At 57.9% G+C, this 56,472-nt stretch carries 52 protein-coding genes and 3 pseudogenes (2 of these 55 only partly in view); 21 read left to right on the plus strand and 34 right to left on the minus strand.

From position 1 onward, the window contains the following. Nucleotides 1-1,564, minus strand: partial view of an autotransporter family protein gene (locus tag PCPL58_RS05900; RefSeq protein WP_065349022.1) — the 5' portion only. It extends 1,352 nt beyond the left edge of the window; 1,564 of the gene's 2,916 nt are visible here — the first part of the coding sequence; it begins with the start codon at nt 1,562-1,564; its stop codon lies off the left edge, out of view. Nucleotides 1,565-1,985: 421 nt separating this feature from the next. On the opposite strand from PCPL58_RS05900, the gene PCPL58_RS05905 reads away from it, so the two are divergent. Together PCPL58_RS05905 and PCPL58_RS05910 are read left to right on the plus strand one after the other, a co-directional pair. Next, nucleotides 1,986-3,260, plus strand: coding sequence for an OmpP1/FadL family transporter (locus PCPL58_RS05905; RefSeq protein WP_065349023.1), 1,275 nt, complete (start codon nt 1,986-1,988; stop codon nt 3,258-3,260). 284 nt (nt 3,261-3,544) lie between these two features. Then, nucleotides 3,545-4,045, plus strand: coding sequence for a hypothetical protein (locus PCPL58_RS05910; RefSeq protein ID WP_024662189.1), 501 nt, complete (start codon nt 3,545-3,547; stop codon nt 4,043-4,045). 56 nt (nt 4,046-4,101) lie between these two features. On the opposite strand, the gene PCPL58_RS05915 is transcribed toward PCPL58_RS05910, so the two are convergent. The 3 genes from PCPL58_RS05915 to PCPL58_RS05925 all read right to left on the minus strand — a co-directional run bounded on the left by PCPL58_RS05915 (nt 4,102) and on the right by PCPL58_RS05925 (nt 7,074). Then, complete coding sequence (locus PCPL58_RS05915; protein WP_003430771.1) at nt 4,102-4,608, minus strand: hypothetical protein; 507 nt, start codon at nt 4,606-4,608, stop codon at nt 4,102-4,104. 225 nt (nt 4,609-4,833) lie between these two features. Further along, nucleotides 4,834-6,450 (minus strand): ATP-binding response regulator, encoded by a 1,617-nt coding sequence (locus tag PCPL58_RS05920; RefSeq protein ID WP_162273825.1) that lies wholly within the window; start codon nt 6,448-6,450, stop codon nt 4,834-4,836. 399 nt (nt 6,451-6,849) lie between these two features. After that, complete coding sequence (locus tag PCPL58_RS05925; RefSeq protein WP_024662187.1) at nt 6,850-7,074, minus strand: hypothetical protein; 225 nt, start codon at nt 7,072-7,074, stop codon at nt 6,850-6,852. Nucleotides 7,075-7,431: 357 nt separating this feature from the next. Here PCPL58_RS05925 and PCPL58_RS05930 point away from each other — a divergent pair, with 357 nt between their 5' ends. The 3 genes from PCPL58_RS05930 to PCPL58_RS05940 are packed head-to-tail and all read left to right on the plus strand — an operon-like array spanning nt 7,432 to nt 12,196. Continuing rightward, on the plus strand, nt 7,432-8,688 hold the full coding sequence (locus PCPL58_RS05930; RefSeq protein WP_024662186.1) for an HlyD family secretion protein: 1,257 nt from the start codon (nt 7,432-7,434) through the stop codon (nt 8,686-8,688). Then, entirely contained in the window at nt 8,685-10,835 is a 2,151-nt protein-coding gene (locus PCPL58_RS05935; protein WP_065349025.1) for a peptidase domain-containing ABC transporter, read from the plus strand. Before PCPL58_RS05930 ends, PCPL58_RS05935 begins: the two co-directional genes overlap by 4 nt. Continuing rightward, on the plus strand, nt 10,835-12,196 hold the full coding sequence (locus PCPL58_RS05940) for a TolC family protein (RefSeq protein WP_065349026.1): 1,362 nt from the start codon (nt 10,835-10,837) through the stop codon (nt 12,194-12,196). Before PCPL58_RS05935 ends, PCPL58_RS05940 begins: the two co-directional genes overlap by 1 nt. 15 nt (nt 12,197-12,211) lie before the next feature. On the opposite strand, the gene PCPL58_RS05945 is transcribed toward PCPL58_RS05940, so the two are convergent. Further along, on the minus strand, nt 12,212-12,835 hold the full coding sequence (locus PCPL58_RS05945; protein WP_003430766.1) for a response regulator: 624 nt from the start codon (nt 12,833-12,835) through the stop codon (nt 12,212-12,214). Between the two features lie 249 nt (nt 12,836-13,084). Between PCPL58_RS05945 and PCPL58_RS05950 the strand changes: the two genes are divergently transcribed. Then, nucleotides 13,085-14,698 (plus strand): ATP-binding response regulator, encoded by a 1,614-nt coding sequence (locus PCPL58_RS05950; protein ID WP_065349027.1) that lies wholly within the window; start codon nt 13,085-13,087, stop codon nt 14,696-14,698. Nucleotides 14,699-14,720: 22 nt separating this feature from the next. On the opposite strand, the gene PCPL58_RS05955 is transcribed toward PCPL58_RS05950, so the two are convergent. From PCPL58_RS05955 to PCPL58_RS06000, 10 genes are all read right to left on the minus strand, one after another. Further along, nucleotides 14,721-14,915 carry a hypothetical protein gene (locus tag PCPL58_RS05955; protein WP_003371208.1) on the minus strand — a complete coding sequence of 65 codons (195 nt, stop codon included), beginning with the start codon at nt 14,913-14,915 and terminating at the stop codon, nt 14,721-14,723. Between the two features lies 1 nt (nt 14,916). After that, complete coding sequence (locus tag PCPL58_RS05960) at nt 14,917-15,108, minus strand: hypothetical protein (RefSeq protein WP_003430765.1); 192 nt, start codon at nt 15,106-15,108, stop codon at nt 14,917-14,919. 64 nt (nt 15,109-15,172) lie between these two features. After that, nucleotides 15,173-15,388 (minus strand): class IIb bacteriocin, lactobin A/cerein 7B family, encoded by a 216-nt coding sequence (locus tag PCPL58_RS05965; RefSeq protein ID WP_232002893.1) that lies wholly within the window; start codon nt 15,386-15,388, stop codon nt 15,173-15,175. Nucleotides 15,389-15,575: 187 nt separating this feature from the next. Next, nucleotides 15,576-16,706 carry a M20 family metallopeptidase gene (locus PCPL58_RS05970; RefSeq protein WP_065349028.1) on the minus strand — a complete coding sequence of 377 codons (1,131 nt, stop codon included), beginning with the start codon at nt 16,704-16,706 and terminating at the stop codon, nt 15,576-15,578. A gap of 12 nt (nt 16,707-16,718) precedes the next feature. Continuing rightward, nucleotides 16,719-17,474: a glutamine amidotransferase gene (locus tag PCPL58_RS05975; RefSeq protein ID WP_003430764.1), complete on the minus strand. Its 756-nt coding sequence runs from the start codon at nt 17,472-17,474 to the stop codon at nt 16,719-16,721. After that, nucleotides 17,471-18,586 (minus strand): phosphotriesterase family protein, encoded by a 1,116-nt coding sequence (locus PCPL58_RS05980; protein WP_044310429.1) that lies wholly within the window; start codon nt 18,584-18,586, stop codon nt 17,471-17,473. Before PCPL58_RS05980 ends, PCPL58_RS05975 begins: the two co-directional genes overlap by 4 nt. Beyond that, nucleotides 18,583-19,602: an ABC transporter permease gene (locus tag PCPL58_RS05985; protein WP_065349029.1), complete on the minus strand. Its 1,020-nt coding sequence runs from the start codon at nt 19,600-19,602 to the stop codon at nt 18,583-18,585. Before PCPL58_RS05985 ends, PCPL58_RS05980 begins: the two co-directional genes overlap by 4 nt. 14 nt (nt 19,603-19,616) lie before the next feature. Next, complete coding sequence (locus PCPL58_RS05990) at nt 19,617-20,393, minus strand: ATP-binding cassette domain-containing protein (RefSeq protein ID WP_065349030.1); 777 nt, start codon at nt 20,391-20,393, stop codon at nt 19,617-19,619. A gap of 10 nt (nt 20,394-20,403) precedes the next feature. Beyond that, a complete protein-coding gene (locus PCPL58_RS05995; RefSeq protein WP_003371225.1) occupies nt 20,404-21,348 on the minus strand; it encodes a substrate-binding domain-containing protein in 945 nt (314 codons plus the stop codon). Nucleotides 21,349-21,606: 258 nt separating this feature from the next. After that, nucleotides 21,607-22,620 (minus strand): LacI family DNA-binding transcriptional regulator, encoded by a 1,014-nt coding sequence (locus tag PCPL58_RS06000; protein ID WP_003430758.1) that lies wholly within the window; start codon nt 22,618-22,620, stop codon nt 21,607-21,609. A 706-nt stretch (nt 22,621-23,326) separates the two neighbouring features. Between PCPL58_RS06000 and PCPL58_RS06005 the strand changes: the two genes are divergently transcribed. The 3 genes and pseudogenes from PCPL58_RS06005 to PCPL58_RS06015 all read left to right on the plus strand — a co-directional run. After that, nucleotides 23,327-25,432, plus strand: coding sequence for an NUDIX hydrolase (locus PCPL58_RS06005; protein ID WP_162273807.1), 2,106 nt, complete (start codon nt 23,327-23,329; stop codon nt 25,430-25,432). Between the two features lie 114 nt (nt 25,433-25,546). Continuing rightward, entirely contained in the window at nt 25,547-26,824 is a 1,278-nt protein-coding gene (locus PCPL58_RS32410; RefSeq protein WP_414860610.1) for a cellulase family glycosylhydrolase, read from the plus strand. Nucleotides 26,825-26,990: 166 nt separating this feature from the next. Next, nucleotides 26,991-27,654, plus strand: a pseudogene (locus PCPL58_RS06015) (type III secretion system effector phosphothreonine lyase); the annotation flags it as partial. A 235-nt stretch (nt 27,655-27,889) separates the two neighbouring features. On the opposite strand, the gene PCPL58_RS06020 reads toward PCPL58_RS06015, so the two are convergent. The 13 genes from PCPL58_RS06020 to PCPL58_RS06075 form a co-directional block, all read right to left on the minus strand. After that, a complete protein-coding gene (locus PCPL58_RS06020) occupies nt 27,890-28,966 on the minus strand; it encodes a protein-glutamate methylesterase/protein-glutamine glutaminase (protein WP_003430751.1) in 1,077 nt (358 codons plus the stop codon). After that, nucleotides 28,929-29,462, minus strand: a complete 534-nt coding sequence (gene cheD, locus PCPL58_RS06025; RefSeq protein WP_065349032.1) for a chemoreceptor glutamine deamidase CheD — start codon at nt 29,460-29,462, stop codon at nt 28,929-28,931. The genes PCPL58_RS06020 and cheD overlap by 38 nt, the downstream gene beginning before the upstream one ends. Further along, nucleotides 29,459-30,268, minus strand: a complete 810-nt coding sequence (locus PCPL58_RS06030) for a CheR family methyltransferase (RefSeq protein WP_003371237.1) — start codon at nt 30,266-30,268, stop codon at nt 29,459-29,461. The genes cheD and PCPL58_RS06030 overlap by 4 nt, the downstream gene beginning before the upstream one ends. Before the next feature lie 9 nt (nt 30,269-30,277). Then, nucleotides 30,278-30,817 (minus strand): chemotaxis protein CheW, encoded by a 540-nt coding sequence (locus PCPL58_RS06035; protein ID WP_005745466.1) that lies wholly within the window; start codon nt 30,815-30,817, stop codon nt 30,278-30,280. A 36-nt stretch (nt 30,818-30,853) separates the two neighbouring features. After that, entirely contained in the window at nt 30,854-32,509 is a 1,656-nt protein-coding gene (locus tag PCPL58_RS06040; protein WP_054082221.1) for a methyl-accepting chemotaxis protein, read from the minus strand. Nucleotides 32,510-32,539: 30 nt separating this feature from the next. Continuing rightward, on the minus strand, nt 32,540-34,657 hold the full coding sequence (locus PCPL58_RS06045; protein WP_065349033.1) for a chemotaxis protein CheA: 2,118 nt from the start codon (nt 34,655-34,657) through the stop codon (nt 32,540-32,542). A 46-nt stretch (nt 34,658-34,703) separates the two neighbouring features. Continuing rightward, on the minus strand, nt 34,704-34,994 hold the full coding sequence (locus tag PCPL58_RS06050) for an STAS domain-containing protein (protein ID WP_003371244.1): 291 nt from the start codon (nt 34,992-34,994) through the stop codon (nt 34,704-34,706). A gap of 23 nt (nt 34,995-35,017) precedes the next feature. Beyond that, nucleotides 35,018-35,386, minus strand: a complete 369-nt coding sequence (locus PCPL58_RS06055) for a response regulator (RefSeq protein WP_002553206.1) — start codon at nt 35,384-35,386, stop codon at nt 35,018-35,020. A 9-nt stretch (nt 35,387-35,395) separates the two neighbouring features. Next, entirely contained in the window at nt 35,396-36,613 is a 1,218-nt protein-coding gene (locus PCPL58_RS06060; RefSeq protein ID WP_083188328.1) for a methyl-accepting chemotaxis protein, read from the minus strand. A gap of 535 nt (nt 36,614-37,148) precedes the next feature. Then, nucleotides 37,149-38,447, minus strand: coding sequence for an NAD(P)/FAD-dependent oxidoreductase (locus PCPL58_RS06065; RefSeq protein ID WP_003430739.1), 1,299 nt, complete (start codon nt 38,445-38,447; stop codon nt 37,149-37,151). A 95-nt stretch (nt 38,448-38,542) separates the two neighbouring features. Further along, the gene (locus tag PCPL58_RS32020) at nt 38,543-38,779 is read right to left on the minus strand and encodes a DUF3094 family protein (protein WP_331716566.1); all 237 of its coding nucleotides are present in this window, start codon (nt 38,777-38,779) and stop codon (nt 38,543-38,545) included. Then, entirely contained in the window at nt 38,664-39,197 is a 534-nt protein-coding gene (locus PCPL58_RS06070) for an MOSC domain-containing protein (protein WP_065349034.1), read from the minus strand. The genes PCPL58_RS32020 and PCPL58_RS06070 overlap by 116 nt, the downstream gene beginning before the upstream one ends. Further along, on the minus strand, nt 39,194-39,823 hold the full coding sequence (locus PCPL58_RS06075; RefSeq protein ID WP_003345130.1) for a DUF1780 domain-containing protein: 630 nt from the start codon (nt 39,821-39,823) through the stop codon (nt 39,194-39,196). Before PCPL58_RS06075 ends, PCPL58_RS06070 begins: the two co-directional genes overlap by 4 nt. A 125-nt stretch (nt 39,824-39,948) precedes the next feature. Here PCPL58_RS06075 and PCPL58_RS06080 point away from each other — a divergent pair, with 125 nt between their 5' ends. Further along, nucleotides 39,949-40,410 (plus strand): hypothetical protein, encoded by a 462-nt coding sequence (locus tag PCPL58_RS06080; protein WP_065349035.1) that lies wholly within the window; start codon nt 39,949-39,951, stop codon nt 40,408-40,410. 125 nt (nt 40,411-40,535) lie between these two features. On the opposite strand, the gene yacG is transcribed toward PCPL58_RS06080, so the two are convergent. The 5 genes from yacG to pilB are packed head-to-tail and all read right to left on the minus strand — an operon-like array spanning nt 40,536 to nt 45,150. Beyond that, a complete protein-coding gene (yacG, locus tag PCPL58_RS06085; protein ID WP_002552020.1) occupies nt 40,536-40,745 on the minus strand; it encodes a DNA gyrase inhibitor YacG in 210 nt (69 codons plus the stop codon). Beyond that, nucleotides 40,742-41,365, minus strand: coding sequence for a dephospho-CoA kinase (gene coaE / locus PCPL58_RS06090; protein WP_058397527.1), 624 nt, complete (start codon nt 41,363-41,365; stop codon nt 40,742-40,744). The genes yacG and coaE overlap by 4 nt, the downstream gene beginning before the upstream one ends. Then, nucleotides 41,362-42,234, minus strand: a complete 873-nt coding sequence (locus PCPL58_RS06095) for a prepilin peptidase (RefSeq protein ID WP_065349036.1) — start codon at nt 42,232-42,234, stop codon at nt 41,362-41,364. Before PCPL58_RS06095 ends, coaE begins: the two co-directional genes overlap by 4 nt. Before the next feature lies 1 nt (nt 42,235). Further along, the gene (locus PCPL58_RS06100; RefSeq protein ID WP_065349037.1) at nt 42,236-43,453 is read right to left on the minus strand and encodes a type II secretion system F family protein; all 1,218 of its coding nucleotides are present in this window, start codon (nt 43,451-43,453) and stop codon (nt 42,236-42,238) included. A 2-nt stretch (nt 43,454-43,455) separates the two neighbouring features. Continuing rightward, complete coding sequence (gene pilB / locus PCPL58_RS06105; RefSeq protein ID WP_046719961.1) at nt 43,456-45,150, minus strand: type IV-A pilus assembly ATPase PilB; 1,695 nt, start codon at nt 45,148-45,150, stop codon at nt 43,456-43,458. 225 nt (nt 45,151-45,375) lie between these two features. On the opposite strand from pilB, the gene PCPL58_RS29170 reads away from it, so the two are divergent. The 3 genes from PCPL58_RS29170 (at nt 45,376) to PCPL58_RS06115 (ending at nt 48,636) form a co-directional block, all read left to right on the plus strand. Then, nucleotides 45,376-45,771: a pilin gene (locus PCPL58_RS29170; RefSeq protein ID WP_083188329.1), complete on the plus strand. Its 396-nt coding sequence runs from the start codon at nt 45,376-45,378 to the stop codon at nt 45,769-45,771. Nucleotides 45,772-45,933: 162 nt separating this feature from the next. Continuing rightward, entirely contained in the window at nt 45,934-47,238 is a 1,305-nt protein-coding gene (locus tag PCPL58_RS06110; protein ID WP_065349038.1) for an O-antigen ligase family protein, read from the plus strand. A 111-nt stretch (nt 47,239-47,349) separates the two neighbouring features. Then, complete coding sequence (locus PCPL58_RS06115) at nt 47,350-48,636, plus strand: lipopolysaccharide biosynthesis protein (RefSeq protein WP_065349039.1); 1,287 nt, start codon at nt 47,350-47,352, stop codon at nt 48,634-48,636. A gap of 49 nt (nt 48,637-48,685) precedes the next feature. On the opposite strand, the gene PCPL58_RS06120 is transcribed toward PCPL58_RS06115, so the two are convergent. Continuing rightward, a complete protein-coding gene (locus tag PCPL58_RS06120) occupies nt 48,686-49,231 on the minus strand; it encodes a DUF1523 family protein (RefSeq protein ID WP_003371273.1) in 546 nt (181 codons plus the stop codon). A gap of 119 nt (nt 49,232-49,350) precedes the next feature. Between PCPL58_RS06120 and PCPL58_RS06125 the strand changes: the two are divergent. The 8 genes and pseudogenes from PCPL58_RS06125 to PCPL58_RS06160 form a co-directional block, all read left to right on the plus strand. Further along, nucleotides 49,351-50,349 (plus strand): annotated as a pseudogene (locus tag PCPL58_RS06125) (ATP-grasp domain-containing protein). A 54-nt stretch (nt 50,350-50,403) separates the two neighbouring features. After that, a complete protein-coding gene (locus PCPL58_RS06130) occupies nt 50,404-51,543 on the plus strand; it encodes a trypsin-like peptidase domain-containing protein (protein WP_065349040.1) in 1,140 nt (379 codons plus the stop codon). A 66-nt stretch (nt 51,544-51,609) separates the two neighbouring features. Continuing rightward, complete coding sequence (locus PCPL58_RS06135; RefSeq protein WP_054082226.1) at nt 51,610-52,743, plus strand: phosphoribosyltransferase domain-containing protein; 1,134 nt, start codon at nt 51,610-51,612, stop codon at nt 52,741-52,743. Next, the gene (locus PCPL58_RS06140) at nt 52,736-53,494 is read left to right on the plus strand and encodes an HAD family hydrolase (RefSeq protein WP_065349041.1); all 759 of its coding nucleotides are present in this window, start codon (nt 52,736-52,738) and stop codon (nt 53,492-53,494) included. Before PCPL58_RS06135 ends, PCPL58_RS06140 begins: the two co-directional genes overlap by 8 nt. Continuing rightward, nucleotides 53,487-54,581 (plus strand): annotated as a pseudogene (locus PCPL58_RS06145) (cysteine protease StiP family protein). Before PCPL58_RS06140 ends, PCPL58_RS06145 begins: the two are co-directional and overlap by 8 nt. Then, nucleotides 54,581-55,531, plus strand: coding sequence for an HpcH/HpaI aldolase/citrate lyase family protein (locus PCPL58_RS06150; RefSeq protein WP_065349042.1), 951 nt, complete (start codon nt 54,581-54,583; stop codon nt 55,529-55,531). Before PCPL58_RS06145 ends, PCPL58_RS06150 begins: the two are co-directional and overlap by 1 nt. Next, nucleotides 55,532-56,278, plus strand: a complete 747-nt coding sequence (locus PCPL58_RS06155; RefSeq protein WP_065349043.1) for an HAD-IB family hydrolase — start codon at nt 55,532-55,534, stop codon at nt 56,276-56,278. A 46-nt stretch (nt 56,279-56,324) separates the two neighbouring features. Beyond that, nucleotides 56,325-56,472 carry the start of a TerD family protein gene (locus PCPL58_RS06160; protein ID WP_002552034.1) on the plus strand. 446 nt of this gene lie beyond the right edge of the window, so 148 of the gene's 594 nt are visible here — the first part of the coding sequence; the start codon lies at nt 56,325-56,327; its stop codon lies off the right edge, out of view.

Below are 56,472 nucleotides of genomic sequence, written 5' to 3' on the forward strand. Positions count from 1 at the left end.
TGCCTGCGGCGGCGCCGTCGACCAAACCGCCCTGGGCGGAGAGCAGCGTGTAGGTTCTGCCGCTCTGATAGCTCTGCGCGGGATCCAGCGCGGTCACGTTGACTTGCGTACCGCGCAGGGTTGCGGTGCCGCTCACGTTGATCCGGTCTGCGCTGCCGTCGCCCGCGATGTCTGCGGCGTAGCGTGAACCGGCGGCCATCTCGAGGTTGCCTTGTATCGCCAGCGCACCTATGGCGCTTTCTCCTGGCGACAGCGTACCGCCGGAGGCGACCTGGGTGCTGCCCACCTGACCGACGCCGGCCAGAATACCTCCGTCCAGTACCTGAGCGCTGTTTGTGTAAGTCCCGAACTCAGTGCGGCCCGCAATGCCGTTGACCACCAGTGTGCCGTTACCTACGTTAAACCGCGAAACGCTTTGGGTGGTGGCTGTGTTGCCGTGCTGATTGACCTGGTCGACGTTCCCCGCCAACACCAGTCGCCCGCCGCGCACAACGACGCTACCGGCCAATCCCGAGGTGTCGCCGCTCAGCGTGGTATTGCCGCTGAACGCATACACTCGACCCGTACCATTCAGCGTGTTGGCGAACTGCAGATCGGTGTCAGTATGGTTGAACGCCAGGGAACCGTTGCCGGTGCCAAAGCTGACGGCGGTTTGCGGGTTCAGTCGGCCTGCCGCCAGAGCTGCTCCTGCAGTCATGGAATCAACATCGGTACGGTCAGGGTCCACCGCGACCGGGCCGCCGATGGTAAACGTGCCGCGCGTCGCCAAGTTGCTGTCGTTCACGAAGCTGATGAGCATACCGTTAGTGGCGCTCAGTTCGGCACCGTCGGCCAGCGACAGGTAAGTACGGACAACGTTGGTGCCGAGCGTCAGCGATTGCACGTCGAGACGGGTACCCTGTCCGGTAACATTGACCTGATTGCTTTGGTTGATAACGGCCGACCCCAGCCGCAGCTCGTTACTCGTCAGTACTGCGCCGTTCTCGAGGGTCAGGTCGTTTCTGTTCACAAAGGAGCCGCTGTTGTCCCAGCGGGTTCCTGCGCCTGAAAGCTTGACGACGGAGTCTATGTCGACCTGCTGGCTGTTGATTTTGCCGCCGTCATTGGCCGTGATGCTCGAGCGATAGACAAACACTCCGCCGGCCTGGATGTTGACCGCATCGACCAGGGAGTTCTGACCACTCACCGACAGCGTCGCGTTCGAAAATGCGTTGGAACGGGACCCGAAAACTTCACCCATATCCAGATCCCGAACCGACACCTGCCCTCCGTTACGGACCGTCAGATCGCCCTGGCCGACACCACCGACAACGATCGAGTTACCGAGCACGAATGAGGTGCGAGGCACCACCCAGCGCGAACCTGCCCCTTCAACCACAACATTGGCCTGAGCCATATTGACGCCGGTTCTGCTGGCCTGGCCAACGATGCTGCCGCCTTCGCTGGTCACGGTTGCGCCGCTGTTGATTGTCAGGGTAGAAGTGTTGCCGTCAGTTGCATTGACGTCGATCGCGCCATCGATCAAACGGTCGCTGTTAAAGGTTTCCTGACCATTAGTGAGCACATAGTCAACGGCCTGAGCCTCTGGAAGCAGTGCGAGAGTAATTGCAAAAGCAAGAGGGGATATTCTGAATAGGGGGTTCATAGCGACTCCAGATACTCCATAAAAGCCACCAGGGTGGCTGCCAGCCCCGAGGGCTTAAGCGTTTCCGTTCGGCGGGTTGCCAACAACGGGAGTATCAGGAGGGGAGGGTGCAGTGGATATAGCACGGATGTACTAGCGGCGGCCTGTTACTGATTATATAAGTTCCGATCAACAGACAGGCAGTTATTCAATAGCTCATCTGTACTATGGAAGTAAGTGTCGGCGACTCTTATCATCGCGCGGTTTTATTGAAACTTTAGAAATCGGCGTGGCCTCGGGTAACTTTGACGGTTGCAAATTCGCCATGGACGCTTATAAATCACAACGGCCGCAGATTAAAATGACCCCGTTGAAAACTACACTTGGCCTTGCCGCTGTATTGGTATCCACTCAACTTCTTGCTGGCGGCTTCGCCCGTACCGAGCAAAGTATCGCCGGTATGGGCAGCGGTCAGGCTGGCCGTGCATCGATGGCTGAGGACGCCAGCACGGTGTACGGTAATCCGGCAGGTATGGCGCGGCTGGACAACAGCCAAATCACCATGGGGGCGGCGTTCGTGGACGCATCCACTGACATCAGCCATGCCGCCGGTCGTTCACAAGGGAGTAATGATGGCAATATGGTGCCCTTCAGCACGGTGCCGTTCGGTTTTTACACCCGGAAAATCGATGAGCACTGGGCGTTCGGCCTGGGGCTCTACGCACCCTTCGGTTTGTCCACCGATTATGAAAGCAGTTTTCAAGGGCGCATGTTCGCCAGCAAAAGCGAGATCAAGGTGGTGACGTTACAACCCACCATCAGCTACGCCTTCAATAACAGGCTGTCGATTGGCTTCGGTCCGACGTTCAGTCGAATTGCCGGAACGCTTGAATCAGACATCACGCTTAATCCGGCCATTGCTGACACCCGTGTCAAGGTTTCAGGTGATGACACGGACGTGGGCTTCAATATCGGCGTGTTATTCAACGCAACCGACTCCACCCACGTAGGCCTGACCTACCATTCCAAGGTCGATTACAAGCTGGGCTGTCACACGCAAGTTTCCACCGGCGCAGGAACGCCGCCGCAGTTGCTTGCGAGCAACCGTTACGACTGTACGTTGAAAGTGGCCACGCCGGAGTCTTACGATTTTTCAGTGACTCAGGCGCTTAGTGACGCTTGGACACTTTACGCCAGTGCGACCTGGACAGGCTGGAGCAGCATGCAGGACTTGAGCCTGCGCAATCAACCGGTCTCGGCCGCGCAAGGCGGCACGCTGGCTTCGGCACTGACCGGCTCCATTCAGGAAGGCCTGAACTGGCACGATACATGGGCTTACGCGCTCGGTACTGCGTATCGGCTGGATCCGCAGTGGGTGTTGCGTGCGGGCGTGATTATCGATCAGTCGCCGACCGGTAATACCGGGCGTTCACCCCGTACGCCGACCGGGGATCGCGAGGTCTTCAGTGTAGGGGCGGGTTATGACGTCACGCCACAACTGAGCCTGGATGTCGCCTACTCGTATCTTCAGGAAGAAAGTGTCGATGTCAGTCGCGCCAATGCACTGGGCAGTTACAGTGCGACGTACAAAAGCCGTGCGAGTTTATACGGTATTGGGGCGACGTATAGATTCTGATCCTGAAAGAGACTCTCATAACGCCCGGTTAAATTTTCCGGGCGTTGTTCTAATGCCTGTCAGTTAGCCTGGACCGGCTCGAGGAAGGTCCAGGTTTTTGCGGGGGTGACATAAAAATTTAATGGCTTGTTTCTGTGATCAAAAACAGTACGCCGTATAGCGCATCTGTACTATTGATACGCCCTCAGGTCGTAGATACAGTCCCGTGCGATGTGCAGGTCGTGGTTACTTAAATAATGGATGCGTGGGTAACTCCTGCATCGATCAGTCGGCGGAGTATGTGAATGAAAAGTGCAGCCTTGTTTCCGTTAGTTCTGGCCTTGTCAGGATGCGCGGGGCTTGATCAGGCCATGTCGGTGACAAACGGGGTCTTTGATCAGACCGGAGATTTGCTGAGCGGGGATCTTCGGGGGCTGACAACTGCCAAGCAAACGACATTGACGGAAATCTGGAACGACTGGGAAACCAATGAGGTCACTGCCAAGGAAAAGTGGGACGCTAACACGCTGATCATCCCTGGCATCGTGCAGCGCATTACCAAGACAGGAACAGCCATCGGTCAGAATCAGATTGCGATCATCTTCACCGACCCCAAGAACCCCAAATGCACCGGTCAAGGGCTGACCCGCGATGATCTGCTGGTGAACAAGAAGAAGATCAGCGGATTAAAGAAAGGCGACAAGATTCTGATGAAGGGTGTTCTCGGCACCAGCGAGTCAAAATGGACCGACAACGATTCCTGCTGGCTGTCTTTCGACAAGGCCGAGTTTACACTTCAAAAATGACAGGCTGAACCGCCGGTAATCGCAGCATTACCGGCTTCACACTTATTGCTGAGCGGTCAGTATGTATAGAACCGGTCGACCGTCTCGCCGTTGAAGAGTATGACTATCCTGTTGATCACCTTCTTCATACCCGTACTCTTCGTTCCTGTGACGGTACCGACGTCATCCATCACATCTTCGGCATCTCCCAAGTGACCATCTGCCTGCGCCAATACTGAGTTCGACGTTCCGGCGCCGTACTTGTAACTGTACTTGTAGGCCATTTTCTTCAGCATTGCCACGCCTGATTCGCCACGCTCGTATGACCACTGTGCGGAGTTGTCGCCGACATCATCTTCCGCCGAATTCGGAGCACCAAATTTCGCCCGGATTTGAGATTTGGTCGATTTTTTGGGAATGATATTGGCTTTTATATAGTCAGGCTCAAACTTAGGCTCACCCGTCAACGCATCAAGCCCGCCAAGAGGGTTACTGCCCCCCGTCGAACAGGCCGTTAAAGCGGCCATGACTGTTATCGCAACCGCTAAACCTTTTAGCCGCGCCAGTGAATAATAATTGCCCATGCCGAATGCCCCTGATGGTAAATCAGTTGTTGAAGGTTTTTATAGACAGACAGAAACATGCGAAAAAGCCTTGCGGTGACAAGCTTTTCAGCGTCTATATATAATGAAGTCGTTTCTTTCTTAGCTTAGGCTAACGGCGTAAGTATTCACTATAGTACAGGTGTACTAGCGAACTATAACGCCGTTGTAATCAAACTAACGTGCGCTGTTGGCTGACTGTCGCACTCAGGACCCGGTAAGAGACGCGCGACGTGTCGTCTGCATCAAGTCCATCTTGAAACTCAGGAGCAGTGAACGTAACTCCGCAGGCCGTATCGGTTTGGACAGAACCGGTATCTGTGGGTCATTCAGCGATTGCTGTACATGCTGAATCTCGTGGCCAGTGATGACGATTGCAGGTATCCGGCGGCCATGCAGTTGGCTGAGGTAGCTAATGCAGTCTGCGCCTGTGGCGCTTCGGTCGAGGTCGAAGTCGGTAACGACCAGATCGCAATCGACGCTCGCTTGAGGGGTGGCGGAAGCGGTCTGGACGTCGCAGCCCCATTTGCGCAGCAGCATCGCGGTGGCCTGCAGCACGTTGTAATTATCCTCGATCAGCAGAACACGTAAACCGCCCAACAGGTGTTTGTTCCAGTCGATGTCCGGAGCGTGCGCGATTTGCCGTGCCGCCACAATCGGTAGCCCGCTGATGACAACCGCAGTGCCTTTATCCAGGCGCGAACCAATCCGGATGTGCAGCTTCAGCAGACCGGCGATGCGTTTGACGATACTTAGCCCAAGCCCTACGCCTTCAATGTCCTGATCACGCTCTTCGCGGACGCGATAAAACTCGTTGCACAAATGAGGGAGATGCTTTTCCGAAATACCGCGGCCCATGTCGTAGACGCCGATGTCCAACGTCCCCTTGCGGGGTCTGCAAGCAATAAGCAGGGGTTTGCCGGGGGCATATTTAAAGGCGTTCGAGATAAGGTTTTGCAGCAGGGTGCGAAGCAGCGCAGGGTCGCTGCGTATCTGTTGCCGGCACGGGCGCACGCGGATTTCGACACCGGCCCAGCTGGCCGCCTCACTGTTCTGGCTGACCAGGCCATTGATTAATGCGTCCACATCAATCGTCTCGAGGCGTGGACTCACTTCTCCCTGATTGAGGGTATAGATATCCAGCAGAGAGCGGAAAAGCTGTTCTACAGCGCTGAGTGCCCGGTCGATGTTATCGACCAGGCGGCGCTCGTCTGTGCCCAATGAAGCGTCGCGCAGACAGGCAGTAAACAGGCTGATGGAGTGAATCGGTTGCCGCAGATCATGGCTGGCCTGGGCAAGAAACCTTGATTTCGCCTCATTGGCCGCCTGGGTTTCATTCAGTGCGATGTGCAATCGCGAGAGCAGGAAGTAAACGAACGACGGCAGCACCAGCATGGTCAGGATCATCATCACCGCAACGGCGGGATGCTCTTGAAGGAAAGGGGTGAGCTGGATGATCAGGCACAAAGACGCCAAGGCAAAGCCGGTCGCCAGCAACAGGTAATTGCGCCCGTAACGCATGCCATACCCCACCGTCATGCTGAGCATTACCGAGTAAACCGGCAGCATCGGTTCGCCACCCACAGTGATTGTGACGATCCCGGCCATGTTATCGACGACCAGCGCGAACATTCTGCGCCGGGTAGACACACCGGGCCGTACTGCAATACGCCAGATAAGCCCGATACCAACGATGGCGAAGCCCAGGCAATAGCCGAGAATGACCCACATTCGGCTGCCGGACATGTCGTCCAGTGCGTGCATGATCAATGCGTACAGTGCAGAGGTGGCAATCACTGCCATGCGCAACAACGCCTGGATCATTTCCAGGTCTCTGCATCGGGAGAGAATCGACATCACGTTTTCCTGGTCAGTCCAGTACTGCTGAGAGGCACGTCATGTGTTCAGCGCGTCGATGGCGGTACACAGATATTATATAAAAGAAAAGGGGGGCAGGCTCTGTACGAAAAGTGGGTGCGCTTGGGGACGTTGCGTTAAAGAAACGGGGCGGGATGCGCGTCCAGTCAGCATGCTCTTTACATCATGTAGCGTCGAACGCGACCTCGGCCGCTCCGCGACTGCTTTTGCCTTGCCTGACCTTCGCGCCGGCGTTTCGTCCAGAACCTGGCAATGTCGGCGCGCTGTATAACGCAGGCTTTAGATGTTCGTGAGTACGGAACCCGGAGGCAGTCCGGGTCCTGTCACTTGCATGCGATGGCCTTATCAGTTCTGCCAGGTGGTGTAATAAATTGGAATACCGCGCGAGTTGGTGATAGAGGCGTAGTTATAGCCGGGGGCAAACGACTCGCCGCCTGCGAAGGTATAACCAAAAGCACTGAACTCAATACCGCCTCCCACGCAGTCCAGCTCTGCCTCGTTCAACAGTCGAACTGCCTGACCGGTATGAAGCGTTTCGTGTGCTTTTTTTGGGTTAATTGCTTGAGTCATCGCGTCATTTCCTCTAAGCGGGTCATTGAAAAGTCAAGTCTTCCGTAGCAGCGACCTACGGCAGAGAGCGTTATTAAAATCATCCCCTGACGCGAGTAGCAATAGTACACATGAGCTATCTGTGCCGCTGTCTTTTGGCGACTAGTTCATGTGTGCTATTGAGGTGGTCGGTCGCCAACGCTTTAATACGTCGCGCTTTAAATACGGTGACGTTCAGTCGGTCGGTGCAGGGTTTGCCCGTTACTCATGTGACGGCTATATGAAACTGTCCGGCTTCTATTCGCCCCTCTCTTTAAATACTGTCGAGCCCTGTGGTTTCTTATGGCGCATTCCTGATGATCGACGCGATGCATATTTATGCTCTTTCGACCTGAAGCGCTCGCCGCTCAGAAGCGCAGCACGCTGGGTACGGTCTTGTTGATCAGCCCGGTATCGATGCGCCTGGCAGCCGCCGTCGCGCTACTGTTCTGCATCTGCATGGGGCTGTTTCTGACTTTCGCTACATACACCAAACGTACGGCGGCGAGCGGTGTGGTGCTGCCTGAAACAGGTCTGATCAGGATTTATGCGCCGCAAGCCGGGGTGGTCAACAACCTGGGCATCAGCGAAGGGCAGCCGGTGAATGCCGACGCTGTGTTGATGGCGTTGTCCAGCGATACGCAAAACGGCGAAGCGGGCGGTGCGCAACGGGCGATCAGCCTCTCGATCAAACGACGTCAGGAAAGCCTGACTCAGGAGATCGACAAGACCCTGGCCCTGCATCAGCAGGAGTTGGAAGGCAAAAAGCGTCAAGTCGAAGCGTTGGAAACCGAACAGCAGAAAATACTCGCGCAAATCGACCTGGCGCGTCAGCGGCTGGCGTTAACCAAAGGGATTGCCGAACGCTACGCCAATCTGCAACGCCAGGATTATGTGTCCCGTGATCAGCTTCAGGAAAAAGAAGACGCCGTGCTGGACATGCGCCTGCGTGGTGAAGAGCTGAATCGCTCGCTGCTGACAGTGCGCGCCGAAAGCACCAGGCTGCGCGCGGAGCTGGTCGAGTTGCCGTTCAACCACAGCAAGCAACTAGCCGATCTGCAACGCAGGCTGGCCGAGAATCAGGACCAGTTGGTCGAAAGTGAAACCAAACGGGAGGTCCTGATTACTGCACCAACGGCCGGTGAGGCAACCGCCATCGCGGTCTCCAACGGCTCACGGGTCGACAGTGCGCGGCCGCTCCTGAGCATCGTGCCTGCCAATGCAAAGCTGCACGCGGAGTTGTATCTGCCCAGTCGCTCGGTGGGCTTCGTGCGCGCTGGCGATACCGTGATGTTGCGTTACCAAGCCTATCCCTATCAGCGCTTCGGCCTGCAGCCGGGCAGGGTGTCGTCGATTTCACGTACTGCATTGCCTGCTGAGGAAGTCATGACGCTGGGCAATGTTTCCGAGCAGATGCGCGAGCAAGGCCCTTTCTATCGGGTCACGGTCGCGCTGGCGTCACAAGTCATCGAGGGTCAGGGCAAACGCGAGCGCTTGCGCTCCGGCATGCAGCTTGACGCCGACATCATGCAGGAAAAGCTGCCGCTCTATGAGTGGCTGCTCGAGCCTTTGCGCGGAATAGGAAAACGCCTTTGAACCTCAAAAATGCGTTCACTTTCGGGGTTGGAACCAAACTGCCGGTGGTGTTGCAGACCGAAGCCACTGAATGCGGTCTGGCGTGCATGGCCATGATTGCCCGTTACCATGGACAGCACATCGACCTTTTTTCTCTGCGTAAGCGCCTTTCGCCGTCGATGAAAGGCGTGAACCTCAAGCAACTGATCAGCATGGCCGCGCAACTCGGGCTTGGCAGCCGGGCATTGCGCGTTGAACTGAGTGCGCTGGGTCAACTGCAACTGCCTTGTGTGCTGCACTGGAACTTTAATCACTTCGTGGTGCTCAGGGAGGTTACGGCGTACGGCGTGGTGCTGCACGATCCTGCGCGTGGCCTGTGCAAGCTGTCTCTGGATGAGGTGTCGGCGGCCTTTACCGGCGTGGCGCTGGAGGTGTGGCCCGAGAGTGATTTCCAGCCAGTGGCTGCCCGGCCGCCGATTTCGTTGCGCAAGTTGCTGGGGCGAGTGCACGGGTTTGGCCGGGTGCTCACCCACGTGCTGCTGTTGGCACTGGCGCTGGAGCTGTGCACTATTCTCAGCCCGTTTTTCATGCAGACCGTGATCGACAAGGTGCTGGTCAGCGCTGATCTGGATCTGCTGGCGGTGCTGGCCATCGGCTTCGGCATTCTGTTGATCATGCAGCATACCGTTGCGCTGGCCCGTGGGTGGGCGCTTATGTACCTGAGTACAATGCTCGGTGCGCAGTGGCAGATTAATGTGTTCACTCATCTGCTGCGTTTGCCAGTAGCGTTTTTCGAGCGCCGCCATCTTGGCGATATCGTCTCGCGCTTCGGCTCTCTGAAGTCGATCCAGCAGACAGTCACCACGTCGTTCATTGAAGCCATACTCGACGGGCTGATGACGGTCATTACGCTGGGACTGATGATCGCTTACAGCCCTAAACTGGCGTTGGTAGCCGTGGTGGCGATGGTGATTTATGCCTTGGCGCGCTGGGCATGGTTCGGGCCGTTGCGGCGTGCCAGCGAGAATCAGCTGGTCCATGCGGCTCGTCAACAATCACACTTTCTGGAAAGCGTGCGCGGCGTGCGCACCATCAAGCTTTTCAATCGTCCTGAGCAGCGTTGCAGCGCCTGGAGCGCCTTGCTGGTGGAGGAAATCAACGCCGGCTTGCACCCCCAGAAACTGCAACTGGCTTATCGCACCTTCAACGGCGTACTGTTCGGGCTGGTGACGATCATTGTGATCTGGCTGGGCGCCACGCTGGTGCTGGAGGGGCAGTTCAGTGCCGGGATGCTGATTGCATTCAACTCGTACAAAGAGCAGTTCAACGGCCGCGTCGCCGCGCTGATCGACAAGATCGTCGACGTGATCATGCTGCGCCTGCATGGTGAGCGTCTAGCCGACATTGTGCTGCAGGACGCCGAGCCGGTTTCGGGACTGGATGGGTCGGATGACGCCAGCAGTGAGAACGTGCCCAGCCTTGAAGTACGTGATGTACGCTTTCGCTATTCCGAGTACGAACCTTACGTGCTGGATGGTGTGTCGATCCATGTTCGCGCTGGCGAGTCGGTCGCCATCGTCGGTCCGTCGGGTGGCGGCAAAAGCACTTTGCTCAACGTCATGCTCGGCATCCTGGCACCCAGCGCCGGTAGTGTTCTGCTGGATGGACAGCCGGTCGGGCCTGATCATGTCAGCAGGCTGCGGCGCCTGACCGGCACGGTACTTCAGGATGATGTGCTGTTCGCCGGGTCGATTGGCGACAACATCAGCTTTTTCGAGACCAGTGCCGACCAGCAATGGATTGAGCAGTGTGCACGGCTGGCCGCTGTCCACGATGACATCGCCCAGATGCCGATGGGCTACAACACGCTGGTGGGTGACATGGGGACTGTATTGTCCGGCGGTCAGAAGCAGCGGGTATTGCTGGCCCGGGCGCTTTATAAAAGACCGCAGTTGCTGTTTCTCGATGAAGCGACCAGCCATCTGGACATTACTCGCGAAGCGGCGGTCAATCAGGCGCTTGAGACGCTGAACATCACCCGGATCATTGTCGCCCACCGACCGGAAACCATTCGATCGGCGGATCGGGTCGTGGCGCTGGCCAATGGTCGAATTGCCTACGACGGCCCCGTGCTCGGAGAGCCTTCAGCGCAGGGCTCCGAGCCGTGATGCGCCGTGTCGGCAAATGGGCCTTGTCGAGCGTCGCCGGTATATTGCTGGCGTCGCTGTGCATGGCGGATAACCGCGTACCGGCGTGCCCTGGTTCCAGTCGGCTTCCCGATACCCTGAACCTCGCGACGGCGGTGTCTGTCGCGTTGTGTGCCGATCCCAAGTTGCGTGAAGCGTGGCTGACCGAGCTGGCGCGTCAAGCGGAGATGGACGCCGAGCATTCGGCCTACTACCCGACCGTGGAAGGGCAGTTTCAAAAAGGCCGGGCCGGCAAGACCACGCGTTATCCGGGGTTCTCCGAAGCCAATTCAAGACTGGACGCCAGTACCAGCATCTACGGCGTGAACATGAGCTGGGTGCTATTTGACTTCGGTCTTCGCGCCGCAAAAGTCGAAAGTGCCCGGCAATTATTGAACGCCGCCAGTAGCAGCCGCATTGAGGAAGTGCAGAAGTCGATGCTTGCCACCGCCAGAGTCTTTTACCAGGTGCAGGCCAACACCGCGCTGTTGCAGGCCAAAGTCAGTGCAGAACGTCTTGCCGACAACAGCTTGAAAGCTGCTGACGCGAAATACCGTGCTGGCGCCGGTGAGCAGACTGATCGTCTGCAGGCACAATCCGATTTTGCCGAAGCGCAGCTGGATCGAGTGATGGCGGAAGGCGACCTGGCAGCGGCGCGCGGCGAATTGGCCAGCCAGCTCGGGTTATCACCCGGTGCCCCGCTCAAACTGGTTGCGTTGGATGAGCCGGGCAGTGAGGACGTAGCATTTCTGGGGGACGTCAATGCATTGATGGAGCAGGCCAGGGCGCTGCATCCCTCGATAGAAAAAGCCCGTGCGGACTGGGCGGCGAGTCAGGCAAGAGTTGATGAGGCGAAAGCTCAGAGCCGACCCTCCATCTCGCTGTTCAGTAACTACAGTCGCCAGGATACGCCCATCGAGCAGGTTTCCACCCGTCAGGAGATAGACACCTGGACAATCGGTGTGCAAATCACGGTGCCGATTTTCGATGGCTTTCTCAATCGGCGCAGGGCGAAGGCTGCCAGTTACGAAAGCGCTGCTCGCGAACAGGCGTTGCATGAGGTTGAAAACAGTATTGCGTTGAGCGTCTGGAAGAGTCAGCAGGCGCTGGAATCCAGAACCCGGGCACTGGCCATCAGTCGTCTGTTTGTCGAGAGTGCGAGCAAGTCTTATGAAATTGCCCAAGGGCGTTACAAAGCCGGGGTGGGCAGTATTCTCGAGCTTCTGCGCTCGCAGAATGATCTGGCCTTAGCGACTCAGAAACGTGTGGAATCGTTGGTCAACTGGCATAACGCCAAGCTGCAACTGGCATCTGACCTTGGCAGTCTGAACATCGACGACTGAACGTTTTTCAAGCACTTACTTGATCGCCAGGCTGGAGAATTGCGCTGCGGCGGCCGCTCGGGTGGACACGCCCAGCACCTTGAGCAGGCTAGAAACATGTATACGCACAGTGAAAGGCGAGATACCCAGATCCTTGGCGATTTCCTTGTTGGTTTTACCGGCAGCCACCAGGCCAAGTACTTGTTTCTGACGGGCAGTAAGAGGGCTTAGCGCATTAACGGCCGATTCGTTGAAAATTGATCCTTCAGACTTGTACTTGACGACGACTTCGCCCTGACGGATAGCGACGATGGAGTCGGTTATTTCCTGCGGGTCGATGTTCTTGCCGATAAAGCCATCAGCGCCGTTCAACATGACTTGGGAGATGGTCTCCGGATCATCGATCATCGAGACCACGATGATCGAGGTGCGTCGGAACTCATTGCGCAGTTCGGCGATGGTGTGCATCGACTCCAGACCGGGAAAGCGCAGGTCGAGAATCAGTGTGTCAACTTCGTCACCGGAGCGCGCCAGCGTCAGCACTTCATTGAAATTGCCGGCTTGCTCAATGAGTGCTTCTGGCAGTAGACGTTCGATGGTGCGCAACATGCCTTCGCGAAATAAGGGGTGGTCGTCAGCCACTATGATTCTGCACGCCATGCCTCTGCTTCCGAATTTTTAGTCGGGTTATCATACTCGATAGCAACAATATGTATCGCCTGTGATACAAAATTAGAGTCATTATTTACGCGCTGCCGCGACACTCTGGAAAGGCCGGTTTGCAGGACGCCAATCAGATGATGGTGGCGACTGAAGTGTAATTAAGTTGCCGTGCAAAATGGCACACCACAAGCCTGTACTGCGCACGATCCCAAGCGGTATGAGTTCGCAGTAAATCGAGGTGCGTTGATGGACGACCGGAAAAACGCTGAACGGGGTCAGGCAACGCTGAGGCTGATCGTGGCAACCTGCGCGATCATCTATGTGTCGCTGGTGGGGTTTCTGCCTGGGCTCGATGTAGCGAAGTATCAACCGATCATTCTCTATTACGTCGCCTTTCTGGTGGTGTCTCTGATTCTGCGCCAGCACATCATCACTTACCCGGGTGTTTTTCCGGTGCGCCGTGTCTTCGGGATGGTGCATGACTACACCGCAATTTCCGTCGGCCTGGTCGTGGGTGGTGAAGCAACGCTGCCGATTTTCAGTGTGATGGTCTGGGTGACCCTGGGTAACGGTATGCGCTTCGGCTCGCGTTATCTGGCGATTGCAGCCTCGCTCGCGCTGCTGGCGATATTGATCATCTATCAATTGACGCCTTACTGGCAGGCGCAACCATTTGTGGTACTGATGCTGATCGCTGTCACAATTCTGGTGACCGGCTACGCTCACATTTTGTTGGTAAGGGCTCGGCAGGCGTCAGAGCAGGCGACTGTCGCCAACCGTGAAAAAGAGCGTTTTCTCGCCCAGGCGAGCCATGATCTGCGCCAGCCCATTCACTCCATCGGCATGTTCACTGCGTGCCTGCGCGCCAGCCCGCTTGGCGAATACGAGCGGCAACTGGTCGACAACATCGATCGTTCCCTGCACAACCTTTCGCAGTTGTTTCGCTCGATTCTGGATATCTACACGCTGGACAGCGGCAAGGTGTCGGCCAAGTCGGACGTGGTCAATCTGGGCGACATGCTCAATGAAATCGTGCAGCAAAATACGGCGGCTGCCCGATGGGCCGGCGTGGAGTTGAGAGTCCGGCCTTGTCGACGCTGGGTCAGAGTCGATGCCACATTGCTTGCCACGATGGTGCAGAACATTCTGTCCAATGCACTCAAATATGCCCCCGAGCACCCGGTGCTGATCGGTGTGCGTCGCCGCAACGGTGGCTTGTCGATCAGCGTGCACGATCAGGGGCGTGGCATTGCGGCGGAGCATCTGCCCAAAGTCTGCGACGAGTTTTACCGTATCCGGCATGTGCGCGACAAGGACGTGGAAGGCGTAGGGCTGGGGTTGTCCATCGTCAAGCGACTCAGTCAGATTCTGGAAGTACAGATCACTATCGATTCGCGGGTCAACCGCGGCACCACGGTGACCATTCACGGACTTGAAGAAGTGAGTGCTCCGGTACAGCCTGTGCGCAGAAAACCATTGGGCGACAGCCTGCTTAAAGGCGTCAGGATCTGTCTGGTGGAAGACGACCGCAACGTGCTGATGGCCACCGCCGCTTTGTTGGAACGATGGGGGTGCGAAGTCCAGACCGCGCTTTCAGCCGAGGGCCTGACTACCAATTGCGACATCATCGTCGCCGATTATGATCTGGGTACGACGGCCAACGGCCTTGATTGCATCGAAAGCATAAGGGCTGCCCGAGGCTGGGACGTACCGGCACTCATCGTCACCGGGCGAGAGATGGACGTCGTTCTTGAATCGTTGCATGGCGCGGAAGTGTCCGTACTGTCCAAGCCGCTGCGACCATCGGAATTGCGCCTGAACCTGTTGTCGGTTCGCGAGAGGCGGGTGAATGTGCCCTGATCTGGCCAGGGCACACAGGGCATCAACCAATGAATGGCCCACGAATGTCTGACGGTGGAGGCACGTCAGGGAATGGATAGACGCAGACCGGATCAGGCTTGATCACGCCAACACCGGGTACCGGCATGATGGTGAAATCGGCACCACCGGACACCCGCTGCAATTCGGCATCTGTCAGTTCATGAGTGTTAATGGTTTCTAGGGGCCGGGACATCATGTCAACTCTCCTGGTCGCTATGAGCGTTTTCACTGAGGCCGCCAACAGCGACAGCTGCAAACATGCCGGCGAATCCAATGTAGCTCCATTGAAAGTCCAGGCTGGCGGCGATCAGAAAAGAAACCGCTGTGAGCCAGAACAGTAATGACGAATTGACGGCTTTCCCAAATACCTTATAACGATCGGATGTCATAGGGTTCTCCTAATTACTGCATAAGTGCCTGTAGCACAGTGTTCACGCAGCATGACAAAACGTGTTATTGCGCCATCTGGTAGCTTTGGAACGCATCAAAAGCGCTGACAGCTGCCACACCGGCCAGTATCACTCCGGCACCGACCTCAGTCGCAGGCGCCAGAGCGGTAGCCGCCACCACCACACCAATGGCCGCAACGCCTTCGCCGGTGCTCATGCCACCGTTGATCTGTGACATTTCCTGCTCGTTGAGTTCGCGCATCATCAATTCTTTATTCATGGAACATTACCTTTTTATGGAGTCAGTTACTACCTGACGGGTAAGTAAGCCGATGCTCGTCAAGGCTGTTCAGGCACAGCCTGTTCCGCGCTAAAGGCAGCGACAATACTCAACGAGTGCGCAGTTAAATCAAATAGTGCAGGTGTGCTAAACGGCACGCACTGGCAGAGTTGCGCAACGCTCCGCATCACACGTGCAGGGCTGTCCAGTCTTCGATCAATCCGGCATACAACTCGACGCATTGGTGAAGTTTGTCGACTTCACAATACTCATCGACCTTGTGCGCCATAGCGGGCTCCCCCGGGCCGAGAATAAGGGTGGGCGGATAGCCGATGGCGGGGAGCAGCACGGCAGCATCGGTAAAGTAGGGCACTGCCTTTTCCTCCAGGGGAGCGTCATGCAAGGCCTGGCAGCGTGCAAAAACCTGTTGCACCCAAGGCTCGTCGGGGCTGGCACAAATACCAGGCAGATCAATCAGGGTGCTCAACTCCGCGCTGCTGCCGAGGTGGGCCGCCAGCCGTCCGCGAATCTCATCGTGGTCCAGATTCGGTGCAGTGCGCAGGTCCAGGGTGAACGCTGCGTAGTCCGGCACCGAATTAATGTTCAGGCCGCCGCTGATGGTGCCGACGTTCAGCGTCGGCTTGCGCATGAGCGGATGTGCAGGGCCTACTTCAAAGGTCTGCGCGCGGCCAATGTGTTCGGCGGCCAGGTAGATAGCGTTCACGCCTTCTTCCGGCATGGCGCCGTGGGCCGTCAGGCCATGGCTGGCGCAGCGCAGCCATAACGCGCCTTTGTGCCCGAGTATCGGGTAGTTGGCCGTCGGCTCTCCGATCAGCAGTGCGCCCAGTTCACCGAGCAAGTGGGGCGCGTCACTGCACAGTGCCTTGGCGCCGTTACAGCCGGTTTCCTCTCCGCCGGTGAGTATCAGGCGAACGCCGGGCCCGCGCCGAATGGAATCACGGCTGCGCTGGCAGGCCACGATGAAGGCGGCAATGCCCGCTTTCATGTCGCTGGATCCTCGCCCGTACAGCCGGCCTTCGACAATCTCACCGGCAAACGGCGAGTGACTCCAGGTGGCATTGCCGAGCGGTACGGTATCCAGATGGCCGGTAAACCCCAGCGGTTTGCCGGGGCCGTCGCCCTCAAGCCAGGCGACCAGATTGAAACGGCGCTCACCGAAACGCTGCAGCTCGCAGACAAAACCGTGGCGGCTCAGCTGCTCGGCAAGAAAAGCCGCACACGCTTCCTCGTCGCCCGGCGGGTTGAGGGTCTGGAACGCTAACAGTGCACGGGTCAGGGCTATCGGGTCATCGAGCATCGGAGCCTCCGGTCAGGTACGGCGGGTCAGCCAGTCGAGGCTGTTGATCCAGAAGCGGCGATAGCCTTCCCAGTCGAGAAAAGCTTCCGGCAGCCAGTGTTCGGAAAGGTCGCTGGTCCAGGCCAGAGAGCGTCCGGCACCGACTTCGCGCGCGGCAAGCAGCGGGTGCCGAGAGCCTTCGACGGTGGCCAGCAATTGAGCTTCGGGATGCAACTCAACTTCGTTGTAGCCAAGCAGGTACGGCCATTCGCCGCCCAGGCCTTGCAGTATCGGGTGATCGCTGTTGATCTGCGGCAGAAAGCCTTCCGGCACTTCGACACGATCGTCGTAAGGCAGGCAGCGCACAGGCAAGACTTCCTCGACAGGCGTTCCGCGGTAGCGCGCGCCGCCGTTGATGCCTTGAAAGCTGAAGTAGCCGCCGACCATCATCAATGCACCGCCCTGCAAGACGTATTCGCGAAGGGCTTTGAGGCGGTTGGGCGTACGCTTGCCACGCAGCCAGGTGTCCGGGTGCAGCAGCAGGGTATTGGCTCCGATGTCGGAGAGGATCACCGCCTGATACTGACTGAGTGCTTCAACCGTGGCCGGAAAGTCAGTCTGTGCCTGATCGGCGCACATCTGCGTGATCTGATAGTCGCTGTCTGCCATCGCCGCAAGCAAACGCCGTGCGCCATTGTGCGCGGTGACGCTGTCGAACTGATCGAAGCCCTTGATGTGGGTTGACGTGCTGACCCATGATTCGCCAGCCAGCAATACGGACTGTTTCATGACGTTGCATTCCTCTGCGATGAAAAAGGAGCCTGGAAGCCGCGCTGGAAGACCCGGCGCGGGTTGTCGATCAAAAGGTTTTCGAGTTGTTCACCGGTAACGCCATGACGGCGCAGGCGCGGGACAAAGTGTTTCAGCAGGTAGCCATAACCATGGCCGCCATAGCGAGTCAGCATGGTTTTCAGAAAGACGTCCTGAGACAACAGCACCTGCGAGCCGAAGCCGTGCTCGATCAGAGCGACGATGGCCCGCGCGTTTTCTTCATCGCTGGGCGACTGCGCGTGCTCGTCGGCGAAGTAGTAACCCATGCCGATCATGTCGTATTCCAGAAACGCGCCGCGTGCCGCCAGCGCATGCTGATACGCAGGGTCGCTGTGGCTCGGGTTCATGTGGCACAGCACCGTATGGCGCAGGTCGGCGCCTTCAGCCTCAACGATGTCCAGTACCCGATGGCCGAGGCGCTCCCAGCCAGGCAGGTGCACCGAGAGCGGCACGCCGGTCGCAGCACTTGCACGGGCTGCGGCGCGCAGTGATTTTTCTTCGTCAGCCGTGAACGCGGCAGAAACACCAATCTCGCCGATCAGGCCGGCAATCACCTCGGGCTTCTCTTCACCGCCGCCCACGTCATGAATGATCTGCTCCGCCAGTTGTTCAACCGAGCGTTCGTGCACGTAATGCGGGTGCGAGGGTTCCAGATAGAAACCGGCACCCATGATGATATTCAGGCCGGTGAGACGGGAAATCCGCTGCAAGGCCTGCGGGTCGCGGCCGATGCCCAGGTTGGTCGGATCGACCACCGTTTCCCCGCCCAGCGCCCGGTACTTCAGCAGTTCTTCGCACGCGAGGTCGACATCGAACAACTGACAATTGTCGCGGCTGACCAGCGGGTTCATGTGCAGCTCGCCGAGCAGTTCGATGCTCACCGGGCGCTCGGCCAGGTGCCGTTCGCCGCAGCAACTGGGTGCGACCCATTTGCCCGATGCGTCGAGCAGAATGTGTTCGTGCATCAGGGTGACGCCAAGGCGCTCGACCGGCATTGGCCCCAGCACCGTCATGGCATGGCCGCTGTCGACGCCGAGTGGAAGGGGTGAAGGATGACGAAACAGGCTCATGCTCCAGCCCTCCCGAGTGGGCGGCCGGTACGTAGAATGCGTGTGTTCAGCCAGATCGCCAGCAGTACGATCAGGCCCGTGGCGATTTGCGTGTAGAACGGTGAGACGTGGGCCAGAATCAGCCCGTTCTTGATCGCTGCCATGGTCAGTACCCCCAACAGTGTGCCGACAATCGTGCCGAAGCCACCGAACAGGCTGGTGCTGCCGAGGACCACGGCGGCAATCACTTCCAGTTCGAAACCTTCGCCCTGATTCGAGGAGCCACTGCCCAGCCTGGCCGTGACGATCATGCCGGCCAGGGCGGCCGCCATGCCACTGAGCATGTAGACCCGCAGCAGCACCCCGCGATGATTCACCCCGGCACGGCGCACGCTTTCAGCGTTGGCACCGATACCCGTGAGGTAGCGGCCAAAGCGCATTTTGCCGAGCACCAACACCCCGCCCAGTGTGACCAGCAAGGCCAGCCAGGCGGTCAGCGGCACGCCGAGAAACCAGCCGCGACCCAAGGCCAGAAACGCTGCTTCCTCGTGTGGAACGGGGATCGAATAGCCTTGCGTCAGCAGCATCGCCAGGCCACGAATAATGGTCAGGGTGGCCAGGGTGACGATAAAGGCCGGGATGCCCGCGTAGGCGATGAAGTAGCCGTTCAGCGCCCCGATCATCGCGCCGACGGCAAGCCCGCCTAGCAGAACCAGCGGCCAGGGCAAATGCCAGGCATTGAGTGCCATGGCTGCCAGCGCACCGACCAGCGCCAGGGTCGAGCCAACGGACAGGTCGATGCCGCCGGTGGTGACCACCAGCGTCATCGCCACCGCGACAATCAGTAACGGCGCGTTTTGCCGGATAACGTTGAGCAGGTTGGCACCGCTTAAAAAGTTATCGGTCACCAGCGCGAACAGCACAAAGCACAGGGCGAAAAACAGGCCGATGCTGACCACGCCGGGAAAGTCGTGCAGCAGGCGCTTGAACAGCGACTGCGGCAGAATGCGTTGGCGCGTGAGATCGAGCGTTTTCATGGCGTCATATCCTTTCAGGCGCTAGCGGAGCGGGCAGTGAATTTGTGCCCGACGATGAGTTCGACGACCTCGTTGAGGTCGGTGTCGGCGATCCTTCGCTCGGCCAGATTGGCGCCGTCATACATCACCATGAGGCGGTCACAGACCAGAAACAGGTCCTGCAACCTGTGGGTGATCAGAATCACGCTGACGCCTTGGCGGCTGATGGTACGAATCAACTCCAGCACCGCTTCGACTTCGGCTACCGCGAGGGCAGCGGTGGGCTCGTCCATGATCAGAACCTTAGGCCCGAAGGCTGCCGCGCGGGCAATCGCAACGGCCTGGCGCTGGCCACCGGAAAGGTGTCGTACCTGCGCGCGGGTATCCGGAATGGTGATGCCCAATGCTTCAAGAATCTGCCGTGCTTCGCGGTGCATGCGCGTCTCATCGAGCAACGGCACGCCGAGCACGTGGCGCATCGGTTCGCGGCCCATGAAGAGGTTTCCGGCCACATCGACGGTGTCACACAGCGACAGGTCCTGATACACCATCTGGATATGGCAGCGCTGTGCATCTGCCGGACCGCTGAAACTGACTTCCTCGCCATCGATGGCGATTCGTCCGCTGGTGGGTAACTCCGCACCTGACAGAATCTTGGTCAGCGTGGATTTGCCTGCGCCGTTGTCGCCCACCAGCCCCAGCACTTCACCGGGCTGCAACAGCAGGTCGACACCGCGTAACGAGGCTATCGAGCCATAGTGTTTAGTGATGGCACTCATCTGTACCCGAGGCACTTCGCCAGGCGTCTGCATGCTGAGCCCCTTATTTGAATTCGGCGCGATAGGCTGCCAGGTTGGCTTTGGTCACCAGCGTGACGGGAATACTCTGTTCGCGAGCCACGGTTTTTCCGGACAACAGTGCCAGTGCCGACTCCACCGCCGTCTTGCCCATGGCCTGCGTGTTCTGTTGCACCACCACCGCGACAGAGCCGTCATCCAGACCCTGCACTGCCTGAGAGGACAGGTCCCACCCGAAAATCCTGACCCGCTCGCCCGCACCTTGCGACATGCTCGCGGCAACCGAGCCAATCAGGGCAGGTTCGCCAGTGGCATAAATGATCTGCAGATCAGGGTTGGCGGTCAGCAGGTTTTCCGCCGCCGCCTGGGCGGTGTCCTGCACATTGTTACCGTCGACGGTGTTGACGATCTTCGCCTGGCTGGCGGTCTTTGCCAGGCCCTCGCGGAAACCGTCCAGACGCAGATTCTGTACATAAGAGCCGAGGGCTCCCACCACGCCGATGCTTGCCTTGCCCGCCAGTTCGCGGTTGATGTATTCGCCGGTGTACTGGCCGATCTGTCGGGCTGCCTCGCGGTTATCCACGCCGACCTGTACGGCATTGTCGCCATTAATCACAGCGTCGATTGCCACCACCGGAATTCCCGCCTGCGCAGCTGCGGTGACCGCAGGCTTGATACCGTTGACGTCGATGGCGCAGACCAGAATGGCGTCGACCTTGTCCTGAATATAGGCCTCGATGGCGTCGTTCTGGGCTGACGGATTGTCGTTGGCGTTGAACACCACCAGCTCTGCTCCGGCAGCTTTCGCCGCAGCCTGTGCGCCCTGGGTAATCTGGGTGAAATACAGCGCCTGCTGGTTGACCTGCACCAGAGCCAGACGTTTGCCGGTCTGGGCCTGAATGATGGGTGACAACGCCAAGGCCAGAACAGCGCCGAGGGTCAGGGTGAAACGCTTGCTAAAACGCAGCATTGCCATCCTCCTAGTCTGTTTGCCGGTGCGGCAAATCAGATCGGTAAACCGGTTTACCAGCGGTTTCAAAAAAAAGACAAATGAGCTTTGTCTTCAGGTTTGAGAACTGGAGAAAGCAGATTGTGTGCCATTTTTTTCACGATCCCGGCCAGTCACCGTACGTCCTTGATGCGCCACAGTTTTCCGCAATCATCAGCTTTTCAGGATGCCGATGGCAGTGCACCGATTTAAGGCCGGGTGTTACTGGTTGCCCCGCAATCAGTCACTGCGCGTTGCTACCGTGCCCCGGCAGATCAACTCTACGGGTACGCGCACGACGTCCTGTGTACAGTCGCCGCCCGCCATGCGCTGCAGCAATTGCGCCACGCCGAGACGGCCAAGCTCCCTGGAGGACTGGCGGATGGTACACAGCGGCGGGGTTAGCAGGCTGGCGTACACGGCGTCATCGAAACCCACCAGCGACATGGCACCGGGCACGCTGATATTGCGCTCACGCAGGACATCGAGTACGCCCAGAGCGATGAAGTCACTGGCGGCGAAAATCGCCTCCGGAGGGTGGGGCAGGGTGAGCAGCTGAGCGGTTGCGATACGCCCGAACTCACGGCTGTAATCCCCGAAGCACAGGTATTCCGGCACCTCTGCGATGCCCGCCAGCGCCAGCGCCTCCCGGTAGCCGGCATAGCGCTCGCGGGCACTCATCAAGGCCGACGGCCCGGACACATGAGCGATGCGTCGATGGCCATGGCGGATCAGATAGTCAGTCGCCAGGCGACCACCCTGATGGTTGTCGGCGAACACTTTGGGCTGCGAGGTGCCGGGAACGTCTTCGTCGAGCAGAATGATATTGCGGTAGCTCGCCAACTGACTGGCCAGCGTGCCGTCGTCCGGACGGTTGCTGACCAGTAGCAAACCATCGACGTTACGTGAATCCAGCCAGCGCACAAAGGTGCTTTCACGTTCAAGCAGGTTGCGGGTGACACACAGCACTAGGTTATACCCGTTGGCGGACGCCTCTTCCTCGGCCGCGTCTGCCAGCTCGGCAAAAAACGGGTTGGCGATGTCCGGCAGCACCAGACCGATGGTCTCACTGCCGCCTTTGCTCAGGCGTCGGGCCAGACTGTTGCCCCGGTAGTCCAGCGCCTTGATCGCCGTGTCGATACGTTTCGCGGTCTCCGGCGGCAGGCTGATACTTCGATTCAGGTAGCGCGACACCGCAGCCTTGGAAAGGCCGGCATGGTTGGCGACATCCTGAAGTGTTACGGGTCTGGTCATGGCGGTCGGATTTTATACCTGAAAAACGAAGCATTGACGTGAGGTGCCGGTATCTTCTCATGCGTGCCCGAACAGCCCGACGATTTTCTCTGCGGGTGACGTCGAAAAAATCCATGTGGGGCGTTGGTCGGCCAGATCTCGTTAACCTTTTGCACGTTGGCGACACGCTCTGCTCGGGCAAATGTGTGCGGTCTGGAGCTTTTAGTGCGTCACTGAATATGGCGCATTATGTATATGTTGTCGCATGACTTATGTCTGATCACTTCACACACTACGATCACGCAAGTAGCTTAGGTATTCATTGCATTGGCTTTAAGACAATCGCCACGAATGTCGATCACTTACAGTGATGGTTCTCCATTGAAGAAGTCCCTCTTGTTTGCTTAATGGAACCGCACAGCACACTGCGACACTCATTTACTCAATTTTCCAGTAAATGCGGGCGATGAGTGTTTGCGATGAATGCCGTTCAGCCAATTATAAGTTCTGCTTATTTTCAATATTTTCTCGGTGATAGCAACTGGCTGCTTTCGGGGCGCTGTTCATTATCAGCAGGCGTTATCCATGAGTGGATCAACCCGAAAAGTGGCTATTTGCCTTTTGAGTATCGGCTGATGGCGTTCGAGTCTGATAACAGTCCTGATGCCTGTAACTCCAGGGACGAATGTTCATCGCGTGCCGCAAGACGAACGTTCAGGAGGGCTTAATGATAAATCCCGTAAAACACAATTTCAGTCACCTTGGGTTTTCAAACGCTCAAAGTACCTCAGCACTGGGGCCTGCCAGTAATAAAGTGCCCAACTTTGTTTCGCGAGGGCGAGGCAAGGGAGTTCCAGTGGAGCAATTCAATACTGTCGAAGAGTGTCGTTTGGCGGGGCGGCAGGACAGCGTACTGGATTCGATAGACGGCAAAGAGTTCATGCGACTGCTGCAGAAGTACACGGCCTCTGAAACAACCGAAGAAGAATTTGCCGACCTGAGGGCCGCCATACCGCGCTACTCCATTGAGTTGGCCGAGTCGGATCACCCTAAAGTGCTTTATCGGGGGATATCTCTGCATGATGAGACTGCGTCGCTGTTACTGAATACCTCCAAGGGTTACCGCAGTCGTGAAATAGCCCATGGTCTTATTCACGGCCTGCGCGTGGTTAAAGGCGTTTACACCGCGACCGGGGTGGCCAGTGCCTCGACAGTGTCAGCCGTTTCGCAAGGCTTTGCGCTGGTGAACGCGAACAGGAAAAAAGAAACACCGGTTCTTTTTGTACTGAAAGCGATGCCTGCCGTTCCCGCGCTCAACCACAGTGGTGCGAAGGGGGTGACACTCAGTGAGAGCCGGTTGCCGTTATCGGTGGCCAGCAAGAGTGAACATGAAGTCATTCTGGATATCACCAACCGGTACGAAATTACGCAGGCTCGCCGGAGCGGTGAGTTCATTGTCGTCGACATGACGGTTTTAGGACGGTCCAAGAGGGGAGGTGAATTCGCTCTCGTCGAGACTGACAAATGGAAACAACTCTCTGGCGCCAAGGGCTCTAATCCAGGTGGATTGTTTCAAGCGCCCAATGGCGTTAAGTGGTATGTGAAAACCAACCCGTCTGCCAATAGGCTTCGAAACGAGGTGCTTGCCTCCAGGCTGTACCGTGCCGCAGGAATCGATGTTCCTGACATAGAGCTGGCGTCCCGCAAAGGCAAGCCCGCACTGATTTCAAAACTGATAGTAGGGAACCCCAAAGACCTCGATACGCTGGCAAAAAATAGCCAGTTGAAGTGCGGCTTTGCTGTGGATGCCTGGCTGGCGAACTGGGATGTCATCGGTCTGACGGGGGACAATGTCATCTTCAATCACCGTAACAAACCTGTGCGCATCGACCTTGGCGGCGCGCTGGTCTTCCGCGCCCAAGGGGAGCACAAGGGTAATCAGTTCGGTACCACGCCAATGGAACTGGTCACGATGCTGTCTCGTGAAGACAATTCGTCCAGTCGCGTCTTTCGGAACATCGAGCGTAATGACATCCGCGAGGGTATTGCAGCGATAGAAAAAATACCGGATGCGCGTATTGCCGCACTTTGCGCAGAGCACGGTCCTGGCAATCACAGCGAACGCATTGAGCTCGGTAAAAGACTGATCAGTCGGAAGAAGTGGCTGGTCGATATGAAGCAGACGCTTCCTTATATTCATCGCCAAAAGAACGAGCGCGGCAATGTTGTCACTGTTAAAAATCCCACGTCTCCCAGCGCTTTGGATACGTGGCGTGATCGATACGCCACAGCCGTTTTTGTACCCCACAGCGCTGTCCGTGGCAGCATGAACAACCTGCCGTTCAGATCATTTACGCCCCCCAACACAATGGATGGCTGGCGCCGATTTACAACCCGGGCGGTCAACTTCACAGAGCCGGAATTTAAGCGTTCCCAGCACCTTGCTCCCGCCAGTGGAGCGATCATTTTTGAGCCCGACGGCAGGGTGTGGATCACCGAGCCGACCAATCACCCGTTCGGCGCAACGCACGCTTTTCCCAAGGGAAAGCAGGAAGCCGGTTTGAACTTGAGGACCAATGCACTCAAGGAAGTCTACGAAGAGACGGGGCTTCTGGTGAAGTTCCACGGCTTCATCGGTGACTACGATCGAACAACATCCCGAACTCGTTATTACCTTGCCAAACGGATCGATGGAACACCGTCCGATATGGGCTTTGAATCTCAAAGCGTCAAGCTGGCAAACATTACCGAGGCCAAAAGACTGCTACCCAACGCCGTGGATATTGCCATCTTGCGAGACGCAGAGCGGGCTTATCTAAAGGGCCCCTTTTAATGAATCTCCATCTGCTTGAGCGCTGACAGACGATAAAGAGGATTTCTGAAGCCCTGCACAAAAACCCGTTCACCCAAACGCGTTACCTCCACAAAAAGGAGTAATGAAATGAGTATGAATACCTCTGTAAGCAACAACAGCCCGGGGTGGTCCCCTGTTTCATCGGGCAACCAGGCTCCGAGTCCGGACTATTCAGGTAAATCGTCGAGCAATGCCGTGCACTTTCTTCCTCCGGAAAGTATCCAGCGCGCGCCGAACACGGTGAGTTGGGGGAATGGCGCGCCGACAACCGCCACCACCGGGAATGGACGAGCAGGAGGGGGCGATCAAAGTGACTTGATCGAGGCGTTGACGACGCTGATTCAGGCGCTGCTGAAACGCTTGCTCGGTGATTCTTCCGCAAGTAACTCTTCTGCAAATAACCCTTCCGAGAACCCGTCCCCCGCTTCGTCCGGGCCAGGTCGAGCTTCTGCTTCTACCGGCGGCGCTGCCAGTTCGACGCCAGACTCAGGACTGTCTGAGCAGTCAAATCAAACCCAACCGTTCAATAACACTGGCTTGGGTTCTCATGGCGGCGCGAATACGGTTCCTGACCGAATTGCGTCTCCTGAGGCAGCGCAAAAAATGGTCGAAGACGTGAAAAATGCCGGAGGGGAAACACTTCGCATCCAGATGACCCATGACCAGATCAATGACCCGGCGCAAATGGCCAAGCTCAAGGCGATGGTCGATGCCGGCGACAAACAAGGGGTCAGGATTCAGTTTACGTTTCGTGACAACGCCAATGGCGGTGGTGGCAACGTCTTGTCCGGCGACAAGCTCCGACAAGCCGCCGACGATGTCAAAAACGTGGTATCTGCCCTTGGAAACCATCCGAGTTTTGTACTCGATACGTTCAATGAGGGCGGCAAGAGTGCCACTCAAGGTTGGGCCGATATGCAGAGCACGCTGATCAAATCCGCCCGCGACGCAGGTTACAAAGGCGACATCGTGGTGGAGGACAGCAATTGGGGTGGTGGTCTGACAGCCGGCGGGGAAAGCGGACTGGTCAAATACGCTGATCAGTTGAAAGCCGCCAACGGCAGCAACAACCCTGGCCTGATCGGCAGCATCCATGAGTATGCCAGCGGTGCCGATGCCTCCTCGCGTCTGTCATCGGAGATCAAGGCGCTTACGAGCGCGGGCTTCAAGCCGCAAATCGGTGATGTCGGTAACGCCAACTGGACCGGAGGCGGTAACTTCGGACAGCGCGACGGCGCCAACCAGGCCGTGAAAGACAACATGGGCGCCCTGAAAGCGGCCGGTGCCGATGTGCTGCCATGGATGGACCAGTTCGAGAACGGCAAGATCAAACACGATGTCGGTTTCTCGAAAGGCGATCAGTTTTCCTGATCCTGTTTCATGGAACCTGATGTGCCTGTTGACCACTCAGCGGGCAGCTATCTGCGAGGTCGCCAACGACCAGTGCAGAGCGGCGAGTTGGAGAGGTTGCGCAGAGGCTGCCGCTATCTGCGTAACCCCCTTTTTTCATGACCGATAAGTAGCAGGTATAAAAGCTATGCCTATCAACAGACCCGCCTTCAATTTAAAACTCAATACGGCAATTGCCCAGCCGACTGTGAAGAAGGATGCAGGTGCAGAATTGCGCCGTTTGAATCAGAGCGAAGTGCGTGCCAACACACAGACACGTTTTGCCGTTAATCACCGTGCCCCCACTTATGACGTCGCGCAAAGCGCGCTGGGTGAAAATCACGGTGGCTGGACTGCCGCCAATCATTTCAAGATGACGGGGTCTGAAGTCTTCATCCATATGGATCGCCTGGAGCCGAACTGCAAGGGGGAGTTTGCCGGAGACAAGATCCACCTCAGCGTGGCGCCTGAGGATGTACCGAACGCATTCAATGCGATAGGCAAAATACTGCAGGCGAGCGACAGCCCGGTGGACTCGTGGAAAGTGACTGACATGAAGTGCCTGCAAGCAGAGATGCCGGCGGCAAAGCAGCGTGTGGCGCTGGGCGCTCAGATTCACAATCTACGCCAAGCCTGACCGTGCAGATAACACCTACAGCCCAGAGTACATGGGCAAAATGAGGGGGATGATCAGCAGTATCGAACAGGAGTTGAGCGCCGCCGGTGTGAGGCAGAGCAGCCATCGCCCGGACTCCGATGTCTCCCCTGGGCACTGGAGCTATGCGTCTTACCGCAATGAGCATAAAAGCAACAGATCAGGGACTTCCAATCAGCACAGGAACCTGGAGGCAGAGCCTTTTTTCCAGTTGGTCTCATTCTCTGACGGGGCTTCAGGGTCATCCAGGTCCAGCGCTGGCCATCAGGCTTTGCTGACACCATCGTGGGCCCGATAAGGCTGTTTTTCTGAGCGCTGCCGTGCGCCCGGGGTTTCTGTCGTGAAACGTGGGTGTCGAAAGAAACGCTGGCTGCACGGCGACAGCTTCGGGTTCACCGGTGCAGGATCACCTGATGAATCTCCTGCAACGGGATGATCCGCTGCGCCGCGTTCAGTTTGATCGCTTCCTTGGGCATGCCGAATACCACGCAGCTGGCTTCGTCCTGAGCCACTGTCGCGCTGCCGGCATCAAGCATTTCCTTGAGCCCGCGTGCGCCGTCGTCGCCCATGCCTGTCATGATGATGCCGGTGGCGTTCTTGCCGGCGAATTTGGCCACCGAGCGAAACAGCACGTCCACCGAAGGACGATGGCGGTTGACCAGCGGGCCGTCGATGACCTGGACGTGGTAGTAGGCGCCGCTGCGCGTGACCATCATGTGTTTGCCGCCGGGGGCGATCAACGCGAGGCCGGGCAGGATGCGGTCGTTGTTTCTGGCCTCGCGCACCTCGATCTGACTCAGGCTGTTCAGGCGTTCGGCGAAAGATGCGGTGAATTTTTCCGGCATGTGCTGGACGATGACCATGCCGGGACAGACGCGGGGCAGGGCCGTCAGAACCGCTTCAAGTGCCTGTGTACCGCCTGTCGAGGTGCCGATGGCGACGATGCGTTCAGTGGTCTGCGCCATGGCATGGCCGCTGGCAGCCGGCAAAATGGCATCGGCGGTCAGTTTGCTGGCCGGGGTCAGCACCGGGGCGGCGGTGCGCTTGCCGAGGTTCCTGACGTTGGAGTTGGCTGCTGCGCGTACTGCTGCAACCAGCTCGGCAGCCGAATCGATGAGGAAGTTCTTCAGGCCGGTGGTGGGCTTGGTGATGATTTCCACCGCCCCGGCAGACAGCGCCTGCAATGAGGTTTCCGCGCCTTTCTGGGTCAGCGACGAGCAGATCACCACCGGTGTCGGCCGCTCGCTCATGATCTTCTTGAGAAAGGTGATGCCGTCCATGCGCGGCATTTCCACGTCCAGCACAATGACGTCCGGCCATTCCTGAGCGAGCTTGCTCATGGCGAATATCGGGTCTGACGCCGCACCCATCACGTGAATATCGGGGGTGTCGTTGAGAATGGCCACCAGCACCTGGCGTACCACGGCCGAATCATCGACCAGCAGTACGCTGATTTTTTTGTTTGGCATCTTTTTCCATTGCTTCCATTGGTTGGTGCCTGACCCATACGTTTCCGTCCCACAGGTCGAAGATGATGCTGCGATGGCCGGTGCTGCCCAGATCCTGAGCCATCAGCTTCAAGCGGTGCTGTTCGGCCAGCGCAAGCGCCGCATGAACGTTGCTGTCAGCGACGTTCTGCATGTGCGAGTCATGGCGATGAGCTGGAAACATTTCGCCGCCGCCAAACAGTTTGACCTGATATTCCTCCGGCAGGGTGCCATTGGCCAGTGCATGGCGAATGAGTATTTCCATCGCTTCGTCAGCGTACCTGCCGTCCAGTGGCTGATGCCTGCGTATGCGCCCGGGCAACATGAAGTGGCACATGCCGCCAATACGCCGCCACGGGTGCCAGAAGGTAATCGCCACGCATGAACCCAGCAACGTGCGCAGGCGAGTCGGCCGGGTCTGAAAGACCACTTCGCCAGGCCCCAGCACTATTTCGGCTACACCGACAGGCGTGTTCATGGTTTGCGGTAAATCGAAGGGGAGACCATTTTCAACATGTCATTTACACCGTTCAGGCTTTCTGAGTGGCTGATGATGAAATAGCCTCCTGGCTTGAGACGCGGGATCAACCGCGCCACCACTTTGCTTTTGGTTTCCTGATCGAAATAAATCATCACGTTGCGCAGGAAGATTACGTCGAACTCGCCAAGATCCGGCAGGGTGTCATTGAGATTGACCTGCACGAAACTGACCCGGCTGCGCAACGACTTGTCGATCAGGAAGGTCCCTTCCTGGCGACCTATGCCTTTCAGACAGTATTTGAACAGCAAAGGTTGCGGTAACGTCTCGGTGCGTTCCATGGGGTAGTGACCGCTGCGCGCCTTGCTCAGCACGCGGGTGCTGATGTCCGAACCGACCACTTCCCAAGGCGTGGTGCCCAGTTGTTCGGCCAGGGTCATGGCCAGGCTGTAGGGCTCTTCGCCAGACGAACTGGCAGCGCTCCAGATGCGGAACATTTTGCCGTGCGTGACCTTGGGCAGCACCTGCTGACGCAGAAAATCGAAGTGCTTGGGTTCGCGGAAGAAATACGTTTCGTTGGTGGTCAGCAGGTCCAGCGCCACTTGCAGCTCGCCGTTGCGCTGATCGTTCATGATCAGCTTGAAATACTCGCCATAGTTGTCCAGCTCGTAATGCTTGAGACGCTTGAACAGGCGGCCGGCGACCAGCGCTTTCTTGGCCAGCGTCAGTTTGATGCCCGCAGCGTTGTACAGCCAGTTCTGGAACTGGCCGAATTCGCGATCGGTGAGCGACGCTGTATCAGGCATGTGCAGACCTCACGTCGCATCGACGTCGGGCGGCAGCGACTGGCTTGCCTCGGCAAGGCTGGACATTTCATCGATGGACAACACGCGGTCGACCTCAAGAACGATCACGAACTTGCCGTCGACCTTGGCCATGCCGCTGATGAAGTCGGCGCGAATTCGCGCACCGAAGTTCGGCGGCGGCTCGATCTGCGACGCCGGAATCTCCAGCACCGCCGAGACATTGTCGACCAGCAGACCGATGTCCTGCGGCTGGCCGTCCTCGCTGTTGGCCTCGATGATGATCACGCACGAACGCCGAGTGATATCCGAGTTCTGCCGCCCGAAGCGCGCCGACAGATCGACCACCGGCACCACCGCGCCGCGCAGATTGATCACCCCGCGTACGAAGGCGGGCATCATCGGCACCACCGTCAGGCTGCCGTACTCGATGATTTCCTTGATGCCCAGAATGCCGATGGCGAACATCTCGCCACCGAGCATGAAAGTCAGGTACTGCGCCTCTTCTTCGACCGTCGCTGCGGTCTGCCGAGTCGTGACCAATGAGCCCATGTCGTTCTCCCTTGGAGTCTCTATCGAAGCCGGCAATCAGAAACGGGTAAATTCCGATTCGTCCGGGGCGCCCGCCATGCTTTGCGCAAATGCCTTGCGCGGAGCCTGCTGTGGAGGGCGCGGAGGCTGACGGTTCGGGCTGTTGCGGCTGTCGAAAGTAGCGTTCTGCGCGACGGCCCGTGGCGATGCGTCGAGGGTGAAGAAACTCATGGCCTGTTGCAGTTGTTCGGCCTGGCTGCTCATTTCTTCAGCTGTGGCCGCCAGTTCTTCGCTGCTCGATGCGTTTTGCTGGGTGACCTGGTTGAGCTGGGTCATGGCAGTGTTGATCTGCGCCACACCGGCTGCCTGCTCTTCCGACGCAGCACTGATTTCCTGCACAAGGTCGGAGGTCTTGTTGATCGAGGGCACCATCTCGTCCAGCAACTTGCCGGCCTTCTCGGCCATGTCCACGCTGCTCGACGACAACTCGCCGATTTCCTGCGCGGCCACCTGGCTGCGTTCGGCCAGCTTGCGCACCTCGGCGGCCACAACCGCAAACCCCTTGCCATGTTCGCCGGCACGCGCGGCTTCGATGGCAGCGTTGAGGGCGAGCAGGTTGGTCTGGTAAGCGATGTCGTCGATGATGCTGATGCGCTGGGCGATTTTCTTCATCGCCACAACGGTCTGCTGCACCGATTCGCCGCCATCGGTGGCTTCCTTGGCGGCCTTGCTGGCCATGCCATCGGTGACTTTGGCGTTCTCGGTGTTCTGGTTGATGCTGGCGCTCATCTGCTCGACCGACGCGCTGGTCTCTTCGACGCTGGCGGCCTGCTCGCTGGTGGCCTGACTCATCGACTGAGCGGTGGCGCTGACTTCTTCCGAGGCACTGGCCAGGTTGTCGGCGGCATTACGCACTTCGCCGATGATGTGCGACAGCTTGCCGACCATGTTGCGCATGGCGTTGAGCACCATGCCGGTCTCGTCCTTGGAACCGTGGCCGATGTGGGCGTTGAGGTTGCCCTCTGCCAGCTGCTCGGCGGCCGTTGCAGCCTCTTTCAGCGGGCGGGAGATGATCCGGGCGATGAACAGCGCCAGGCCGAGACCGATCAACAAGGCTGCAACCAGCACGACGACGATCGAGATGCGTGCGTTTTCGTACAGCGTGGTGCCTTTGTCACCAGCAGCAGTCGCCCCGGCGTCGTTGAGCTCGACCATTTTTTGCAACTGACTGGTCACTTCGTCGAAATGCGTTTTGGACTCGCCCTTCAGCAGTGCTCGTGCCTGGGCTTCGAGGCCCTGACGGGACATGTCGAACAACTCGTTGCTGCTCTTGAGGTACGCAGCCCATGTCGAGGTAACGCCATTGAACAGTTGGCGATCTTCGTCACTGACCACCAGCTTGTCATAGGTGGCCAGGCGGGTTTCGAACTGTTTGCGAGAGTCCGCTGCTTCAAGCTCCATCTGCGCCTTTTCCTGGGCGGTGTCGGCTGCAATGTGGCGGTTTTCCTTCAGGCGATAGTTGGCGGCGAAGAAGCGCATGCCCGAAGCCGCGCGCATGGACGGCATCCAGTTTTCCTTGATGTCCTGAGCGGCCTGGTTGACCTGGCCGAGCTGGATGATGGCAAAGACTCCCATGGCCGCGGTCAACGCCAGAACCACCAGAAACGAGGTAATCAGCTTGGTGGAAATCTTCAGATCGTAGAACCATTTCATTGAAGTAACTCCTTGGGAATTGCGAATCCGTCAGCGAGAAGTGGGCAACAGGGATTGAGGCGCCTGGGTCGAGCGGGCCTCCATTTGTACGATCTGGTTGAGCAGGGCGGGTATGTCGAGAATCAACGCCACCGCGCCGCTGCCCAGAATCGTCGAGCCGCTGATGCCGCGCAGCGCGCCGAACAGCTTGCCCAGAGGTTTGATAACGGTTTGGAACTCGCCAAGCAGGTCATCGACCACCAGACCGGCCTTGTGCTCGGCGTAACGCACCACCACCACGTTCTGGCGCCTGGCGGCCGGGCCTTCATGCTTGAAGTGGTCACGCAGGTAGACCAGCGGCAGCACTTCGCCACGCAGGTCCAGGTAGCCGCTGTCGCGGGTCAACTGCCGGTTGTGTTCGTCCAGCTCGATGCATTCCTGCACCATGTCCAGCGGGATCACGTACGTCGACTGATCGATACCGACCAGAAAACCGTTGATGATCGCCAGCGTCAGCGGCAGGCGGATGCGCACGATGGTGCCCTGACCGGGCTGACTGTCCAGATCCACCGTGCCGCGCAGCAAGGTGATGTTGCGCTTGACCACGTCCATGCCGACACCGCGCCCCGAAAGGTTGGTGACGGCCTCGGCAGTGGAAAAACCTGGCTCGAAAATCAGGTTGTAGATTTCCTGATCGGTGAGGCTTGCGCCGGCCGCCACCAGTCCGCGTTGCTGGGCCTTGTCGAGGATGCGCTCGCGGTTGAGTCCGGCCCCGTCGTCGGCGATTTCAATGACGATGCTGCCCGAGTCGTGGTACGCGTTGAGGCTCAAATGACCTTTGGCCGGTTTGCCTGCTGCGCGACGTGCTTCGGCGCTCTCGATGCCGTGGTCCATGGAATTGCGCAGCAGGTGCATGAGCGGGTCGCCGATCTTTTCGACGACGGTCTTGTCCAGTTCGGTCTCCGCACCATTGATGATCAGGTCAATGTCCTTGCCCAGTTCCTGGCTGACATCGCGCACCACACGGCGGAAGCGATTGAAGGTATCGCCGATGGGGATCATGCGCAGGTGCAGCGCGCCATCCAGAATCTGCTCGACCAGCCCCGATACGGTGGAACTGGCTTCCTGAAGCGGGTCGTTGTCGCACGACTTGGCCAGCAGGCTGGCACCAGCGCTGGCAATGACCAGCTCGCCGACCAGATTGATCAGCTCGTCGAGCTTGTCGGCGTTGACCCGCACATAGCGGCCATCCTTGTTTTTCTGCTCGCTGGCCGAAGAAGGGCGCTCTACAGCGGTTGCCGTTGCCGTTGCCGTTGCGGGCGTACGAGGCACTGCGCGCTGATCGCCCAGCAGTTCGCCGCTGGCCACCAGAGGGCTGTGCTCGGGCTGCGAGACCAGTTCGGTGCCGGTAGGCTCGAGGTGGTCTGGCGTCTCGTTCACCGGGGTGATTTCCACGGAGCAGTCTTCACGCACGAAATCGAAGACTTCGTTGATCGCGGCGTGCCCGGCAGCAGAGCGGAAATCGATCTCGAAACCCAAGTGGCAGGATTCCGGGTCCCACGCCTCAACTGCTGGAATACTGTCGGTTACCGTCGTGACCTGGACCATCTGCCCCAGGGTATTGAGGTAGCGCAGGAACGACAGCGGGTCCATGCCGTTGCGAAACACATCCACGCCAAAGCGCAGCGAGATATGCCAGAGCACTTCAGCTGACTGTTCATCATCGCTGACGACCGGCGCACTAGTGCTGTCAGCGGCCCCGGCGCTGGCCGGTGCCTGGAAGACCTGCAATGCCTGACGCAACGCCACCTCACGCTCCAGAGCAGGCGGCTGCAACTGCTCGCCACGGCTGGCAACCACGTCGATCAACTCAAGCATGTGATCGCCGGATTTGAGCAGCACGGCGATCAGCTCGGCGCTTACCGAAACGCTGCCTTCACGCAGACGATCCAGCACGTCTTCGACGATGTGAGTAAAACTGACGATAGGCGTCAGCCCGAACAGTCCGGCCGAGCCTTTGATGGTGTGCGCTGCGCGGAAAACCGCGCCGATCGCGTCCTGGTCGCCGGGCTCGCTTTCGAGTTGCAGGAGGGATTCCTCCATCGCCTGCAAAAGCTCACGCGCTTCAACGATGAACGTCTGCTGTGCCTGATCGAGATTAATACTCACGATGACTTCCTTGATCGATCACTGGGCCGTACTGCAAATGGACGCGCTACAGCACCACACCCGGATTACATAACTCGAAGGTTTCGCTGACCGCCTTGCTTTGCCCGGTCAAATGCAGCGAAGTCCCGGTCTTGCCGGCTTCGCGCTGAATCACTGCCAGCAGTTGCAGACCGGCGCCGTCCATCTCGGTGACCTGTGAAAGGTCAACCTCCAGGCGTGCAGCAGCGCCGATCTGTGGCAGTAATCTGGCGGCCAGTTCGGTCACGGTGTAGATCGTCAACTCACCGTCTATCTGCACGCGTGCAGTGTCGTTGGTGCTCTCGTCTGGCGTGGGCATGCTGGCCTCCAGGGGCCTGGTTCTCAGGGCAGGATCAGCTTGGAAACCGCTGCGAGCATTTGTGCCGGTTGAAACGGTTTGACGACCCACGCCTTGGCGCCTGCGGCCTGACCTTCGGCCTTTTTCGATTCCTGGGATTCGGTGGTCAGCATGATGATGGGCGTGAACTTGTAGCTGGCCAGCTTCTTCACTTCCTTGACGAAAGTGATGCCGTCCATGTTCGGCATGTTCACGTCGCTGATGATCAGGTGCACCTTCTGCCCGGTGAGCTTGCCCAGTGCATCCTTCCCGTCACAGGCTTCGATAACGTCGTATCCGGCACTCTTCAGAGCGATACCGACGACTTGCCGGACGCTGCTTGAATCGTCGACCACCAATACACTCTTAGCCATGATTTACTCCTAGAAAAACGTGATTTCCTGCGAATCCTGCTGTGCTGCCGATTCACCTCGGTGAGTGCGACGCTGCTCGTCGGTCGCGTAGGTGGACTCCATGCGCGCCAGCCATTGCCGGGCGTCGATGGCGACCGCCTCATCAGGGGATTGGCTAGCCTGCAGAAGGTGCGCGTGCAACGAGTCGATGTTGTCGCGTACGTGGGCGAGAATCTGGCTGACCCGGTCCTGAAACTGCAGGTTCACCAGAACCTCGGTCATTTCGTCGCGAATCCCGTAGCTCTCCTGCTTGAGCAGGTCGGCGGACTCGGCCAGGCGACCGGTGATGCTCTGGAAGCGCTCCAGTACGTTCTGAATGCTTTGTTCGGAAGCGGCCACCGAATGGCTGTCCTGATCGGCGCCGCTCGATGCAGCCTGCACCAGCTGGGTGATGGCGTTGTTGATGATGTCGACCTTGGCGGACATCTGCTGACCGGTTTCGCTGGACTTGCTCGACAGGCTGCGCACCGCGTCGGCCACCACGGCAAAGCCACGGCCCGCTTCACCGGCACGCGCCGCCTCGATGGCCGCGTTGAGGGCCAGCAGGTTGGTCTGTGCGGCAATCGCTGCAACGTCGGCGGCCATGGTGCGCAATTCGCCGGTGTAGGCGGTGAGGCTGCGCACCTGGGAGAGCGTCTGGTCGCGGCTGGCCTGGGTGGATTTGAGCGAGTCGATTACCCGGCTTAGTTCGCTGTCGCTCTGCGACAACACTTTCAGCGCACCATCGGCGTTCTGACCGTCCAGTTCACCGGCAGCGTGCTGAGACGCCTGCACGGTTTCCTGCAGGCGCTCGGAAATGCCCATGAAACGCGTGCTCAGCTCGACGATGGCGGTTTCGGTCTGTTGGCGCGAGCTTTCGACCTGCTTGGCCCAGATCGGCATGGCACCAAGGAGGATTTCATTGAATTGGGCGCTGGAGGCCATGGCGCTGCTTTGAGCGCTATGTACCTGATGATGGTCCAGCGCCTGAGCCACTGCGTGGCGCACTTCGTTCTGCTGTGAGCGGGCAGACCAGGCACAAGCGCCGAAACCGATCACCAGCAATGCAGCGCAAACCACCAGATTGGCGGTGCCCATGCCGAACTGAGAGAGAATCCAGGCAATGGCGGGGACGACGGGAATGAGTGAGAACCAGATGAAACGCGGATGACGTTGTGCAGGAGTGCTACTGAATTGATTCGACATCATGGGTTCGATCCCTGAACAGTGCAGCGTTGTACACGACTCAATGGTTATCTGCGCGCCGCAGACAAACTTGATACCAGTACGAGAGCCTTCCGTCCGATTGCTTGGCGCACAACCCGATCCGTTAAAGGTAGCGGGTATTCGGGGCACCGCAAGTCGGCGCAGCAAACGCGTTGGCAGAACAGCCGGATTCACTTAGGAGAGGACGCAGAGCGTCCAGAACGGCATGCGACGCAGAGCGCCGCACGATAGTGAGATGATCGTTCCTCACGCTCCAGCGTGGGAATGCGTTTTACGACGCTCTGCGTCGCAAGAGGACGCGGAGCGTCCGGAATGGCATGCGACGCGGAGCGCCGCACGATAGTTGCGGTGATCGTTCCGCACGCTCCAGCGTGGGAATGCATTTCACGACGCTCTGCGTCGCAAGTTCTACGCTGCGCCGCACAGTCAAGAGCGAACGCAGAGCGTCCACAACGGCATGCCCACGCGAAGCACGGGCACGGCGGTGTTCTCCCGTACGCCTCTCGTCTGGCGTGCCTTAGTGCAGCTTCATCCGCGGCTCGGTACCTTTGCCGATCTTGCTGCCCAGCATCAGCATCAAGGTACGGAAGGTGCCGTACAGCGCCATCTGGTGCATGCGGTACAGCGATACATAGAACATGCGCGCCAGCCAGCCCTCAAGCATCACGCTGCCCATCAGGTTACCCATCAGATTGCCGACCGCCGAGAAGCTCGACAGAGAGATCAGCGAGCCGTAGTCCTTGTAGGTGTACTCAGGCAACGTCTTGCCTTCGATCCGCAAGCGCAGCGATTTGACCAGCAACGACGCCTGCTGGTGAGCTGCCTGAGCACGCGGCGGGACGTTGCGGTCGGTGCCTTTTTGCGGGCAGGCCGCGCAGTCACCGAAGGCGAAGATATTTTCGTCACGAGTAGTTTGCAGCGTCGGCAGCACTTGCAATTGATTGATCCGGTTGCTTTCCAGACCATCCAGTTCCTGCAGGAAGGCCGGGGCACGAATACCTGCCGCCCAGACCTTCAGGCTGGCCGGAATGACCTGCCCGGTAGCAGTGATCAAACCATCAGCCGTCACTTCACTGACTGCTGCATTGGTCAGCACCGTCACGCCGAGTTTTTCCAGCGTCTTGTGCACCGGCGCGCCGATGCGCTCAGGCAGCGCGGGCAACACCCGTGGCCCGGCTTCGATCACCGTGATGCGCAGGTTTTCCGGCTTGATCTGGCCCAGCCCGTAAGCCGCCAGCTCATGCGCCGCGTTGTGCAGTTCTGCCGCCAGCTCGACACCGGTTGCACCGGCACCCACGATGGCCACGGTGATTTCCTGTGCGCTGTCGGCTTGGCCGGCGTGGGCGCGCAGGTAGTGGTTGAGCAGTTGCTGGTGAAAGCGCTCGGCCTGCTTGCGGCTGTCGAGAAACAGGCAGTGTTCTGCCGCGCCCTTGGTGCCGAAGTCGTTGGTGGTGCTACCCACGGCGATGACCAGCGAGTCGTAACCCAGGCTGCGTGCCGGAACCAGTTCTGCGCCGTTTTCATCCAGCGTCTCGGCCAGATGAATCTGGCGGCTGGCGCGGTCCAGACCGGTCATGCGCCCGAGCTGAAACTGAAAGTTGTTCCACTTGGCCTGAGCCACGTAGTTCAACTCGTCCTCATACGAGTTGAGCGAACCGGCAGCCACTTCGTGCAACAGCGGTTTCCAGATATGCGTCAGGTTGGCATCAACCAGCGTGACACTGGCCGTGCCTTTCTTGCCCAGGGTCTTGCCCAGACTGGTAGCCAGCTCCAGACCGCCAGCGCCTCCGCCAACGATAACAATACGATGCGTCATAAGGATTACTCGGAAGGTTTAAGGAATTCGGGGGGAGCTCGTTCTTCGCGAGCGCAAGGCAGCTCATAGCGTCAGAAGGCTCAATAAAGGGTTCATCACCACACTGTCCGGGTCAGGAGCGGCCTGCGCTCGACTGGATGCCGGTGTGCCTGAAGGTACTCTTCGACACACCTTTGCGGTTCCGGGTTCAGGTGGCTGCTCAATTTATGCGTTGTCTCAAGCGTGCTGACGGGCAGGGGGCCAGGGATCAGTAATTTCCAGCGGCTCGACTTGCAACACATCGTCCAGGCGGATGATGCCGCTTTGTAACACTCGCGCAGTGATTCCGCCATGCCCACGCACCGCCTGGAACGTCCCGTGACCAAGGCGCTGTTCAAGTCGCGCACATGGCTGACACCAGCCGGTGGTTTCGAAAATCGCCTGACCGATCCGGAAGCGTCGATTCTTCAGGCTGAACAGGTTGATGCCACTGATCACCAGATTGCGCCGCAAATCCTGCGGCACGATGGGGTTATCCGCCGCGCGGTTCAGCAACGAGCCAACCACCGCCAGATGCTCCCACTGGATCAGCGTCACCTGCCGCGCATTGCGCGCGCCGGGCCGCGAGTGATCGCCGGTCAGACCCGCTTCGCGACGCGCTTCCACGGCATCGAGCTCGATCATCTCGACCCGCGATTGCGGACGCACGCCTATCCAGCGCACGCGACCTTGTTGAGGCACATCGGCCAGCAGTTCCTGCAAGGGGCTCATAAACTGATTCCAACATCGAAAACGACACTGCGCCCCAGATTGGTACGCAGAAAATCCGGAGCGCCGGGATGCGCGAACAATACCCGAGCGAAGGTCGGCCCCACCAGCGACAACGAGCGCCAGCCCTGACGCAGGTATTCGGTCGGTGGTGGAAAGTGACTGTTGAGGTCCAGCACCTCGCGCTTGAGGCTGGCGAAGGCAATGATATCCAGCCCGCCCAGATCAATGCCGCGTTCGCGATAGTTGGTGGATTTCTTGCGCAGGGTAGGGGCGAGTCGGTGCAGCAATTCAGAGGCCGGAATCCGCTTGGGCTTGGCCTCCCGACGTACCAGTTGGCTCAACGAGAACGCGCTTCGTCGTCGCGCCAGCTCCTCGCGCCACTCGTCATTGAGACGCCGCCCCTCGTCCAGCACGAAAAACACCTCGAAGCGCCCGTCACGAAACAGCACATCCGGCGGCTCCTGACTGGCAGGCGTGAAGTCCTCATTGCGATGCGCAATGTTCAGCCCCTGCAACAGGCGCTGACAAACCCAACGCTCACGCTCCCACTTCCGCGCATTGGAAAGAAAGGCGTTGGCTTGTTCGGCCTGGATCGTCAACAGGCGTAGGTAGTCTGAGTCATCCATAGGGCCAAGCTTAGCGTTCAAGTTGCCATGACTGGAAGAGTGAATGCAGGGGTGTAGACTGGCAATTCATTTTTTGATCGCTTGCGATAAATGTCGCAGGCGCCGTTTTTATCGAGGATTGACCTGTGAAGCTTCTGCCCATTCTGCTGCTGGCCTTGCTGCCCCTCACTGCCAACGCCCTGCAAGTCGGCGAGCGCTTGTCTTCCTGGACACTGCTCGATCAATACGACCAGCCCTACACCCTGAACAACCAGACACAAACCCTGCTGGTCGCACGCAGCATGGACGCCGCGAAACTAGTCAACGCTGCCCTTCAGGACAAGCCAAAAGGCTTTCTGGAATCACGCCACACGCTGTTTGTCGCTGACATCCAGAAAATGCCAACCATCATCGCCAAGATGTTCGCCATCCCCAAAATGCGCGATTACAGCTACCGCGTAATGCTCGATCGAGACGCGCGCATCGTGCCGCAGTACGCAGGCGATGACGATAAAGTGCTGTGGTTACAGTTGCGCGACGGGCAGTTGGTCAGCCAGCAACAGTTTGGCAGTGCTGATGCGTTGAGGGCTGCGTTGGAGCATAAATGATCGCGGGACATGAACGTCGTGGGAGCGAGCTTGCTCGCGAAAGGGCCATCACAGGCGTCCTGAGATGCGGCTGAAAGATAGCCCTCGTAGTTGCGTAAAGCGAGTTGCTTCACATCGACTTGTTATCAATGTCCCCGGTGCGGAGCCTCCAGATCACCCGAGAACAATTCATCCTCAGCATCCGGGCTCACCGGAATTGCATGCTCTTCAGAAGCCCAGGCCCCCAGGTCGATCAGTTTGCAGCGCTCGGAGCAGAACGGGCGGCTCGGACTGGCTGCGCTCCATTCCACCGGGGCGTCGCAGGTTGGGCATTGAACGGTCATTGGTTGGCTCATGATTGGCCTCCACGCAAAGTAAGGTAAAAGTGGTGCAGCCGCTCGACTTCGCTGTTCAGCCAAGCGTGATCGCGGTCGTTGACCAGCACATCGTTGGCATGACGTAGGCGGTCTTCACGCTGGATCTGCACCTTGAGAATGGCTTCGACCTGCTCCTGGCTGGAGCTGTCGCGCAGCATGGTGCGTTCTATCTGCAGGTGCGGCGGAGCATCGATCACTAGCAGCCTCTGGACCATGCGGTATTGCCCGGACTCGACCAGCAGTGGCGAGACCAGAATGGCATACGGCGATTTGGCCTTGGCCAGATGGCTGACGATTTCCTGATTGATCAGTGGATGCAGCAGCGCTTCCAGCCAGCGCCGCTGCTCGGGGTTTTCGAAGATCAGCTTGCGCAGCGCGCCACGGTCCAGTTCGCCGCTGGTCTGTAGCACGCCTGTACCGAAGTGCGCCGCTATCTGCTCCAGCGCCGGGCGCCCGGGCTCGACTACCCAGCGGGCGGCGTGATCGGCATCCACAGTGTCGACGCCAAGGTCGCTAAAACACTTCGCCGCTGCACTTTTACCACTACCGATGCCGCCAGTCAGGCCAAGAATCCAGGGTTTTTCATCAGGGTGAGTCATCTGAAACCGGCAAACTGCATGTAAGAGTCGGTTATTTGACCACCCCAGAGCAAAGCGATCCACCCCGCAATGGCCAGATAAGGACCAAAGGGGATCGGCGTACCGCTTTCGACCCTGCGCACACGCATCATGATCACCCCGAGCACCGCGCCCACCAGCGACGATAACAGGATGGTCAACGGCAAAATCTGCCAGCCGCCCCACGCGCCCAGCATGGCCAGCAACTTGAAGTCGCCATAACCCATGCCTTCCTTGCCAGTCACCAGCTTGAACAGCCAGAACACCGACCACAGCGCCAGATAGCCGGCCACCGCTCCCCACAGCGCATCGTTAAGCGAGGTAAACAGCCCGAAAGCGTTGACGATCAGGCCCAGCCACAGCAGTGGCAGCACCATAGAATCAGGTAACAGCTGGTGATCAGCATCGATCAGACTCATCGCCAGCAGCCCCCAGCCCAATACCAGCATCGCCGCCGCCTGCCAACCAAAGCCGAAATGCCAGGCCACGTAGGCCGACAACACTGCGCAGGTCAGCTCTACCAATGGGTAGCGTTTGCTGATGGGGGCTTTGCACTGCGAGCATTTACCACGCAGCAGCAGATAGCTGATCACCGGCAGGTTCTCCCACGGGCGGATTTTGTGTGCGCATTGCGGGCAGCTGGAATGGGGGCGGTTCAGATTGAAGATGGGTTGATCGGGTTCGGCGGGCAGGCCGAGCATTTCACGGGATTGGGCTTTCCAGTCGCGCTCCATCATTATTGGCAGGCGATAGACGACCACGTTGAGGAAGCTTCCGATGATCAGGCCGAGAATGCAGCAGGTGGTGACGAAGGCCAGAGGGGAGCTGGCCAGGAGGTCGAGGAGGGGCATCTCAGACAACGCTTCCAAGTTTGAAGATGGGGAGATACATGGCAATCACTAAGCCGCCGACGATAACACCCAGCACCGCCATGATCATCGGTTCCATGAGACTGGTCATATTGTCGACCATATTATCGACCTCGTCTTCATAGTAAGTCGCGACTTTATCGAGCATGGCGTCAAGCGCCCCTGACTCTTCTCCGATTGCTGTCATTTGTATCGCCAGACTTGGAAATACACCTGTTGATCGCATCGAGAAATTCAGCTGCATGCCAGTAGAGACATCCTGTTTGACTTGATTGACCGCGTTCCTGAATACGACGTTACCGGTGGCTCCGGCAACCGAATCCAGTGCCTCAACCAGTGGCACCCCTGCGGCAAAGGTTGTCGCAAGCGTGCGTGCATAACGTGCGACGGATGACTTGAAAATCAGCGGTCCGATAATGGGTACTTTCAGAAGAGAGCGGTCGACGCTGTCACGAAAATTTTGAGACCGCTTGTATGTCCTCTTAAACATGAAAAAGCTGATAAAAAACAATACGACTATCGCCAGCCACCACTGCTGAACGACCTCCGAAAGCGCGATGACCATCAATGTGAACGCTGGTAATTCCGCGTTGAACCCTGCAAAAACAGACTGGAACTGCGGCACCACCTTGATCAGCAAAATACCTGACACGATAAACGCGACAATTAATACGGCGGTAGGATAAGTCATGGCCTTCTTGATTTTGGCCTTAAGCTTTTCTGTTTTTTCCTTGTAGCTTGCCACGCGATCCAGCAGGCTTTCTAACGCTCCCGCTTGTTCGCCGGCATCGACCAGGTTGCAGAACAAATCATCAAAGTATTCTGGTTTATGCCGCAGAGCCGTCGCAAAGCTGTTCCCTGCCGACACCTCCTGCTTCAGTGAGCCAACCAGTGCACGCATGTTCGGGTTTTCTGCACCCTCGGCAATGATGTCAAATGCCTGCAGAAGCGGCACACCTGCCTTCATCATGGTCGCCATCTGCCGAGAAAAGAATGCGATGTCCAGCGGCTTGATTTTCTTGCCTTTGCCAAAGATCGAAACGGGCTTTTTACGTACCTTGGTGAAGTTGATACCTTGCTTGCGCAGTTGAGCCTTTACGAGCGCAAGATTGTGCCCGCTCACTTCGCCACTGAGTTTGCCGCCTTTTTTGTCCACACCTTCCCACTTGTAAACACTGACTTTAACTGCCTTGCTGGCCATGCTTAATCCTTGGTCACGCGGTTGACTTCTTCAAGGCTGGTAATGCCCTGCATGGCCTTCGACAGCCCGGAGGTCCTCAAATCATTGAAGCCGTCCTTGCGCATCTGCCTGGAAATCTCCAGCGAATTGCCTTCTTCCATGATGATGCGTTCCAGTTCTGGCGTTTTCTTGACTACTTCGTAAATGCCGACCCTGCCCCTGTAGCCGCCGTTGCAATGCTCACACCCTACTGGGCCATAGATCTTAAACGTACCGATCTTCTCCTCTGGAAACCCCTCCTGGATGAGCGTTTCACGAGGTATATCGAGTTCTTTCTTGCATTGGCTACAGAGCTTGCGGGCCAGCCGCTGGGCAATGATGAGATTGATTGCTGTAGCGATGTTGAACGCTGCAACACCCATATGATGCAAGCGCGTCAGAGTTTCTGCGGCACTGTTAGTGTGCAGGGTAGATAACACCATGTGACCGGTTTGTGAGGCTTTGATGGCAATTTCGGCGGTTTCCAAGTCTCGTATCTCGCCGACCATGATCACGTCGGGATCTTGACGAAGAAATGCGCGCAAGGCTTGAGAAAAGTCCAGTCCCTGACGCGGGTTGACGTTGACCTGATTGATGCCTTCCAGATTGATTTCTACTGGGTCTTCAGCAGTGGAGATGTTGATGTCCACGGTGTTGAGAATGTTCAGGCCGGTGTATAGCGAAACGGTTTTACCCGAGCCGGTGGGGCCGGTCACAAGAATCATGCCTTGGGGTTGTTTCAAGGCTTCCATATACAAAGCTTTTTGGTCCGGTTCATAGCCCAATGCGTCAATGCCCATCTGTGCGCTGGTCGGATCGAGAATCCGCATCACGATCTTCTCGCCCCACAGTGTTGGCAGTGTGTTCATGCGGAAGTCGATCGCTTTGTTTTTTGACACTCGCAGCTTGACCCTGCCGTCCTGCGGTTTTCGTCGTTCCGAGATATCGAGGCTGGCCATAACTTTCAGTCGCGCAGCAATTCGGTTGGCCAGATGAATCGGTGGTTTGGCCACTTCATGCAAAATACCGTCGGTGCGCAGGCGCACGCGAAAGATCTTTTCGTAAGGTTCAAAGTGCAGGTCGGATGACCCTAGGCGTATTGCGTCCATCAGCATTTTGTTGACGAAGCGCACCACTGGAGCATCATCGGCATCACTCTGAGTGGCCAGGGAGGTTTCCTTGTCACTTGCAGGCTCAATGTCCAGGCCAAGGTCGATATCCGCCAGTTCCCCAAGGCCACTTTCAGTGTCAAAAAAACGGTCTATGGCAATGGTCAGCTTGTCATCTTCAACCAGAATCGCTTCAGTGTTTAGCCCGGTACTGAACTGTATGTCTGTGACCGCCTGATGGTTGGTAGGGTCCGAGATGCCTACAAACAGCTTGTTACCACGCCGCCACAACGGAAGTGCATGATGCTGACGAATCAGCTTTTCACTGACCAACCCTTTGGGTTGGCTTTCCTTGTCCAGACTGGCAAGGTCCATGAAAGGTACGCCAAACTGGTCTGAAGCCATTTCTGCCAGCGTCAGGCTTTTGACCAGTTTGTTCTGGACCAGATAGCTCACCAGTGAAACCTTGTCGCGGCGCGCCTGCTGATAAGCTTGCTGCGCAGCAGTTTCGGTGAGTAGCTCGGCCAAGACCAATTGTTTGGCCAAACCGGTGAGGACAGCATCAGACATATAGCCACCAGACACAGACAATGTGAGGGTTATAGCTTAGTCAGGCGATGCTGCCAATTGGCAGTGAGCCATATGACAAAAATTGTCAGTTTCTGCTCGTTTCTGATAACGCCCAGTCGTGAAAGACCCGATTTGAAGCGATAGGTAGCGCCTTGCTCGATATTGGCACGGGCTATGCTTGACCGTAGTCAAGGCACTACCTTATTGACGCCTGGAGAAGTACGCATGCAAACACAAAAAGGTTTCACGTTGATCGAGTTGATGATCGTTGTTGCGATCATCGGTATTCTGGCTGCTGTGGCCATTCCTTCCTATCAAAACTACACCTTGCGCGCGCAGGCCTCTGCTCTGCTCGCTAGCTTGGATTCCGCCAAGTTGGCGGTAGCAGAGAACTACTCCAATGGCTCGGCTGCCGCAGATGTATGTGGTACGGGTGCTAGTGCGATTGCTGGCTGCACTGGGGCTGGTGTTCTTTCAGCTAACAAGCCGACTCCAGCTGTGACAGTTAGGCTTACACCAACCTTCCCTGCTGCAACAACCGTTGGTGGTAGTGTGACATGGGGATGCGTCGTTGTGCCGGTCTCAGCTGCACCTAGTGGATGTTCAGGGGCAGCCTCTTAATAACTTGCATACGGCAATGAGAAAGGCGCTTATGGCGCCTTTTTTGTCAAAGCGTTTTAGTGGGATTCCATGATTTTTTTTCTCTACTGCTGTGCTATATTGATATTCAGTTCATGTTTTTATGGTTTTTCCGGACATGATTCTCAGAGAATTGCACAATTTTTGATTGGTTTTTCATCGCTTTTTTTGTTATTAAAGTATTCGGCTAAACAGTTAAGCTTCTGCACTGTGTCGTCCCAAGTAAAGTTGTTTTTTTTTAGTGTTGTGGTGATGGGGTTCGTCTCCAGTTTCATGTCCCACCGTCCCCTTTGGGCGTTAACTGAACTGTCCGTCCTGCTGCTTTCTTGCGGTATCGGCTGCGCATTCGCTTTGCAAAGAAACGTTTACGGTACCCAATTGGATCGCGCCTTCATAGGCTTCGTCATCCTTATCTGCACTGTTAAAACAATCCAGTTTCTATCCGCCTCCACAGCAGCATTCCTCAGCTCCGTCCCAACCCTCGACACCGACCTGCTACTCGACGGCTTTTCCAACAAGCGTTTTTACGGCCAATTTCAGACCTTCACTTTGCCCTTACTTGTACTTCCGCTACTACTGACCTCTACACGGCGCTCGATCAAGATCGGCTTGTTCTGCCTGACCAGTCTCTGGTGGATGATCGCGATCAGTGGAGGGACTCGCGGGACATGGCTGGGTATGGGGGTTGCAGTTGCCTTAATGTTTTGCTTGGGGCATGCAGGGCGACGCTGGTCAGGCTGGCAACTCGCTGCTGCTACGGCCGGGCTTCTGCTATTTACTCTGCTATTCAGCGTGCTACCAGGCCTGTTGGGTATCGAAGTCAGCAATTTTGCCGGCGACCGCCTGACCACGTCACTGTCCGCACGGGAAATCCTCTGGCAACAAGCATGGGCTATGATCAAAGAGCGCCCGCTATTGGGCTTCGGCCCCATGCATTTCGCTGATATATGTAATGCCGTGGCGGCGCACCCACATCAGGCCATTCTGCAATGGGCCTGTGAGTGGGGGATTCCCTCGACGTTATGCGTGGCAGGTCTGGCGTTATATGGGCTGAGCGCCACCGCTGTTCTAGTGCGTAAGCGTGCGCTGTCCCTTGAGCCTGTAGACCTGATGCGCCTGTGCCTGTTCGCCAGTCTTATTGGTGCCCTTACCCAGTCAATGGTTGATGGCGTGATAGTTATGCCGTATTCACAACTTTGGCTGGCGATCATTATAGGCTGGCTGCTGGCGTTGCATGAATGGCAAATAGCCCCCCGTCCGGCCAGTATTGCGCTCAGTCGTGCATGGTTGCTTTGCCTGACGCTTGCGACGGGCATGATTCTCTACACCATTGTTCGCGACGTACCCGACATGGACACACGCAGACAGCAATTTAGTGAGGATTTGGGTGGGCGATATCTTCCACGTTTTTGGATGCAGGGAGTTATTGCGGATCCCCCCGCGAGATGACGACAACACTTGTGCTAGCATTTTGTGCGTGAGGTAGCCTGATCCTGAGACGAGTAAGCAGAGACTCGTCTTGGTGAGTTGTGGATAAAATTTTTTCTTTCGGAGTATTCAATGGCTGCAAAGATGCCTTTACAGGGCACTGAAACTCCATCGAATTTCTCGGTATTTTCTCTGTTGAGGAAAGGCAGTCCTCTGATCGTTCAGTGGATGTCAACGATTTACGGCGCTGCAATGTCGCTTGGGATCTCAGTTCTCCTGGCGAGAAGCATGGGGCCAGACGCCTTTGGCGCTTACACCTACATTTATGTTCTCGCTATGTTTCTGGCACTGATTCAGGACGCGGGACTTAAAACCCTTTTTTTACGTGAGCGAGCCTCTCCTACGGCAGCCCTGAAGGCGTTGAATCAAACGCTGCCGCGCCAGGCGTTATTGCATCTTGTAATCAGCAGCCTGATGTTAATGCTGCTCGCCTGCCTGGCTTCCCGCTGGATAGATGGTTTCGCGCTGGCTGCTGCAGTGTTCTGTTTCAGCGCAATTACGCTGGTTACATGGTTATCGTCATGGCTAAAAGGCGCTGGAGAGTTTTCCAAGGATGCTTTCTTTCAGGTTTGCTCTCGAAGTTTGAGTGCGCTGATGATCCTGTCCAGCATTGCCATCTTCGGCCTGACACCGGTCGCTATCTTCTCTGCCTGGGGGCTTGGCCTGTTATTGACGTTTGTTTGGTTTCGGCGAGAGTTGCCTACGTTGATCAAAGCACCGCTGATGTTGCCCGTATGGGCTTACCGCAGTGCGTTCGTTTTTCTGTTGCTAGACCTGCTTACAACAATCTACCACCGCGTAGACATCGTCATTTTGCATAGCGTGCTGGGTTATGTCCCGCAAGTAGGCTCCTACGCCGTTGCTTGCCGGTTGATTGACGGCGTCATGCTGCTTGCTACTCCTGTAGCGCTAGTGATATTCCGGCGCATGCGGCATCTGGCGGAGACGCCGGACGGCAGCGTTAATTTCAGCCGCAAGGCGATCCTGATCGCTTTTGCGATTGGTGCGTTGCTGGCAGGCGGTGGCTGGATATCAGGCGGCTGGGGAGTAGGCCTGCTTTTTGGTAGCGCTTATGTGGACGAAACACAGCCCATCATGGGTTGGTTGTCGATTTCATTGTTCTTTGCTCTCCCAAATTTTGTTCTTACGCAATGCGCAGTTGCAACTCATCAAGAGCGTTTCTTTCTGATCAGTGCGGCATTTTCGTTATTCGCGAACGTGTGCCTTAATGCATGGCTTGTACCACTACATGGAGCCATGGGGGCTGCATGGGCAACCGTTTCTTCAGAAGCAATACTTACGATCTGCCTGCTGTTGGGCGGTATCCTCGCAGTGAAGCCCGACACTTCCGCTCACTAAGGCTCTCACCGGAAGCCATCCGTCGAGAGCCAGAGCTCAAAGCCCAGTGTTAACGCACCACCCCATCAACCCGCGCCCGCCCTTTAAACCGCCTCCTCACCCCAACCACAACCATCACCACCAGCAATCCCACCACCACAAAAAAGATCGTATTAAAAATCGGAAACGGTTGATCACGGCTCGTCACCGCCTCAACCTCTGTCACGTTGGGGAACATCGACAGGATCGTTATCCGCCAGCCGTAGTAACGAATCAAAGCCAGTTGCTGGGAATCACGCGAGTAGCCCTGGGCTTTGGCCTGGATGTCGGCGGAGTCGAATTTGAAGTACCACGGGAAGCTCCAACCGGTGTCTTCGTTGCGGTAGACCACGACTTTCTTGGTGTCCGGGTCTTCGGTGTTGATGAAGTACACGTCGCGGGTCGGGCCGTCTGCCGGGTTTTCGGCGTTGATGACGCCGTCGGCGTCCATTCTTTTGACTTCCACGCCGGTGATCATCACGACATCATGGCGCGGCAGGACGTAGTAGAGGCTTAATGCGCCGATCCCCAGTGCAACGAATACCACAAGCCAAATCGACCTTCTCAGCCACTTCATACCAGCGTCCTCTGTTTAAAATTGCGTGACTTTGCCCTAATCCGAACATTTCGAAGCAAAACAGTTATTACAAAATTCGACAAGGCCGTTGCTGACGGCGTTGTCTCCCGGAGATTGACATGATTTGGTTCCTTGAAGGGCAATCCAGCCAGCGTGAAGTGATCATGGGTGCGCGCGATGCGCTGCCTGCATCGGTACAGATCATCGCTTCGCATCGCCAGCAGCGTTCCGAAATCACCGGGCAGGCCGATATGGCGCTGCAAGAGCCGGTCGATAACGACGAGCGTATCGACTGGGTGCTGCAAACTGCTCGCTCGCTGGGCGTCAAGATTATTGTCGCCGGGCGTATATGCAGCTTTTACGAAGCGCAGCGTGCGCGTTTTGTCGCTGAAGGGTTGGACCTCGTTACCGGCGGAACGTCCCTACAGACCTTCATGGATGTCGATGACAAGAGTCGTTTCACGGCGGCGGCCGAGGCGGCGGGGCTGGCGTGTATTCCGGGGATTGCCGTCAGCAATGCCGAGGAGTTGCAGACGGCTTACGATGCGTTGGCGGTGTCTGGCGAGGTGTGTATCAAGCCGGTGGTCGGGATTTAAGGGCGCGGCTTCTGGCGCTTCAAGACCGACGTTGACGATTTTCGTTGTTTCGCCAATCCCGATGCGCGTGAGACGACCTTTCAGGCGTACCTTAATGCTTATCGTCAGGCCGATGATGTTCCCGCCATGCTGCTCATGCCGTACATGCCGGGCAGTGAGTGTTCGGCAGACATGGTCTGCGAGCACGGCAAGGCGGTTGCTTTCGTCGGGCGGCGCAAGGTGGGGCTCAATCAGACTTTCGAGCGTGACAGCGAAGCGGTACAGCTGGCGGTACGTGCTGCGGAGCATTTTGCCTGCGACGGGCTGATCAATGTGCAGACCCGCGACGACGCGGATGGCAAGCCGCGCTTGCTGGAGATCAACCCGCGTTATTCAGGCGGCATTGGCTACACCCGTGAAACCGGCATCAACCTGCCAGGTATTTTTGCGGCCCGGCGTCTCGGCTTGAAAGAACCGGAAACACATTGGCTCGAAGATATCCGCGTCAAGGCCATCACGGTCGCTGTACGGGCCTCGGTTTGATCGTGATAATAGATTTTTGCTATCACTAATCGCTCTTATCAGGGAGGATCGGGCATGAAGCTTCTTGCGCCAGGTGCAAACACTGCTTTAGCTAACGCCCACTGCTCCTGGAACCTGGAGAGCGGTAAGTCTTCGGTTTTTGGTGAGTACGCAGCGGTCGCCTTGCTGGCGGTCAACGATAAGCGCCGGCCGATGGGCGACCCAGCGCTGCTGCATCAGGAACAAGGCTGGATGGAGTGGAGCGGCGGCCCTCAGGATGTTGGCTGCACGTTATGGCTGGACAGGTTGCCGAAGGGCAGTGATCGCGTGCTGCTGATGGTCTACGTCTACGCCGCCATGGGGCCGATCCGCGACATTGCCAGCCTGCACCTCAAAGTGGATGGCGATATCGAGCACCGCCTGGACCTGCGCGATAACGGCGAAGCGGCGATCATCATCGGCGAGTTCTACAAGCGCAATGAGCAATGGAAATTCCGCGCGCTGAGCGAAGGCTCGGCATGTGGACTGTCGGCGTTCGGGCGCAAGATCGGTCTGGACGTGGACGACCGTCATCCGCGCCGCCCGTCTGCGGGTTCGGGAGGCGGGCCGCGGCATGAGTCGGCGACCGGCACGGCGTTCGTGGTCGGCCCGGCGCACGTCATGACCTGTGCGCATGTCATCGAAGACATGGGCGTGTTCTATATCACTTCACTGGAAGGCCGTTACAAGGCCGAGCCGGTGGTCATCGACCGTCGCAACGACATTGCGCTGCTGCGCGTGCAGGGCGCACCGCTGTTGTCTCCGGTTACATTCCGGGACGGGCAGGGCTGTGAGCCGGGTGATACCGTAGCGGTTTTGGGCTATCCACTGGCGTCCATTTCAGGTGGCGGGTTGCAGGTGACTCAGGGCGGGATCTCCGGTCTGTTCGGTCTGCACAACGATGCCAGCCTGTTTCAGTTCACGGCACCGATACAGCCGGGGTCCAGTGGCAGCCCGTTATTCGACAACGGGGGCGCGGTGATTGGCATGGTGACCTCAACCGTACCGGACGGGCAAAACATGAACTTCGCCGTGAAGTCCGCACTGTTGCTGGCCTTTCTGCAGGCGTGCCGCATCGACGCTGCGCATGCCCGCCCGGAAAGGTCGTACACCACCACAGAAATCTCACGCACCGCTCAGTCGTCGTTATGGCTTGTTGAAGCCTCTCGCCAATGAAATTGGTGTTGCCTGGCTGGTCTGCAGGCGTCAGGGGCTGCGGCCCCGCTAATCAGGAATTTATCGATGGACAGCAGCGCAGCTTTTTCCAACCCTACAAAGCTTCGTGCTGATCTGCTTCGTGGTCGCCTCGATGTCAGCGTCGATTCGTCGACCATCGCTCCGGATTCACTGTTCGGCTTCGCCGAGCGGCGTAACCCCAAGCGCGCGTTTCTCTTCGTGTCCCGAGTCTTGGGGCGCCATATCCCTGCGCGTCCAGGCGTGATGCTGAAAAGTTTTCAGGACCTGGCGCACAAGATCCCCGCAGACCTGCCCGGTCCGGTGCTGGTCATCGGCATGGCCGAAACGGCTGTCGGCCTTGGTGCCGGCGTACACCGTGCCTACAGCGCAACGCGCCCGGATGCCTTGTACATGGTCAGCACGCGCCATCCGACCGGCAGCGCATTGTTTGCCCGCTTTGAAGAAGAGCACAGCCACGCCAGCGCTCATCTGATCCACCTGCCCGTCGATCCGGCGTTACGCGAGATGATGCTCGGTGCCCGTTCGCTGGTGCTGGTCGATGACGAGGCGTCCACAGGCAAGACCTTCATCAACCTGCATCAAGCGTTGGTTGACGCCGGCTTGAGCAAAATCGAGCGGGTGGTGACCTGTGTGCTCACCGACTGGTCGGCGGGCGCGGTCAGTACCTCGATGGGCGCAGTGGCAGAACAGGTTTCGCTGCTGCAAGGCTCTTACTTCTTCGATGAAGACTTAAGCGCGCCGCTGCCTGAGATGCCGGAAGTCGGCACCGTTGCCATGGGTGACTGGCCGCTGGTCACCGCCAACGATTGGGGACGCATGGGTGTGCTCTCGGTGGCCGATACGCTGGCACCCGGTATTACCATCAAAAAGGGCGAGCGCATTCTGGTGGTTGGCACCAGCGAATTCGTCTGGCGTCCGTTCCTGCTCGCCGAGCGTCTGGAGAAAGCCGGAGCCGACGTGCACTTCAGCTCCACCAGCCGTTCACCGATTGCACTCGGTCACGCCATCGACCATGCGCTGTCGTTCTCCGACAACTATGGCCTGGGCATTCCCAACTTCCTCTACAACGTGCGGCCGGGTCAGTTCGACCGGGTGCTGATCTGTACCGAAACGCCCAGGCAGGCCGTGCCTGCCGAGCTGATCGAAGCACTGAACGCCGAGGTCATCTGCGATGAGTAACGACCGTCCGCTGATCTTCGTCGACCTGGACGACACGCTGTTCCAGACCGCGCGCAAAACCCCGGCTGGCATTGAAAAGCACGTCGCAACGCTGGACATCACGGGTAATGCCAATGGCTACATGACCAACGTGCAGAAGTCGTTCGCGCACTGGCTGCTGGCGCATTCCGATGTGGTGCCGGTGACGGCGCGCAGTGTCGAGGCCTACAGCCGGGTCAAACTGCCGTTCACCGCAGGTGCGATCTGCTCCCATGGTGGGGTGATGCTCGATGTCATGGGACGGCTGGACCATGACTGGAACGAACAGATGAAATCGACCCTGGCCAGTTACCAGTCGCGCCTGCATGAGCTGTCGGCGACGACACTGGCGATCGGTCAGGAGCTGGGGTTTTCATTGCGCGGCTGGGTGGTCGAAGAGGCGCAGTTGTTCCACTACGTGGTGACCAAGCACAACGAGAGCGATGACAGCATCCTCGGCAAAGTGCTGGCCGAAGTGCAGGCGCGTGGCTTGCTCGACGGCATGCATATTCATGGTAACGGCAACAATCTGGCCTTTCTGCCCGAAGGGCTGGCCAAGCGTTACGCGGTCCAGGAGTGGCTGCGACGCGACAAGGCGATCAATGGCGAACGCCCGGTGCTCGGTTTTGGCGACAGCATTACCGATCTGGGTTTCATGGAAGAGTGCCACTGGTGGGCGACGCCTGCCCGCAGTCAGTTGGCGAAAATGTTTGTCGGAGCAGCGCATGAGTGATCCCGTTCACGGGCTCGATACGGTCGGTAGTGGCAGTTACCTGCACGACGACGTGCATTTTCTGTTGCGCGGCGTGGCGATGCAGACCACCAGCGTCGAGGAGAAGGAGCGCCTGATTCAGACGCGACAGAAGCACTATTCGGAAATGATCAGCGAGGAGTCAGCGCCCAGCGTCGCTCACAAGGCGCTGTATGAGCGGGCGCTTAAGCAGAACGGCGCGCGCATGGCCGAAGATGTACAGGCCCTGGCCCAGGCGCTTGACAGCGAGTGCACAGGCGCTGAAATCATTCTGGTGTCGTTCGTGCGCGCCGGTCTGCCGCTGGGTGTGCTGTTGCGACGGGCGCTGATCGATCTGGGCTGCGAAGCGCACCACTACGGCATCAGTATCGTCCGTGATCGCGGCATTGATACGGTGGCGCTTGAAGCCATTATTTAGGCCCACGGCGCGCAGAACATTGTGTTCGTCGACGGCTGGACCGGCAAGGGCGCGATTTCGGGGGAGATCCGTCGCAGTCTGGCGGGCGATACGCGCTTTCCGGATCAGCCACGGCTGGTGGTGCTGGCCGATCCGTGCGGCAGTGCCTGGCTGGCAGCGTCGGCAGAGGACTGGGTGATTCCGTCCGGCATTCTCGGTGCCACGGTGTCCGGTCTGGTGTCGCGCTCAATCTGGCCGACGGACGGCGGGCTGCACGGTTGCGTGGTGTACGAGCAGTTGCGGGACCACGACGTCACGCAGTCTTTTATTGAGCAGATCGACAGCCAGCGTCGTCAAAACAGTTCTACGCTCACACTGATACCCTGGACGCTGCCTCAGCGAACCGAACTCAAGGCCGCCGCATTACAGGTGGTTGACCGTCTGGCCGAGCGCTTCGGGATCAATAACTTCAATCGCATCAAGCCGGGCATTGCCGAAGCCACCAGAGCGGTCATGCGCCGCGTGCCGGATCATGTACTGGTGCGCAACCTGGCTGACAGCGACGTGCAATTGCTGTTGCACCTGACCGAAAAAGCGGGGATTCCCGTCGAAGAAGTTGGCGATCTCCTGGGGCCCTATCGGGCTGTGACCATCATTCGGAGTCTGAGCTAATGGCCTTATTCTCGCCTTATGCGCTGGGGGCAACGCTGTACATGCCCGCGACCCGGGACGATATCGTCGATGTGGTGTTCGGTGAAAAGATTCCCGAGCTGCGTTCGCTGGTCGTCTGTCTGGAAGACGCCGTAGCACTGACCGATGTCGACACGGCGTTACTCAATCTTCGTCAGGTACTCACCCGTATCCGCGATCGTGGCGGTCGTCCGGCCGACGGTCCGCTGCTGTTCGTGCGTCCAAGAGACGCTGCGATGGCGCGAATTCTCAACGACTGGCCGCTGATGGCGCACGTCGACGGTTTCGTTGTTCCCAAGCTCTCGCTGAAAAGTCTGACGAACTGGGAGCAGTCTGTTACCAACCCGGCGCTGGCGTTGATGCCTACACTGGAAACCCCGGAGGTGTTCGATCCTTCGGCAATGGTCGAACTTGGGCAAGCGCTGAAAGCCAGTCTGTACGAGCGGATCATCGCGTTGCGCATCGGTGGCAATGACCTGATGGGCTGTCTGGGGCTGCGCCGCAATCCGGCCATGACCCTGTATTCGACGCCCATGGGCTATGTGATCCCGATGCTGGCGGGAGTGATGGGCTCGCAGGGTTTTGCACTCACCGCGCCGGTGTTCGAGCAACTGGCCACACCTGACATTCTGGAACATGAACTGGCGCTGGATATTACCAATGGGTTGGTCGGTAAAACGGCAATTCACCCCTCGCAGGTCAATATCATTCAGAATGCACTACGCGTCAGTCTGGAGGACATGAACTCCGCCCGGATGATTTTGAACTCTGTGGCCCCCGCAGTGTTCAAGTACAACGACGCGATGTGTGAACCGGCTACCCACTATAAATGGGCAACCCACATCATGGAGCGCGCCAAATGGCATGGAGTGTTATCCGCACCCGCTTCGATCATGGATGCCAGCATTCGACTCGCTGAGGCAGTTAGCTAGATGATAGAACCTGACCTTGAAACCGTAGAACCCGATCTTGAATCAGCAGGACCCGACCTTGAAATCGAAGTTGAACAACGCCTGTTGGCGGTTTTCGATTTTGACGGGACCATCACCCGACACGACAGCTTCGTGCCGTTTCTCAAGTTCGCCTTTGGGCAACGAGCCTTCTCTGTGCGTATGGCCCGGCTGGTATTGCCGAGCATCGGCTTTCTCGCCAAGCGCGTGACCCGCGACGAACTGAAAGGCCGCCTGATCAAGGCCTTCCTCAGTGGCGTCGAAGTGCAGTGGCTGCAGCAGAAGGCTGAAGCGTTCTGCCAGTCGCACTGGAAACGCCTGATGCGTCCTGCCGCGCTGGAGTCTATTGCCGCTGAAATCGAGAAGGGTGCCATTGTCACGCTTTGTTCAGCATCGCCTGCTATGGTCCTGCAACCTTTCGCTGATCGCCTGAAAGTAGAGCTGATCGGTACCAATCTGGAAGTGATCGACGGCAAGCTGACCGGCTTGATCGAAGGCAGCAACTGCCGTTGCGACTCGAAAGTTGCGCGCCTGGAGAGCGTTTACGGGCCATTGACCCAGTTCCGTGTTCGCGCCTGGGGCGACACCCGAGGTGACCACGAATTGCTCGCCGCTGCTCAGGATGCGCACTGGCGTTTGTTCCATCCGACGTGGCGTCGAGGCCGCTATAAAGGCCCCGTTAACGCCAAGTTACACAATCCTGATGGCAAAGACGGGCCAACACGGTAAGGCTGTAACACTTTTATCCGAAATCCAACGTCACATGGAGCGAAAAATGGCACTCACTTTGGCAAAGAACCAGACGATCTCACTCGAGAAAACTGCTGGTACAGGCCTCAAGAAAGTCAGCATGGGACTTGGATGGGACCCTGAAAAAGCCAGTGGTTTCTTCGGTAAATTGCTCGGTGGTGGCGGCGGCGATA

This window comes from Pseudomonas cerasi (assembly GCF_900074915.1).
GTDB lineage: Bacteria > Pseudomonadota > Gammaproteobacteria > Pseudomonadales > Pseudomonadaceae > Aquipseudomonas > Aquipseudomonas cerasi.

What these genes read in the sequence shown, in the direction of transcription:
- PCPL58_RS05905 (WP_065349023.1), top strand. Translation starts at nt 1,986, where the DNA reads ATGACCCCGTTGAAAACTACACTTGGCCTTGCCGCTGTATTGGTATCC.
- PCPL58_RS05910 (WP_024662189.1), top strand. Translation starts at nt 3,545, where the DNA reads ATGAAAAGTGCAGCCTTGTTTCCGTTAGTTCTGGCCTTGTCAGGATGC.
- PCPL58_RS05915 (WP_003430771.1), bottom strand. Translation starts at nt 4,608, where the DNA reads ATGGGCAATTATTATTCACTGGCGCGGCTAAAAGGTTTAGCGGTTGCG.
- PCPL58_RS05920 (WP_162273825.1), bottom strand. Translation starts at nt 6,450, where the DNA reads ATGATCCAGGCGTTGTTGCGCATGGCAGTGATTGCCACCTCTGCACTG.
- PCPL58_RS05925 (WP_024662187.1), bottom strand. Translation starts at nt 7,074, where the DNA reads ATGACTCAAGCAATTAACCCAAAAAAAGCACACGAAACGCTTCATACC.
- PCPL58_RS05930 (WP_024662186.1), top strand. Translation starts at nt 7,432, where the DNA reads ATGCTCTTTCGACCTGAAGCGCTCGCCGCTCAGAAGCGCAGCACGCTG.
- PCPL58_RS05940 (WP_065349026.1), top strand. Translation starts at nt 10,835, where the DNA reads ATGCGCCGTGTCGGCAAATGGGCCTTGTCGAGCGTCGCCGGTATATTG.
- PCPL58_RS05945 (WP_003430766.1), bottom strand. Translation starts at nt 12,835, where the DNA reads ATGGCGTGCAGAATCATAGTGGCTGACGACCACCCCTTATTTCGCGAA.
- PCPL58_RS05950 (WP_065349027.1), top strand. Translation starts at nt 13,085, where the DNA reads ATGGACGACCGGAAAAACGCTGAACGGGGTCAGGCAACGCTGAGGCTG.
- PCPL58_RS05955 (WP_003371208.1), bottom strand. Translation starts at nt 14,915, where the DNA reads ATGATGTCCCGGCCCCTAGAAACCATTAACACTCATGAACTGACAGAT.
- PCPL58_RS05960 (WP_003430765.1), bottom strand. Translation starts at nt 15,108, where the DNA reads ATGACATCCGATCGTTATAAGGTATTTGGGAAAGCCGTCAATTCGTCA.
- PCPL58_RS05965 (WP_232002893.1), bottom strand. Translation starts at nt 15,388, where the DNA reads ATGAATAAAGAATTGATGATGCGCGAACTCAACGAGCAGGAAATGTCA.
- PCPL58_RS05970 (WP_065349028.1), bottom strand. Translation starts at nt 16,706, where the DNA reads ATGCTCGATGACCCGATAGCCCTGACCCGTGCACTGTTAGCGTTCCAG.
- PCPL58_RS05975 (WP_003430764.1), bottom strand. Translation starts at nt 17,474, where the DNA reads ATGAAACAGTCCGTATTGCTGGCTGGCGAATCATGGGTCAGCACGTCA.
- PCPL58_RS05980 (WP_044310429.1), bottom strand. Translation starts at nt 18,586, where the DNA reads ATGAGCCTGTTTCGTCATCCTTCACCCCTTCCACTCGGCGTCGACAGC.
- PCPL58_RS05985 (WP_065349029.1), bottom strand. Translation starts at nt 19,602, where the DNA reads ATGAAAACGCTCGATCTCACGCGCCAACGCATTCTGCCGCAGTCGCTG.
- PCPL58_RS05990 (WP_065349030.1), bottom strand. Translation starts at nt 20,393, where the DNA reads ATGCAGACGCCTGGCGAAGTGCCTCGGGTACAGATGAGTGCCATCACT.
- PCPL58_RS05995 (WP_003371225.1), bottom strand. Translation starts at nt 21,348, where the DNA reads ATGCTGCGTTTTAGCAAGCGTTTCACCCTGACCCTCGGCGCTGTTCTG.
- PCPL58_RS06000 (WP_003430758.1), bottom strand. Translation starts at nt 22,620, where the DNA reads ATGACCAGACCCGTAACACTTCAGGATGTCGCCAACCATGCCGGCCTT.
- PCPL58_RS06005 (WP_162273807.1), top strand. Translation starts at nt 23,327, where the DNA reads ATGATAAATCCCGTAAAACACAATTTCAGTCACCTTGGGTTTTCAAAC.
- PCPL58_RS32410 (WP_414860610.1), top strand. Translation starts at nt 25,547, where the DNA reads ATGAATACCTCTGTAAGCAACAACAGCCCGGGGTGGTCCCCTGTTTCA.
- PCPL58_RS06020 (WP_003430751.1), bottom strand. Translation starts at nt 28,966, where the DNA reads ATGCCAAACAAAAAAATCAGCGTACTGCTGGTCGATGATTCGGCCGTG.
- cheD (WP_065349032.1), bottom strand. Translation starts at nt 29,462, where the DNA reads ATGAACACGCCTGTCGGTGTAGCCGAAATAGTGCTGGGGCCTGGCGAA.
- PCPL58_RS06030 (WP_003371237.1), bottom strand. Translation starts at nt 30,268, where the DNA reads ATGCCTGATACAGCGTCGCTCACCGATCGCGAATTCGGCCAGTTCCAG.
- PCPL58_RS06035 (WP_005745466.1), bottom strand. Translation starts at nt 30,817, where the DNA reads ATGGGCTCATTGGTCACGACTCGGCAGACCGCAGCGACGGTCGAAGAA.
- PCPL58_RS06040 (WP_054082221.1), bottom strand. Translation starts at nt 32,509, where the DNA reads ATGAAATGGTTCTACGATCTGAAGATTTCCACCAAGCTGATTACCTCG.
- PCPL58_RS06050 (WP_003371244.1), bottom strand. Translation starts at nt 34,994, where the DNA reads ATGCCCACGCCAGACGAGAGCACCAACGACACTGCACGCGTGCAGATA.
- PCPL58_RS06055 (WP_002553206.1), bottom strand. Translation starts at nt 35,386, where the DNA reads ATGGCTAAGAGTGTATTGGTGGTCGACGATTCAAGCAGCGTCCGGCAA.
- PCPL58_RS06060 (WP_083188328.1), bottom strand. Translation starts at nt 36,613, where the DNA reads ATGATGTCGAATCAATTCAGTAGCACTCCTGCACAACGTCATCCGCGT.
- PCPL58_RS06065 (WP_003430739.1), bottom strand. Translation starts at nt 38,447, where the DNA reads ATGACGCATCGTATTGTTATCGTTGGCGGAGGCGCTGGCGGTCTGGAG.
- PCPL58_RS32020 (WP_331716566.1), bottom strand. Translation starts at nt 38,779, where the DNA reads ATGGCGGAATCACTGCGCGAGTGTTACAAAGCGGCATCATCCGCCTGG.
- PCPL58_RS06070 (WP_065349034.1), bottom strand. Translation starts at nt 39,197, where the DNA reads ATGAGCCCCTTGCAGGAACTGCTGGCCGATGTGCCTCAACAAGGTCGC.
- PCPL58_RS06075 (WP_003345130.1), bottom strand. Translation starts at nt 39,823, where the DNA reads ATGGATGACTCAGACTACCTACGCCTGTTGACGATCCAGGCCGAACAA.
- yacG (WP_002552020.1), bottom strand. Translation starts at nt 40,745, where the DNA reads ATGAGCCAACCAATGACCGTTCAATGCCCAACCTGCGACGCCCCGGTG.
- coaE (WP_058397527.1), bottom strand. Translation starts at nt 41,365, where the DNA reads ATGACTCACCCTGATGAAAAACCCTGGATTCTTGGCCTGACTGGCGGC.
- PCPL58_RS06095 (WP_065349036.1), bottom strand. Translation starts at nt 42,234, where the DNA reads ATGCCCCTCCTCGACCTCCTGGCCAGCTCCCCTCTGGCCTTCGTCACC.
- PCPL58_RS06100 (WP_065349037.1), bottom strand. Translation starts at nt 43,453, where the DNA reads ATGGCCAGCAAGGCAGTTAAAGTCAGTGTTTACAAGTGGGAAGGTGTG.
- pilB (WP_046719961.1), bottom strand. Translation starts at nt 45,150, where the DNA reads ATGTCTGATGCTGTCCTCACCGGTTTGGCCAAACAATTGGTCTTGGCC.
- PCPL58_RS29170 (WP_083188329.1), top strand. Translation starts at nt 45,376, where the DNA reads ATGCAAACACAAAAAGGTTTCACGTTGATCGAGTTGATGATCGTTGTT.
- PCPL58_RS06115 (WP_065349039.1), top strand. Translation starts at nt 47,350, where the DNA reads ATGGCTGCAAAGATGCCTTTACAGGGCACTGAAACTCCATCGAATTTC.
- PCPL58_RS06120 (WP_003371273.1), bottom strand. Translation starts at nt 49,231, where the DNA reads ATGAAGTGGCTGAGAAGGTCGATTTGGCTTGTGGTATTCGTTGCACTG.
- PCPL58_RS06130 (WP_065349040.1), top strand. Translation starts at nt 50,404, where the DNA reads ATGAAGCTTCTTGCGCCAGGTGCAAACACTGCTTTAGCTAACGCCCAC.
- PCPL58_RS06135 (WP_054082226.1), top strand. Translation starts at nt 51,610, where the DNA reads ATGGACAGCAGCGCAGCTTTTTCCAACCCTACAAAGCTTCGTGCTGAT.
- PCPL58_RS06140 (WP_065349041.1), top strand. Translation starts at nt 52,736, where the DNA reads ATGAGTAACGACCGTCCGCTGATCTTCGTCGACCTGGACGACACGCTG.
- PCPL58_RS06150 (WP_065349042.1), top strand. Translation starts at nt 54,581, where the DNA reads ATGGCCTTATTCTCGCCTTATGCGCTGGGGGCAACGCTGTACATGCCC.
- PCPL58_RS06155 (WP_065349043.1), top strand. Translation starts at nt 55,532, where the DNA reads ATGATAGAACCTGACCTTGAAACCGTAGAACCCGATCTTGAATCAGCA.